The organism is Agrobacterium sp. 22-226-1, assembly GCF_053522345.1.
In genome coordinates this window covers 55655-108324 of sequence record NZ_JBNWCP010000014.1, presented here as the reverse complement: position 1 = coordinate 108324, position 52670 = coordinate 55655, and the positions used below count along the sequence as shown (strand labels likewise).

The window sequence follows — 52670 nt, the reverse complement described above, 5'->3', positions numbered from 1 at the left end:
GAGGGAATGGCCCTTGCTGGCCTGAAGATCGGCTGGGAAGGTCGTAAGATCACGCCCGGAGACGTGTTCGACGAAGCCGGTTTCACCGATCATGAGCACGAGGCCCGGCACCTGCGAAGCGGCGATCAGGTCGTTATCGCCAGACGCGGCGGAAAAGGAGGAGGCACCGCGCGCGGGACGCGAAAAGGCAATCAGCAATGCTGCGGCGGCCAGAAACAGCGCCAGCACCAGGGCAGCGCCGATGGGCAGCGCAATGGCGGGGCTGAAAACGAGGCTGAAGAGGGCTGGTACCACCAGAAGTCCGACGGCGCTGAAGGCGATCAGCCGGCGCAGGCGCGCAACGGTTCCGGCGCGCCTTTCGGCGTCCTCTTCCATGCGCGCAAGCCATCTGCCTGCGGCATGGTCGACCAATGCGACCGCTTTTTCTCTCATATTACGCAATACCAACACCGAATCCCTGAGGCGGTTCTAACGGCTCCGACAATAGAAGGCGGCGGCTTAAGGAATGGATAAAAAGAATGGCCTCAAAGGCCCGTCAAATGCCTCGCAGTCCCATTACGGGGCATTTCTTCGAAGCTTTGCCAATCATGGTTAATGACGGGTAAGCGACGGATTTCGCTTCATTTTTGCCATCGCGTTAACTTTTGTGGCAAAGCTTTCCGCCGCTTTGCCCCGGAACGCGCGGCCTCTGTCGCAATTATGCTTAACATGGACTGTTAAAATGCGAATGAATTGGTGGCAGGCGTCCCGATACGAGGAGAATAGATACAATTTGAATTAAATTGCGCCGCTTTTTGCAATCGGCTGTTCGCCGGTCGCGTGTAGCTTCTTTACAAGCCCGAAAAACGGGACAAAGGCCGATGACCCGAAACCGGGCGGGGCTTTAGAAAACAAAGATCATCTGGCAGGGTAGTCTGACAATGTGGTTTCTGATCAAGGGAACATTCTGGTTTTCGCTGGTGCTGGTGGCGCTGTCCTATTTCGGCAGCAGCAACGATCCGGCCAAGGAACCTTCGGCCTTCGATATTCCCAGCGCCGTTTCGGCCGCCGGTGAAGCCTATCGTTATGTCAGCGCCATCTGCATCGAAAAGCCCGATGTCTGCGTCAAGGGCGCCGAAACCTTCCATGCGCTCGGCGAGCGGGCAAAGGAAGGCGCAAAGGTGGCCTATGAACTGCTGGACAAGCAGCTTGCTTCCGGTGACAAGTCCGCCCCCGCCGCTGAACTCGCGGCCGAGACCGAAAAACTGGCCGAAGCCCCGGTCGTCAGCGTCGAATTTCCGAAGGATGCCGACATGCTGAAGACCGGCACCGTCATTCCCCTGCCGCAGAAGCGCCCGGCCCCCTGATACTGTTGCCCTGATCCTTGCCGGCCACCGCGCCGCCGCTCTTTTGCAGTCGAAGATATCCGGCTGCCGATTGCCTGCCAAACTTGCCCACGGAAACCTGTTTTCCGTGGGCTTTTTCATGGCCCATGGTTCAAAACCGGCCGCACTTCGCCTATATCCTAAGAAAGACCTGCAATAATGGATGATACGGCGCGCAAATGGCCTCTCTCGAAACGATCCTTGACGACTTCGCCTTCCTCGACGACTGGGAGGATCGTTATCGTTATGTCATCGAACTCGGCAAGGCGCTGCCCGATCTGCCGGAAGACAAGCGCACGGCCGAGAACAAGGTGCATGGTTGCGCAAGCCAGGTCTGGCTCGTCAGCCATAGCAATGGTGCGGAAGACCCTCTCCTGACCTTCGAAGGCGATTCGGATGCGCATATCGTGCGCGGCCTCGTCGCCATCGTGCTCGCCGTCTATTCCGGCAAGAGAGCCTCCGAAATCGCCGGTCTCGACGCCATTGAGGTGTTCGACAGGATCGGGCTGGTGGAACATCTGTCGTCGCAGCGCGCCAACGGCCTGCGCTCCATGATCAAGCGCATCCGCGAGGAAGCCCGGCTGCTGGCCGCCTGACCTTCACCTCTCCATCGACGGGCGATAATCTGCATCGCCCCAATGGTGATCCTTCCTGCCGGCGCGGGCCGCAGGCGGCGCATAATGGCGGGCAAGCGCCAACAGTGCGGCGCGCAGCAGCAGTTTTGCCGACCGCGCCGGCCATTGCCTTTCGCGCTCCACCGTCTCCAGCCCCTTTTCGAAGCAGCAGATATCGATGGCGACGCCCGACAGTTCAGGCCCCATCGCATCGGCCGCGCGGGAAAACCGCGTTCTTGCGGCCATTGCCGCCTCGGTGAGATCGAGCGCGCCTCCCGCCTCGCCTTTTGTGCGGTTCGCTATTCTCGGCTCCCATGTCGCCGTTACCTTCGGGTTGAGGTGACCGCGATGAAAATCGGCGGCGAGGCGCTCGCCCGCCTCCAGAGCATCCGCCGGGAAAAACGCCGCACCGTCCCGTTCCTTCAGCCTTGCAAGGCTGGTCAGGGGAGAGGTGTTGAGATTGCGCCGCGCCTGCTGCTTCGCATCGCCGACATCCACAATAACCGTCTGTATATGCCGGTGCTGTTCCTGAAAAACCTCGTCCCGGTCTTTTGCCATTGCGCGTTTCAGGCAGGCGGCGAGCGGCGGTGCGGCGGAAAGGGTGTTTTCCCGCCGCTCGACCAGCCCGGAGGAAATGGCAAACTGCACCGTCGCTGCCGGAAACCGCAGCGCCGTGTGGCCAGCCCGCGCCCGGCGCAGGACGATATCGCCGCCCTCCTGCGACATCTCGGCCGCGCCCGCGGCTATGCAACGCAACAGATGCAGGAGATGAGGGCTCGGGGAGGCAACCGGGGCGCTTTTTTCCTCACTCATCCCGGGCGCCTTTCATCGCGTTGAAGATACTGCCGGTGAGCCGCTCGAGCGCGGCGACGAACTCATCGAATGCCGGTTCGTCACGCCGGTCCTCTACCACCTGGCAGGCATGGCCCACCGTCGTCCTGTCCCGGCCGAAACATGGCCCGATATCCGACATGGGAATGCCCAGCTGCACATGGCACACATACATGGCGATCTGGCGGATGTGGCATTCCGTGCGCCGGCTGTCGCGGCGCACCAGCGTTCGGTCGCCCGTCAATTGCACCATCTCGCCGGTGAGCTGCCGTACCAGACGGCAAAGACGGGAAATCTCATCCCGCCCGGCCGCAGACGGCCAATGACGAAAGGGACGATCACCGACCCGCACGCAAGGCCGCGCGGCGGCAGGCAGAAACACAGTATCCGACGGCATATGCAACTCCTCTACGAATAGGAATTAATTCATACACCTGAGAGCAAGCATGGGGAAGCGCAAATTTGGCATGGAGGATTATGCGATTGATACGGCTTTATTTTTGCAGAGTTGATATGCGCAATAAAGGATTTTTTTCCTCAATCGAAATTTTGCGCGACATAAAAGTCGGTCGAGGGAACGGCTTCCGGGTCTGGTGCGATGCAGTTCTCGATCGCGAGAGACCCCTCTCACGGCGCAGACGCGCCATAGCTGGATGCCGGATATGGGCTGGCAGAACGGAGGTGAGGTCTTCGAACCCCAGAAACGAAATCGGCCGGTCAAAGGACCGGCCGTATTGCCTTGCGACTTCCGGCTATCTGTCAGGACAGCAGCCGGACCGTCTTTAAAATCAACGGCTGGCCTTGCGGCGCTGACCGAGACCCATTTCCTTGGCGAGCCGCGAGCGGGCTTCGGCATAGGCGGGCGCAACCATCGGATAGTCGACCGGCAGGTCCCATTTTTCGCGATATTCTTCCGGCGTCATGCTGTGATGCGTCGTGAGATGCCGCTTGAGCGACTTGAACGAGCCGCCACATTCCAAACAGACGATGTGGTCATCCTGAACCGACTTGCGGACGGAGACGGCAGGCTTCTGCTTTTCGACATTGACCGCCACCGATGCCGGTGCCGATGTTCCGCTGAGTGCCGTGTGAACATCCGAAATAAGGCCGGGAAGCTCAGTTACCGGAACGACGTGGTTGCTAACATAGGCAGCCACAATATCCGCAGTCAGTTCGACCAGCAGATCCTGGGCGTTACCGTATGCAGTTTCCGTCATTTAAGTATCTCCTGTTTATTGATCCCCTGACGCGGGCGAACGCCGCATCGAGCGATGTGAAGTTACCCGGTGCCCCACCTTCGCCTTGTTGAAACCAACATGAAACCTACCCCTAGATTTCGAGCGAAAACCGGAAACGAATTGGTCCGAGATTCAACTTATGGCCCGCGACATGGGCAGCAATGGTCCGATGGGCCATAGATTAGACATTAATAAAATGCCTATGCCGACTATGAAGAGGCTAGATGCAAATCGCGATTAGCAACTTTACACTTAATTTGGATAACAGCAAAACAGCAAAAGTCAAATTCCTATTGTGAATTTTTCAGTTCAAAACAGTCTAATCGGAATACAAAAAATTACGGGTAATAAAATACTATGCCAAGCAGTAATTGAAAATGAATACCCCCAATTATTAGGGGGATTTTCAACTTCAAATTTTCTTGATGTCATCAACTACCGATTTAACGGCAAGCGGATAACCTGCCTTGTGAGCGGCCATGGCAAGAAGATGTGCCGAGACCGGCGCGGTAAGGACAAAGAAGAAGAAACCGGCGAGCGCCCGCGCCAGCGTCGATATTTCCATGGAATGGATGCCGACAGCCAGAAGCAGCAGGCCGGACCCCACCGTTCCGGCCTTGGAAGCCGCATGCATGCGGGTATAGACATCCGGCAGCCGATTGAGCCCGATTGCCGCGATCAGCGAGAAAATGGCGCCTGAGACCAACAGCGCCGCAACCAGAATAGCCACGATCCAAGCCATCATCGCCTGCCCTTTCCTTTTCTGTTGGCGACACCTTTTTCCATATTTTTTTCAATGGCTTCAGATGCCCTTTCGCCATCGAGAACCGCCGCCGGCCTGCGCCGGCCGTCCGGGCCGCGCGACAGCACGAAGCGGGCGAAGGCCACCGTTGCCAGAAACCCGACCAGACCGAGCGCGATGGCAATATCGACGTAAAGATTGAAGCCGGTGCGGATGGCGATGACTGCGATAAAGCCGATGGCGATGCCCACCAGCATGTCGAGCGCAACGATACGGTCCGGCAAGGTGGGGCCGACGACGACACGATATACTGTCAGCAAAAAGGCGGCCGACAGAACAACCGATGCAAGTATAGTTGCAAATGAAACTATTTGTTCCGGCGTCATATCTGAAACGCCTCCATGATCTTTCTTTCAAAGCCGTTGCGGATGTCGTTTTTCGTGGCTTCGATATCGCTGCAATCGATCGCGTGCACGTAAAGCGTTTTCCTGTCCGCGGAAACATCGACCGAGAGCGTGCCGGGCGTGAGCGTGATGAGATTGGCGAGCAGCGTGATCTCGAAATCGGTCGTCACCGTCAGCGGATAGGCGAAAATGCCGGGCTGCACGTCGAGCTTCGGCCGGGTCACCAGCACGGCAACCTTCCATGCCGAGAGCGCCAGTTCCTTGAAGAACAGCAGCACCAGCGACAGCACGCGCACAAGCCTGAGCCAGTGGTTACGCCCGCCCGGAAGCTGGTGGCGGATGATGCCGAGCGCCAGCGTCGAAACGACAAGGGCGAAAATGATGTTCGCGAGCGTGACACTGCCCGTCACGGCGAGCCATACGGCAACGAAAAGCAATTGTACGAGATAGAGGCTCATGGTTTGCCCCCTTCGGTAAAGACCGACTGGATATAGGCCTGCGGATTACCGAGGCCTGCGGCCGCCTGCTGACTGAGATTGAGCAGGCTTTCCGGAAACAGGCCGAAGAATACCACCAGCAACGTCAGCCCCACCAGCGGCGCGAAAGACGGCGCTGCCGAGGGCGACGCCTGCGGCACGGAAGGCTGACCGGTGGATGCCGCAACGGGACGCCAGAAACACAAAAGGAAGATCCGCCCGAAAGCGATGGTGGCGATGAAGCCGGCGGCGAGAATGGCGCCGGCCAGCCACCATGCGCCGATATCGATCGCCGACTTGACCAGCACCGCCTTCGGCCAGAAGCCGGAAAAGGGCGGCAGGCCTGAACCGGCGAAAAACAGCGCCAGCGCCAGCGCCGAAAACCACGGAGCCTGCTGGTAAAGGCCTCTGAGTGAGGTGAGGCTGAAACCGCCGCCGAGGCGTGCTGCATGGCCGGCGGCGAGATAAAGCGCCGTCATCAGCACCATGGAATGCAGCGCGTAGAAAATGGCGCCTGTGACACCGGATGGGGTGCCGATGGCGATGCCGGCCATCATGTAGCCGATGCCTGATATGACGATGTAACCGAGCATGCGGCGGATATCGTTCTGGGCGAGCGCGCCCATGGCCCCGAGCACCATCGTCAACGCCGCCGAGATGGCGATGACGATGCTGAGTTCTTCCCGCTCGACCGGAAACAGCATGACCATGACGCGCAGCAGCGAATAGATGCCGACCTTGGTGAGCAAGCCGCCGAACAGGGCGGAAACGACAATGCGCGGCGTGTGATAGGAAGCGGGCAGCCAGAAGTTCACCGGGAAGGCGGCGGCCTTCATGGCGAAGGCGAGCACGAACAGACTCGCAAGCGTCATCAGCGGCGCCGAGCCGCGCAGCCCGGTCGCCTTCTGCGCGATATCGGCCATGTTGAGCGTGCCGAAGATGGCGTAGAGATAACCCACAGTTATCAGGAACAGCGTCGTGCCGATGAGGTTCAGAATGGCGTATTTCAGCGCGCCGTCGATCTGCTCGCGCGTCGAGCCGAGCACGATCAGGCCGAAGGACGAGATCAGCAACACCTCGAACCAGACATAGAGGTTGAAGATGTCGCCGGTCAGGAAAGCGCCGGTGACACCGGCCATCAAGAGCATCAGGAAGGGATAAAAACCGTATCGCCTGCCACTGGCGTCGATATCCGCGCCGGCATGGATGGCGCCCGCCAGTGCGACGATGGCGGCGGCGAGCGACAGCAGCGCGCCCGTCAGATCGGCGGTAAAGGCAATGCCGAAGGGCGGCAGCCAGCGGCCCATGACCATGGTGAAGGGGCCATGAGTGGCGACCTTCCACAAAAGCGCGGCATCGAGCAGCACCAGCAGGAACAGCGCCGCGATGGCGACGGTCGCGTGGTGGCGGATGGCGTGGCGCATCATCATCAGCACCGCGCCTGCGCCAATGCAGAGCGCGATGGGGAGAATGATCAGCCAGGCGGTGAGCGGCACGGGCGTCGTGACGAGCGCTGCGGAAAGGTCGGTGACTGCGGATGTGGTGGAGGATGCCATGTGTCTCAGCCTCGCCGCTCAGTAACCGAGCGGCGGCAAGGGCTCGCCTGCGGGTTCTGCGGTGCGCATTTCGTCCGTGTCGTCGGTCTGCAGTTCCTGAAACGCACGCCAGGTCAGCACCAGAAGGAAACAGAAGAAGGAAAAGGAAATGACGATTGCCGTGAGGATGAGCGCCTGCGGCAGCGGATTGGCCGCACCCGCGGGCAGCGTATCCATGCCGGGCGGAATGATCGGCGGCACTTCGCGCGTCAGCCTTCCTGCCGTGAACAGCAGAAGGTTCACCGCATTGCCGAGAATGGCGATGCCGAGCAGCATGCGGATGCTGTGGCGCGACAGCATGAGATAGATCGCCACCGAAAAGAAGATGCCGACGAGAATGGAGAAGACCGCTTCCATCAGTCGCTTTCCCTTTCTTCCAGCGCCAGCGCAATGGAGGTGATGGCGCCGACCACGACGAGATAGACACCGATATCGAAGGACATGACGGTGGAGAGCGGTATTTCGACGCCGAACAGGTTCGGATAGACCCACAGCCCGGTCATGAAGGGCACGCCGGCGGCGATGGAAACGAGGCCGGAGAGCATGGACAGCAGCAGCCCCGCCCCGGCAATCGACAGCGGATGAAACATGATGGCGCGCCTGACTGCGGTGACGCCATAAGCGATGCCATAGATCGCCAGCGCCGAGACCGCGATCAGGCCGCCGATGAAGCCACCGCCCGGCTCATTATGGCCGCGCAGCAGCACGAAGATGGAAAACAGCACCATAAGGCTGGTGACGACAGGGGCGACGGTGCGCAGAATGAGCGTGTTCATGCGCGCGCTCCTTTCTTCTTCGCGGTTTTGGCCGATCCTTTGACGGCAGCAGCCGGGCGGATGCGGATCAGCGCGAGAATGGCGAGACCCGTTATCATTACCACCGCGATTTCACCGAGCGTATCCGTGCCGCGGAAGTCGACGATGATGACGTTGACCACATTGGCGCCGTGGGCGATGACCTTGGAATAGGTGTTGTAGAAATCCGTCAGGCGGTTGTCGAAGCTCGCCTGCGTCGCGCGCATCAGGAACAGGGCAAAGCCGGTTCCGCAGGCGATGGCGATGGTGCTGTCCAGCAGCTTCTGGCCAAGGCCGCGATGGTCTGACGGCGACAGGCGAAGCCGCGTCATCACCAGCGTCAGGATGACCACCGACAGCGTCTCGACCATGAATTGCGTGAAGGACAGATCGGGCGCGCCGAAGAGCAGGAAGATGACCGCCACGGCAAAGCCCTGAATGCCGAGCGCGATGATGGCGGTGAGCCGGCTCGACGCCGTCAGCACTGCGATGAGCCCCGCCACGGCAATGGCAATGAAGGTCAACTCATGAACCGGCATATCGCGCGGCCAGGACGGCATGGACGGCAATTCGCCATAAAGGAACAGCGGCACCAGCAGCACGGCTGCGATGACGGCGAAGGTGGCGGTGACGTAAAATTCCAGCCTGCCCGGCTGAATGAGCCGGGTGATGTGGAACGAGACTTTCACCAGCATGTCGATGAAGACGTCAAAGCCCCTGTCCGGCCCCGCCCCCAGCACCTTGAAGGTGCGGTCGATCAGTCCACGGACGACGGAAAGCTGCGTATAAAGGACGATGCCGAGCGCGATGGTGAGCAGCGACAGGCCGAGCGGCACGCCGATATGGGGAATGAGCGAGATTTCCACCGGACGCGCCTCACCGGCAATGGCGCTTGCCATCGGGGTGGAGATGTAGAAATGCGCGATGCCGGAAAAGAGCGCAATCGTCAGCCCCTTCAGCGCCAGAAGCGCCGGGCCGAGCCAGAGCAGCAGCGGGCCTTCATGCGCGTGTTTCGGGGTCTTCACCGGCTTGCCGAGGAAGGGTTTCAGCGCCACCGCAAAGGCGACGGCGAACATCAGCCCGTTGCCGAGGATAGCGATGCCGGTGAACAGCACGGCGCGCGGATTGCCATGCGCCAGCGCGTAATAAATCTCTTCCTTGGCGAGAAAACCGAAGAAAGGCGGCAGGCCGGCCATGGAAATCGCAGCCGCCAGCGCCGCCGCAAAAGTGATCGGCATGGCTTTTCGCAGGCCGCCGAGCTTCGTCACATCGCGGGTGCCGGTCTCATGGTCGATAATGCCGGCGACCATGAACAGCGCGCCCTTGAACAGCGAATGTGCCACCAGATAAAGCACCGCCGCCTCGATGGCATGGTCGGAGCCGAAACCCGTTAGCATGACCAGCAGGCCGAGCGACGACACCGTCGTATAGGCGAGCATCAGCTTGAGATCGGTCTGGCGCACGGCCAGCAGCGCGCCGGTGAGCATGGTCAGCCCACCGAAGAAGGGCAGCAGGATTTGCCAGGCGGCGGTATCGCCGAGAACCGGGTTGAGCCGCATCAGCAGATAGACGCCGGCCTTCACCATGGTTGCCGAATGCAGATAGGCGGAGACCGGCGTTGGCGCTTCCATGGCGTTGGGCAGCCAGAAATGGAAGGGAAACTGCGCCGATTTGGTGAAGGCGCCGCCGAGAACCAGAAGCAGCGCGGCCAGATAAAACGGGCTGTCGCGCAAGACATCGCCGCCGCGCACCAGCATCGACAGTTGCGTCACGCCGCTGATATCCCAGATGAAAATCAGCCCGGCGAGCAGCAGCAGACCGCCGCCGCCCGTCACCACCAGCGCCTGCAGCGCGGCGCGGCGCGAGGCGGCGCGCTCATGGTCGAAGCCGATCAGCAGGAAGGAGGTGATGGAGGTGAGTTCCCAGAAGACGAACAGCATCAGCAGGCTGTCGGAAACCACGACGCCCAGCATCGCCCCCATGAAGAGCAGCAGGAACGACAGGAACCGGTCCTGCTGCGGATGGCCTTTCATATAACCGCCCGCATAAAGCACGATCAGCAGGCCGATGCCGGTGATCAGCAGCGCAAAGGTCAGCGACAGGCCGTCGATGAACCAGGAGAAGCTGAGATTGAAACTCGGCACCCAGGCATAACCGCCGGTCACCACCCCGCCTGCCGCGATCTCGGGCAGCATCAGCGCAAAATGCGCAAAAGCGAGAGCAGGCGCAATCGCCAGGACCCACGCCGCATTGTGACCGAACCTTTTCACCAGGACGGGTGCGGCTAGCGCTGCCAGGAACGGCAGAAACAGCGACAGGAATGTCAACGGCGTGACATCTGATGTCATTCACATCTCCCGGGATGTCCCCCATCCCTGCGCGCCAATAATAGCGTTCTTCTTCAAATCGTTTTTTCAGTTAGAGCGCATTTCCGGACGGAAAACCGGGCTCCACTTTTCCTGGAAATGCTCTAAGGCATAGACAAAGCCATCTCAACCCAAATCGGTACTCCCGGCCCATAACGAACGCGTTATGACGCCCATCCCCTTTCAATCCGCCTCCGCGATGACTATTTGAGGCGGGAACAGAAAGGATCATTCCATGAGCGATCTGACATCCCCAAAAATCAAAAAGAGCGATGCCGAATGGCGTGAGCAGCTGACGCCGGAGCAATATCGCATCCTGCGCGAACACGGCACCGAGCGCGCCTTCACCGGGCCCTATTGGGATACATTCCAGAAAGGCCTCTATCGCTGTGCGGCCTGCGACGAGCCGCTGTTCCTCTCGGATACGAAATTCGATGCCGGCTGCGGATGGCCGAGCTATTTCGAACCGGTAAAGCCGGGCGCCGTGACGGAACATCGCGACGCCAGCTACGGCATGGTGCGCACGGAAATCCGCTGCGCCAATTGCGGCGGCCATCTCGGCCACGTCTTCCCGGACGGCCCGAAGCCCACCGGCCTGCGTTATTGCATCAACGGCCATTCGATGGTGTTCGAGCCGGTTTGATAAAAGATGAGATGAAAGGCCGGCTGCCCCTGCCGGCCTTCATCGCAGAAATGGCTGTCTCGACAGCCGGACCGGAGAGTGAGATCATCGCCGTCTCACTCCTTCCGGATCATCGCCATGACGCTCGAAACCATCCTCATTTTCATTCCCGCCTGCTTTGCCCTGAACATGGCCTTCGGGCCGAACAATCTTCTGTCGATGACGGTGGGCGCTCGCTACGGCATGGCGACGGCGGTTATGGCGGCAAGCGGCAGGCTGGTCGCTTTCGCGGGTATGATCGCGATTGCAGCCCTCGGGCTCGGCGCACTTTTGATGGCGTCCGAGATGATGTTCTCACTGATCAAATGGATCGGTGTTGTTTATCTGCTGTGGATCGGCTTCAAGCTCATCCGCTCGAAGGCTGAGGTTGCCGCCCCCGATGTATCCTCGGCCAACGGCAATATCCTCAAAACCTATCTGCGGCAGGAGTTTTTCGTCGCCTCCGGCAATCCCAAGGCTATTTTGATCTTCACGGCCTTTTTCCCGCAATTTATCCAGCAGGACGCCTATTGGCAGAGTTTCGCCACGCTCGGCGCGATTTTCCTGCTGCTCGAGGTGGTGGCGATTGCGGTTTATGCCTTTGTCGGCTCACGCCTGTCCGGTCTCATGCGCAATGCGCGCGCCTTGAAGCGCGTCAACCGGATCAGCGGCTCGATGATGATGGCCTTCGGCGTCATGCTTGCCTTCGCCCGGCGCCCGGCCTGAAGGAAATCCGGCCAGCCTGCTAGCCTAATTTCAGCTCCATGCACGTCAAATCCAGCCAGCGGCCGAACTTGGTTCCGACTTCCGAAAACCGGCCGACGACCCTGAAGCCGAGGCTTTCGTGCAGGCGGATGGAGGCAGTGTTTTCCGCCTCGATGGCGGCGATCAGCACATGCACGTCGTTGCCGGAGGCATGATCGATCAACGCCTGCATCAGCTTTTTGCCGATGCCGTGGCCGCGCGCATCCTTATGCACATAGACCGAATGTTCGCGGGTGTGGCGATAACCGTCGAAAGCGCGCCAGTCGCCATAGGAAGCATAACCTGCGACCTTGCCGTCGAGGATTGCGACGATGACCGGAAAGCCGCGTGACTTGCGGGCGGCGAACCATTCCCTGCGGTTTTCCAGATCGACCAGCACGTCGTTCCAGATCGCCGTCGTGTTCAGCACGGCATCATTGTAAATCTCCATGATGCCGGAGAGATCGTCCACGGTCGCGTCGCGCAGTTGCACGCTCATTGTCGTTCACCCTTTTTCCTGCTTGCAGCGGCGGTATTTTCGTCCGCCATCTGCACGAGGATTAGGCGATGATGCGAATGGCTGTCCAGTACCCATGCGCCATCGGGGCGCATTCTTCAGGATGCCAGCGGCACGAGGCTGAAGGAGGTGACCACGGCGAAATAATGAACGGCGGCGGCGGCGACCACGAAAGCGTGCCAGATGGCATTCTGGAAGCGCAGCTTTTCCCAGACATGGAAGATGACGCCGAGCGAATAGATGACGCCGCCGGCGACGATCAGCCAGAGCGTGACGGGTGCGAGATGCGACGACAGCGGCCCGACCACCATGACGCCGCTCCAGCCCATGGCGAGATAAAGGCCGATTGCGACCCGGTCGTAACGGCCGGGAAACAGGCATTTGAGCAGGATGCCGCACAGCGCCGCGAGCCAGATCAGCCCCAGCATGACGGCGATCAGCGGATCGTGGATGCCGCGCATCAGAAAGGGCGTATAGGTGGCGGCGATGAGGATGAAGATCGCCGAATGGTCCAGCCGGCGCAGGAACCATTTCACCCTGGAGTGCGGCCAGATATTATAGGTGAAGGACACGGAGAGACAGGCGACGAGGCCGAGACCGTAAATCCATGCGGCGGCGATCGCGCTGAGCGTCCCCCAGGCGGTCGCGTAGAAAATCAGCGCCGTGGCGCCGATAAGCGCAAACACGATGCCAACACCATGGACGATGCCATCGGCGACAATCTCGTGAAAATCATACTGGCGCCCGAACCGCCATAAATCGCTCATAGTCCAATCCCGTCTGCGTGCTGTCCTCAAAGCATGGAGACAATATTAGACAGGAACAAGACAGCGCCCGGTTAACGGCAATCAAATTGCGTTCGAGGCTGTTGCGAAAGGAGAGGTGCAGGTTGCCCTGCGGCCAGAACAATTGCCTGTGGAGCGATCGGTAGACGCTTGTTTCTTCTCCCCGCCGGGGAGAAGTCCGCGGCAGCGGGATGAGGGGGCAAGGGTGGATGTGTTCGGAGAGCTTGCCCCCTCATCCGGCCCTTCGGGCCACCTTCTCCCCGGCGGGGAGAAGAAACCCAGTCACGCTTTCCCCTGCCCTCACAACGCCGCAGCGCATTCCTGGCAAAACGGCGTATAGGGCACCGCCTTCAGCCGATCCTCCGAAATCCGCTTGCCGCATTTGACACAGATGCCGAAGGTGCCGCTGGCGATACGGTCGAGGGCTGCGTCGATGGCGCGCAGCTCGTCCTGACCCACCTGCCCCAGCTCGTCCAGCACCTCGTCATTGCTGCGTTCGGTGGCGCGATCCTCGTCATCGGGATTGCGAGGCTCTTCGAAATCGGCTTCGATTTTGTGCAGGCGGCGATAAAGCTCGCGCTGGCGGTCACGCAGGATTTTCTCGTAACTTTCGACATTCATGTTTTTTCCTCCAGCCCATCTTCTTGTATCGCCGCATTCCCAGACGGAAAACCGGATTCCACTTTTCCTGGGAATGCTTGGGGGCGGAAAATCCGCCCGCAACCCTAAAACGTCAGGCTTTTATCGGTCCACCAGCACCGAGCATTTGGCATGGCGCACCACGCGGTCGGCGGTGGCGCCGATGAAATAATTGCTGAAATCCGGCGTGTGCGATGCGATGATGATGAGGTCGGCCTTGTGTTCCTCGGCGGCGGCGATGATTTCACGCGCGGGGGCGCCGCTTCTGATTTCCTGGCTGCCCTTGAAACCGGCTCTCGTCTTGATGTCCGAAAGCTTGGTCTTGGCGTCCTTGATGGCGTTTTCGATCAGGTCGACAGGCAGGTCGATCGCCATATAGCCCGGCAGTTCCTCGACAACATTGATGAGAACGATCTCGCCGTCCGGGTCCAGAAGCGCCTTGGCCTTTTCGAGAATCTTTTCCCCCTTGTCGGTGGCGCTGAGGTCTACCGGTACGATGATCTTCTTGTACATGGCTGTCTCCTTTGGCTTGATCCGCCGTTTAGCGTGTCGGGCTAGGCTTATATTTCCCCTTCGGCACGGCCTTCACCTTGATCGAAGTCAAAGCCGGAGCCGGGCCGGAACGGGGCATTGTCAACGAATAGTGGACGGTCAATCGCCAGACGACGATCTTTGCTGAACGACGAAACCAGCCCATATTCGCCTTCGACAAACGCCGCGAAGCGGCGTCGGCCGATGGTTTCGGCGACCGATCCGCCCCAGGGCGCTTCGGATTCAATATGGAGATCATGATGAGTGAAATCAAACAATTCGCCCTGACGCGGCCGGCCTATGTCGGCCAGGCGCATCTCGTCGTTCACGATCTGCCGCGCGTTTCGGATTTCTACCAGAAGATCATCGGTCTTTCCGTTCTTGAAAAGAACCCGAGCGGTGAAGTGCTGGGTGTCGGCGGCCAGCCGCTGCTCACACTTTCCACCTCCGGCACGGCGGAACGCGCGCCGCGCAACGCCGCAGGCCTGTTCCACACCGCCTTCCTGATGCCGAGCCGAAACGATCTAGCCCATTGGCTGGCGCATGCCGCCCATAACAATGTCCAGTTTCAGGGCGCGTCCGACCATCTGGTCAGCGAGGCGATCTATCTTGCCGACCCGGAAGGCAACGGCATCGAAGTCTATCGCGACCGTTCGCCGGATGAATGGACCTACCAGCAGGACGGCACGGTGGAGATGGCCACTCTCGGCCTCAACCTGCAGGCGCTTTACGACAGCGCGCCGAAGACGGCCTTTACCGGGGCGGCGGAAGGAACAGCCATCGGCCATATCCATCTGCAGGTGGGCAATATTCCGCAGGCGGATGAATTTTATCAGGATGTGCTGGGGCTGAAGATCATGGCGCGTTATCCCGGCGGGAGCTTCTTCGGTTCCGGGGCCTATCACCACCACGTCGCCGCCAATATCTGGAACAGCCGGGGTGCCGCGGCCCGCAAGGACAATATGACCGGCCTTTCCGGCTATTCGCTGACCTTCAACGAGCCGGCCGCGCTTGAGACAGCGATTGCCGCACTCGACCGACTGGAAATCGCCACCGAAAGGCAAAGTGACGGCATTGTCCTTAAAGATCCGTGGGGCATCGGGCTAAAGCTTTCCGCCTAAACGCAAAAAAGGGGCGGCGGAAATTTTCGCCGCCCCGGAACCGCCACATTTTTCGAACGTTTGTCACCTTATTGGGGGACCGTTCGATGAATGAAAATGCCAGGCCGGACAAGACCGGCAGCTTGGTCAACACCGCGGCAACCGCTGCGGCAACAAGAGCGGACCCGCTGGAAGTGCCAGCTTCCGGCTCACGGCGTGACGATGCGCGCAGCCAGCAGCCGCTTGGACGCGAAGCGCTGGATGTGGTCGTCGCCTGGTCGGTGATCGGCATCTTCCTTATCATGCTCATGGCGGTCATCCACGAATTGTCGCTCATCCTCATTCCGGTGGTGATGGCCATCGTGGTGGGCATGATCCTCGGCATCGCCGCCGAAAAGCTCGGTTCCTACGGCATTCCCGGCTTTGGCGTCGCGCTCATTCTGTCGAGCCTCGTGGCGGCGGTGATGTTCTTCGTGGTCAATTCGCTGACCGAGCCGCTCTCGCTTCTCGCTTCGGAAGGGCCGGCGCTGGTGGAGCGCAGCATCGACCGTTTCCTGCCCTATCTGCAAAGCCTCAGATGGCTGAATATTTCGGCGGCGAGCTTCAGTCTGGGCTCGATGTCGATGGAATCTTTGATTTCGCGCAGCGGCGAAATCATCTCGCTGCTCGGCGCCAACATCACGCCCGCCGTCATTCAGGGCCTGATCTTCCTCGCCGCGCTGCTGATGTTTCTCTATAGCCGGCTGCGGCTGCGCAAGGCGATCATCATGGCCTTTCCGGCCCGCCACCAGCGGCTGCGCACCATCCGCATCATCGGTTCGGTGGAAGAGGTGCTCGGCACCTATTTCGCCACGGCGGCGCTGATTTATGCCGGGCTTGGGGTGACGATGGTGGTCATCGCCTATTTCGGCGGGCTGGCCATGCCGCTTCTGTGGGGGCTGTTCGCCTTCCTCTCCAGCTTCGTGCCGTTTCTCGGCATCACCGCCATGACGATTTCGCTGACGGTGGCGGGCATCATTACCCATGACAACATCATTCTGGCGCTTCTGCCGGCGGCGATCTTCTTCACCATTCACCTGTTGATGGAGAACCTCGCCTTTCCGGCGGTGGTGGGCCGCAACATGGAGATAAACCCCTTCCTCGTCTTCGTGATGATCATCTTCTGGACGTGGATGTGGGGGGCGGCCGGGGCCATGCTGGCGCTGCCGCTGTCGCTGATCGCCATGACGGTGACACGGGAACTCTTCCCCTCACGCCGGGTGGTGCCGAAACTGCCGGATTGACCGGCGGCTTTCCCGCTGGAAATGCGAACCACTCCGGGTTTGAGCTGTCAGGAGGTTGTCGATTGACGGTCGGCGCGTGGGGTTTACCCCCCTCTGCCCTGCCGGGCATCTCCCCCTCAAGGGGGGAGATCGATCTGCGGCGAGGTTTCGCCCATCTCAACGTTGAGAATGAAATGGCGGTAGCGCCTCCTGCCGATCTCCCCCCTTGAGGGGGAGATGCCCGGCAGGGCAGAGGGGGGTAAACCCCACGCGCCGACCGTCAATCGAAAACCTCCTGAAAACCAGCAGCCAGGCCGTTCAGGAAGCGAGCGGCATGCCCTGGCGGTTCGCCATGCGGCGCTCGTGCTCGATCAGCCATTTCTTGCGCCACAGCCCGCCGCCATAACCGGTCAGGCTGCCATCCGCGCCCAGTACACGGTGGCACGGCACGACGATGGCGATCTGGTTGGCGCCATTGGCGCGGGCGACCGCACGCACGGCGGATGACCTGTCCATCGCGGTTGCGAGCGAGGAATAGCTGACGATCTCGCCCGCCGGGATTTCCCGCAGGCTGCGCCAGACATCGCGCTCGAAGGGTGTGCCATGGCCGGCAAGCCGGGTTTCAAAGGCGGCCGAATGCCCGGCGAAATAGGCCTTGAGTTCCGCTTCGATCTGGCCGGTCACGGCCGTCCGGCCGAGCACCATATCCGCGCCGGTGCGCGTCTTCAGCCGTTTCAGCTCGGCCGGAAGCGCCGGCCGGTCGGCGAATTCGAGGAGATGCAGGGCGTGATCGTCGGCCACGGCGAGCATCGGGCCGATCGGCGTATCGATCCAATCGCCCTTCAAAAACCCCTTGCCTTTCATGGCGGCGGGGGAAGAGCCGAAGAACTGATTGATGGCAGAGCGGAAACCGCTGCCGGATTCGTAACCGGCATCGATCTGCGCGCCGATAACCGCTTCGCCGGAAGCGATGCTTTCCGCAGCGCCGCCCACCCGCCGCAATCTGGCGATTTCCAGAAAGCTCATGCCGAAACGACGCTTGAAGGTGCGGCGCACGGTGGACGGATCATGGCCGAGCGCCACCACATCTTCCTCGCGCCAGCGCCGCGCCGGTTCGTTTTCCAGCGCCGTCAGCAGCGACGTCACGGTCTCATCGGCGGAGCCATAGGCGAGCATCGGCTTGCAGCGCTTGCAGGGACGGAAACCAGCTTCCAGACATTCGGCGATGGTCTCGCGGAACCGGCAGTTTTCGATCTTCGGCTTGCGCGCCGTGCAGGTAAAGCGGCAGAAAATCTTGGTCGACGTCACACACACATAGGCCACGCCCTCATAGGCGGGGTCCTTGTTCACAAGGGCGGAATAGAGCGTTTCGGTGTCGGGGCGTTTGAACAGCATCATGGGGAGAATGCTAGCGCAAATTTAAGCGGCACGCCGCCGAAAAACGGGCATGGATGTGGCTCATTTCCCTCATTCCTGTGCTCGTCACAGGAATCCAGTCGGCGCGCGTCGGCGCGGCGGGAAGAGTCCTTTCAGCCCAAGGACTTGGGCTGACTGGATTCCTGTGACAAGCACAGGAATGAGGGAAGAGCTTCCCCTTCAATTCCCCGGCGGCGTGAAGAACGGGTCGTCCAGCCTTGTGAAAATCACGCCGCGCGCCTTCAGCGCCAGAAGGCCCTTCACCACGCCCTCGCCCGCTTCATGGGTGGGCTGGTTGATATGGGAGATGATGACATCGCCATCCCTGGCGGAAGCGATGTGTTTCGCCGTCGCGGCCGCACCCAGCAGCGAGCCGCCATCGCCATTGACGGAATAACCGGCGACCCGCATGCCGAGCCGGTTGATGGTGGTCATGGAGGACTTGGTATATTTGGCCGTCGCACCCCGGAACCATTGCGGCTGGAGGCCGGTGGCGGCGACGATGGCCTGACGGCCGCCCTCCACTTCCTGCTCGACCGCCGCTTCAGAGCCGGCGGCGGCGATGCCGTAGATGGAAACCGGCTTATCCACTGCCGGCACATGGTTTTCGCCATGGTTTTCGATTTCGAAGAGGTCAGGGTGCGCCGTGAGCGTGGCCAGCGCCTCGCTATTGTGTTTCAGCCAGCGGGCGGTGACGAAGATCGTCGCCGGAATGCGCTCTTTCACCAGCGTATCCAGAATGCGGTGGTCGGTCTTGCCCATGCAGGCATCGAGCGTCATCGCCACCCGCACCTTGCCGTCATGCTGCGGCGACATTTTCAGCGTCGGTTCGACAAGGCCGGTCCCCGCACAGGCGGCGGACGCGGCGGAAGCGAACAGGGCAGCAAGGAGGAAGCGACGTATCATTTTCATTTTCCGCAGTGAATGCAGTATCATTCGGTGGCAATCCGCCCGCAAAGCGCCCGAATTAAGGCGCGGTTTCCAGTGCCGACAGGGCCTCCAGCGCCTCTTCCACCCGCTGGCGTTCGGCGCTGGTGAGCGGCAGGATCGGCCGGGGCGGTTCGCTGACCGTCAGCGACAGGATGTTGGCAGCTGCATAAACCACGCGGATGCTGCCGAATTCCTTGAACAGCGCCCAGAGCGGCTGGAAGGCCGCATCGATCCTCTTCGCGTCTTCCGCATTGCCGGCCTGAGCCGCCCGCATCAGCTGCAGGGCCGGAACCGGCAGCAGGCCGGCGACGACGCTATACCATGTGTCGCCGCCGGCAAGCGTGGCGTCAGTGCAGCCCCAGTCACCGCTGTAACCGATGGCGAAATCTTGCCCCAGCTTGGGCCTCAGCCGCGCAAGTTCGCCGGCATAATCGGAATCGGCCGGCAGCGGCATCTTGATGGCGCGGATATTGGGGATATAGGCAAGCCGCACCAGAAGCTCGTCGCTGAAGGCAAAGCGGGTCGTCGTCGGGTTGTTGTAGATGGCGAGCGGCAGAGCCGTCGCACCCGCCACGGCGGCGAAATGGTGATAGGCCTCTTCCTGCGTCAGCGGCGTATAGGAGACGGGTGCCAGCAGCAGCGCATCGGCGCCGGCCGCTTCCGCATCCCTGGCGAGCGCCACGGCGTCATCGGTGCGCAATGCGCCGACGCCGGCCATGAGTGTGCGCTTGCCCTTGAGGATGGCGGCGGCGGCCTCGATGGCGCGGCGCCTCTCCTCACGCGTGAGATACATGTAGATGCCGGAGCTGCCGAGAATGCCGACGGAATCCACCTCGGCCGCATCCAGCCGCTCGATGAGGGCGGAAAAGGCCTGCGTGTCAACCTGCCCGGCCTCGTCGGCCGGCGTGATCGGAAAAGCCGAAAGTCCCTTGAATCGTGTCGCCATGCCCATCTCCCTCGCTTTGATCGGCAAGCAGGGTTACAGAGCCGGTGGCGGAGCGGCAAGAAAAGCGGAGGCTAAACGCCTGCCGGCAACCGAAAAATTCCATGCTCAGTCATAAAGATACAACTTCTTCCACTGCTCTTCGGGAATTTTATCGCCCACACGATAGTCGAAGGACTGGATGCTGAGGCTGTCGCTCTTCAGCTGGCACTTGTATTTCAGCTTGTACCATTCGCCCGAACTTCTGAAGACCGCGCCCGGCGCCTTGATGGAGTTCTTCCCCACTTCCGGATCGCCGAAAGTATAGGCGATGACCTTGTCCGGCCGCATGCCCTTCTGCTCGGTCGCTATCCTTTCCATCGCCTCGATATCGCAGCGCTGTTCCAGCCGCTCCTCGGGGGCAAGCGCGTTCAACTGCCGCATGACGCTGGCGTCGATCGCGAAAGCGGGGGTGAAGGTCTGCAAGCCAAGGAAAAAGGCAGAAAGGGCAGCGGGAAGAAGCTTTCGCATGGGATCCTGTCAGTTTTTTCGTTTGTTCTTGTGGTGGGCGGCAGGCCGGGCGGCCTGCATCCATCATCGCTGATTTGCCGGATATTGCCAAAATGTGATCGAAAGCTGACGAAATTGTGCCCAAGCCGCATTCCGCCTGTGGAGATTTGAAACTTGATCGGCCGCAAGGCCCGCTCTACATCTTGGTGCCGCCCAAGAATTCTTCATACGAAAGCGAGTTTCCCTTGCCGATTTTCAAGAACCTGCCTGCCGCCCCGACCGCCGAAAAAAGGCCCGTTCAGGATACGCATCACGGCATTACCCGCACCGACGATTACGCATGGTTCCGGGCCGATAACTGGCAGGCCATGTTCAAGGACCCTACCCTGCTCGACCCGTCGATCCGCGCCCATCTGGAAGCGGAAAACGCCTATATGGAAGCGGCCATGGGTGACACCAGGGCGCTTCAGGAAAAGCTGTTCGAGGAAATGAAGGGCCGCATCAAGCAGGATGATTCCTCCGTACCGGTCAATGACGGTCCTTATGCCTATGGCACGCTGTTCGTGACCGGCGGCGAGCAGCCGCATTATTTCCGCACCCCGCGCGGCGGCGGTGAAAAACATGTGCTGCTGAACGGCGACAAGGAGGCCGAGGGCAAGGATTATTTCCGTCTCGCCGGTCTCGACCAGTCCTCAGATCACAGTCACGGCATCTGGGGTTATGACGACAAGGGCTCGGAATATTTCACCCTGCGCATCCGCAACCTCGAAACCGGCGAAGACCTTGCCGACATCGTGGAAAACACCGGCGGCGGCGGGGCCTGGGCGCCCGATGGCAAGAGCTTCTTCTATACGCTGCAGGACGAGAACCACCGCCCCTCGAAGGTCTTCCACCACATTATCGGCCAGCCGCAATCGGCCGACCGGCTGGTCTATGAGGAAAAGGATCCCGGTTTCTTCATGGGCGTCGGTGCGTCGGTTCTCGACGATTTCATCTTCATCGACATTCACGACCATGAGACCAGCGAATATCGCCTTCTCTCCACCAGCGACCTGACCGCCGAACCTGCCGTGGTGGCGGAGCGCGAGGAAGGCATCGAATATTCGATGTGCGAAGGCGGCGATGTCTTCTTTATCCTCACCAATGACGGCGATGCCAAGGATTTCCGCATTGTGGAAGCGCCGGTCACGGCGCCCGGCAAAGAGAACTGGAAAGAGATCGTCCCGCATGAGCCGGGCCGTCTCATTCTTTCCGTCGATGCCTATGCCCGTCACCTGATCTGGCTTGAGCGCCGCGACGGCCTGCCGCGCATCGTCATCCGCGATCGTCGCACGGGCGAGGAACATTCCATCGCCTTTGCCGAGGAAGCCTATTCGCTTGGCCTGCATGGCGCGGCGGAATATGACACCGACGTCATCCGCTTTTCCTATTCCTCGATGACGACGCCGAGCCAGCTGTTCGATTACGACATGGTGACGCGCGAGCGGACGCTTCTGAAGACGCAGGAAGTACCTTCCGGCCACAATCCGGACGATTACATCACCCGTCGCATCATGGCCCCTGCCCATGATGGCGAGCTGGTGCCGGTCTCGCTGCTCTACCGCAAGGATGTGGCGCTTGACGGTTCCGCCCCCTGCCTGCTCTATGGCTATGGCGCTTACGGCATCTCCATTCCCGCCTCCTTCTCCACCACCACGCTGTCGCTCGCCGACCGCGGTTTCATCTATGCCATCGCCCATATTCGCGGCGGCAAGGACAAGGGTTTCGAATGGTACGAAACCGGCAAGATGGAAGCCAAGCAGAACACCTTCAAGGACTTCATCGCCGCTGCCGATCATCTGGTTCAGGAAGGTTTCACCTCCTATGGGGGCATTATCGCCGAAGGCGGCTCGGCCGGCGGCATGCTGATGGGTGCCGTTGCCAATATGGCGCCGGAAAAATTCGCCGGCATCATCGCCGCCGTTCCCTTCGTGGACGTGCTGACCACGATGCTTGACGACACCCTGCCGCTCACCCCGCCGGAATGGCCCGAATGGGGCAATCCGCTGGAATCGGCAGAGGAATATGGCTGGATCGCTGCCTATAGCCCCTATGACAATGTCGGTGCGAAGCCTTACCCGCCGATTCTCGCGCTTTCCGGCCTCACCGATCCGCGCGTGACCTATTGGGAGCCAACCAAATGGGTGGCGAAGCTGCGTGAGAAGACCACGGGAGAAGCCCCCATCCTGCTGAAAACCAACATGGCGGCCGGCCATGGCGGCAAGTCGGGCCGTTTCCAGCGGCTGGAGGAAATTGCCTTCGAATATGCCTTCGCGCTGAAGGTGGCCGGCAAGGACGCCGCATGACCCGCTGATGGCGGAACGGGCGGCGGAGAGCCGTCGCCCGTTCCGAAAACAGTATAAAAATACCCTTCGAAAACCCGTTTCTGAATATTTTTTCCACAAAATCACGCCGGTATTTTTTCTTTAAATACCACTTTACTGCATAACGGATTTTTATTTCAAACTACTGAAATTCAAAATACACCTCAGTAAATTATAAATATATTTTCAGTATTACGCCGGACGGAAAAATGTTCCGGGAATCGAACGCATGGCTGCGATGCGCCATTTCGCGTTGCAATATCACTTTTTGGCCGTATTATGCCGGTCGTTGACATATTCATGCGCCTTTTCGCCGCATCTCCTGCGGCAATGCCGCAGCGTGTTCTGCGGATATTCTTCCTGCCGTCATTTTTCGGCTTTTCCACGCGCCATGTCAGTTCGCCCTTGGCAATCCGGGCTTTGCAGTGCTCCCGCTTTGCCAACTGAAAACACTGCATCAGACTTGGGGGTCTTACACATGAAGAAACTCCTCGCCTCGACCATTCTCGTAACGGGCTTTATCATCGCTGCCGGTGCAGCAAATTCCGCCAATGCCGCCGATAGCTGCGGCAGCATCACCATCGCCGAAATGAACTGGGCATCCGCCGGTGTCGCGGCTTACGTCGATAAGTTCATCATGGAAAACGGCTATGACTGCACGGTCAATGTCGTCAGCGGCGATACCATGCCGACCTTCGCCTCCATGAACGAAAAGGGCCAGCCGGACATGGCGCCCGAATTGTGGGTTAACGCCGTGCGCGAGCCGCTCGATGCTGCCGTCAAGGAAGGCCGCATGATCGAGGCGTCTAAAATCCTTACCGATGGCGGCGTCGAAGGCTGGTGGATTCCGAAATTCATCGCCGACGCCCACCCTGATATCAAGACCGTCGAGGATGCGCTGAAACATCCCGAACTTTTCCCCGCCCCGGAAGACGCCAGCAAGGGCGCCGTGCATAATTGCCCGTCCGGCTGGAACTGCCAGGTGACCACCGCCAATCTCTACAAGGCGCGCGAGGGCGACAAGAAAGGCTTCACGCTGGTCGATACCGGCTCGGCCGCCGGCCTCGATGGCTCCATCGCCAATGCGTTTGAAAAGAAGCAAGGCTGGCTCGGTTATTACTGGTCGCCCACCGCCATTCTTGGCAAATACGAGATGGTGAAGCTGGATGACGGCGTCGAGCTCGACCGCGCCCATTACGACGAATGCACGGCCAAGGTCGATTGCGCCGATGCCAAGGTTAACGCCTATCCGGTGGCCGATGTCTTTACCGTCATCACCAAGGACTTCGAAAGCAAGGCCGGCGTAACGCTGGACTACATCAAGGCCCGCAACTGGGACAACAAGACGGTCGCCGAGATCCTTGCCTGGATGGACGAGAACCAAGGCACCAACGAGGACGGCGCGGAGTATTTCCTCGAGAACCATGAGGAAATCTGGACGAAGTGGGTTCCGGCCGAGGTGGCGGAGAAGATCAAGGCTTCGATGTGATTGGGTGATGGGGGAGTCGGCGCAAGCCGCTTACCCCCCTCTGCCCTGCCGGGCATCTCCCCCACAAGGAGGGAGATCGGCTGGGCGCACCCTTCTCACAAATCCGCAACGTGTTTGATGGGCGAGACCTTTCCGCAGGTCGATCTCCCCCCTTGTGGGGGAGATGTCCGGCAGGACAGAGGGGGGTGCCCGCGCACTCCAACCTCCCCCATCCCCAAAACCCAAAGGGAAAACAACAATAATGGCCCTCTGCAATTACCTGCCGGACATGCTCTGCAAGTTCCCGGCCATCGACAATTCCACGATGCGTGTGGCACGCAAGACCATCGATGATGGTTTTCGCGACATCGTGCGAAACTACGGCGATGCGATCGATGTGATCGTGCACCCGCTGCAGCTCTTCCTCAATTCCTCGGAGCGGCTGTTCATCCAGACACCGTGGATCATCACGCTCCTCATCATTCTCGCCATCGTGCATCTGGCCGGTCGCAGCTTCAGGATTACCGGCGGCACGGCGCTCGCCCTGCTGATGATCGGCGCCGTCGGTCTCTGGCGCGACGCCATGACGACGCTCTCCATCGTCGCCATCGCCACCCTGATCGCCATCGTCATCGGCCTGCCGCTCGGCATCCTGATGGGACGTTCCGAACGCCTGCAACGCCTCATCAATCCCGTGCTCGACGTGATGCAGACCCTGCCAAGCTTCGTTTATCTCATCCCCGTGGTGGTGATTTTCGGCATCGGCAAGGTTCCGGGCCTGATCGCAGTGGTGATCTACGCCATTCCGCCCGTCATTCGCCTCACGAGCCTTGGCATTCGCCTCGTTGATCGCGAAGTGCTGGAAGCGGCAGACGCCTTCGGCTCCTCCAACGGCCAGAAGCTCTTCAACGTGCAGCTGCCGCTGGCGTTGCCCACCATCATGACCGGCATCAACCAGACCATCATGATGGCGCTCGCCATGGTCGTCGTCGCCTCCATGGTCGGTGTCGGCGGGCTCGGCAAGAACGTGCTGCAGGCCATCAATAACCAGTTCTTCACGGTGGGCTTCCTGAACGGTTTCGCTCTGGTCGCCATCGCCATCATGTTCGACCGGGCGAGCCAGGCTTTCGGCAAGCGCCTGCAGAAATACCGCGAGGTCTCCCATGGCTAAAAGCATCGAAATCCGCAACCTTTACAAGATTTTCGGCAAGCATCCCGAGAAATATCTCGAAGCGGTGCGGTCCGGCATGGACAAGGTGGAGCTGAACGACAAACACAACCATGTGCTTGGCCTCAACAACATCAACATCACCATGCCGGGCGGCAAGATCACCGTGGTCATGGGGCTTTCCGGCTCCGGCAAGTCGACACTGATCCGCCATATCAACCGGCTGATCGACCCGACCGCCGGCGAGGTGCTTTACGATGGCGAGGACATCTGCGGCATGAGCGCTTCGGCGCTTAGGCAGTTCCGCCGCCACAAGACGGCGATGGTGTTCCAGAAATTCGGCCTTCTGCCGCACCGCACCGTGCTGGAAAACAGCGTCTACGGCCTCGATATCCAGGGCGTGCCGCGCAGTAAGAGCGAAGAAAAGGGCCGTTACTGGCTGGAACGCGTCGGCCTTGCGGGCTACGAGGATTATTATCCGAACCAGCTTTCCGGCGGCATGCAGCAGCGTGTCGGCCTTGCCCGCGCACTTGCCAATGACGCCGATATTCTCCTGATGGACGAGGCCTATTCGGCGCTCGATCCGCTGATCCGCGTCGACATGCAGACCATGCTGCTCGATCTGCAGCAGGAGCTGAAGAAGACCGTGGTGTTCATCACCCACGATCTGGACGAGGCGCTCAGGCTCGGCGACCACATCGCCATTCTCAAAGACGGCGAAGTGGTGCAGCAGGGCGACGGCCAGAGCATCATCCTCTCCCCGGCCGATGGTTACGTCACCGACTTCGTGCGCGACGTCAATCGCGGCCGCGTTCTGCAGGCGACTACGGTGATGGAGCCGCTGGAAAGCCGCCCCGAGGGCATGCCCGTGCCGGAAAACGCGACGCTGGAAACCATTGCCCGCGACATGTCAGAAGCCAACGAGACGACCGCGCATGTGGTGGACGAGGACGGCAAACCGGTCGGCAGCATCGGCCTCGATACGCTGGTGGCTGCGATGGTGACGCCCGCGCCGCAGGAGGTTGAGGCGGAGGCGGAGGAGGAAGCGGAGGAGGTGCGGGAGCCTGTTGCTCCGGCGGAGAAGGAAACGGCGTGATCTGCCTGTTTACGCTCTGAAACTCTCCCGTCACCCCTGGGCCTGTCCCGAGGATCTAAACACGTCAATACAATCGAAACGTTGCAGATCCTCGGGACAGGCCCGAGGATGACGTCGGCATATCTGGCGAGATCGACCTTTTATCTGACCACGAACACCTTGCTGGCGTCCGGAGGGTGGGCTCATTCACCAATCCACGCTCCCCGCCCCTTTATGCAAAAACGAAGCACTACTTCGCCGGCTGTCAACCCTCGGCAGTCGCTGCAGCGCAGCAAGCGCAAGTTTCGGACAAGTCACCGCCGTTAACCATTCGTTAACTTTTGAACGCGGAATCACCGACATGCAGATCGAAAGCAATATTGGCGGATATAACTATCAGGGTCGCATCCGCGACATCGAAAAAGCTGGCAGCGCTCAAAGCGCGCCGGAGGAGCAGGCGGTAAAACGCGGCCCCGGCAATCCCACCGTTTCCAGCACCATTCTTTCCCAGTCGCTGGCCAATGTTCTGTGGGCCGTCGGCAATGGCAGCGCGCCCGTTTATCAGGATGCGGCTGCGGCTTCCCCCGAGGACAAGGCGGAAGCCGAGGTGGAATGGGTGCGCAGCGCCTATTCGGAATATACCGAATAGGCGATTCCAATCAGGCCCTTGCCGGGCTGACTTCCACCGTCACATGCGAGAGTTCATGTATGGCGGCAAGTTTCTGCTTGTAGAAAGCCGGCGCTTTCGGCGCCTGCGAATGGATCGCCACGATGGCGGCGTGATGCCCCGGCCCCACCTGCCAGACATGCAGGTCGGTGATGCGATCCTCTTCCGTCTCCACGCTTTCACGGATTTCCTGCGGCAGATCCTCCGCCGGCGGCAGCGCATCGAGGAGCGTGGTCGCCGTGGAGCGGATCAGGCCCCATGACCAGCGGGCGATGACCAGACCGCCAACGATACCCATCAACGGATCGAGGAACGACCAGCCGTTCCACTTGCCGAGCAGCAGCGCGACGATGGCGAGAACCGAAGTCAGCGCATCCGCCAGCACATGCAGATAGGCCGCGCGCAGATTATTGTCCCGCCCGCCCTTTGCGCCGTGGTCCGCATGGTGACCGGCATGGGAGCCGTGATCGTGATGGGCGTGGCTGCCATGGCCATGATGGGCATGCGAGCCGTGGCCGTGGCCATGATCGTGGTGGTGGTCATCCTTCAAAAGCACGGCGCTGAGAAGATTGACGGCAAGGCCGATGATGGCGACGAGGATCGCCTGGTTGAAATCGATTTCGACGGGATTGATGAGGCGCATCGCGCTTTCGACGGCAATCAGCAACGCCACCACCGCCAGTACGATGGCGCTGGCAAAACCCGCCAGATCGCCGAACTTGCCGGTGCCGAAGGTGAAGCGCGGATTGCGCGCCTCGCGGCGGGCATAAAGATAGGCGAGCGCTGAAATCAGCATCGCGCCGGCATGGGTGGACATGTGCCAGCCATCCGCTGTCAGCGCCATGGAGCCATACCAGTGGCCGGCAACGATTTCCGCCACCATCATGGCCGCGGTCAGCGCAATGACCATCCAGACACGCCTTTCATTGCGCTCATGGTTCTGGCCAAGGAAAACATGGTCGTGACCGGCTGCTGCACGGTGTTCGGATGTCGTCGTCATGTCGCTAATCCTGTTCGATTTTACCGGATGTAGGTCTTCAGCACCTGGGCCAACTCTTCCGCCGCCCGCGCCCGCTCGTCTTCGTTTTCGGCATGCACCACATGCTCGTGCAGATGCTCCTGCATCACCTCCCCGGTCAGGCCGGAAAGCGCGCCGCGCACCGAAGCGAGCAATTGCAGCACCTCGCCGCAGGGCTTGGCATCGTCAAGTGCGCGCTCCACCGCCTCCATCTGCCCTTTCAGGCGGCGGATGCGGGCGAGAAGCTTCTCCTTATTGCGGATCGTATGGGACATGGTCACCTCATATACTATAGGGGGGTATACTATATGAGCGAGTTTTTCCATTCAAGCCCCGTGCGACGCAATCCTCGCGAATGTTTCGGCCGTTAAAAATACCCCATGAAACCTAGGGGACTCAGTCATGACGACTATTGCAGCAACCATCAGCAGCTATCATCCCACTCCGATCCGGAGCCTTGAACCGGCAAAGGGCAAGGAAACCCACTCCACCACCGAAGCCCTGCTGGAGCTGACGCGCGCCGCACATCGCACCATTTCAAACGTCGAAAGCATCGCCACGGCCGTCGCGCCGGCCGCCGCCAGCGTTTCCACCGGCCTTGCCGCAGCGCTCTGGAACCTCGACAGCGGCGCTTCCACGACGACCGCACCCGCTCTGGACATGGGCGACATGGCCGCATCGGCACGGCCGGAAACCGCATCCAGCATCGAGAACGATGTCCTCAAGGCGCTCGCCCAGGCGCTCGGTGTGGATGAAGCCGCCTGAGACCCATTGAACGGCAGGCTGAAAAGCCATATCTCTAGAGACTAGAGCATCGCACCCGGAACGGTGGAGCCATCCGTTCTGCCGTCGCTGCGCCCGAGATATGGAGAAAAAGATGCTGTCCATCGGTGAACTGTCCAAACGCACCGGCGTCAAGGTGCCGACTATCCGTTATTACGAGCAGATGGGCCTCATCCGCGAAGCCGACCGTTCGGACGGCAACCAGCGACGTTACGAAAAGACCGACCTCGAAAGGCTGGCCTTCATCCGCCATGCGCGCGATCTCGGGCTGAACATCGACGCCATCCGCGAACTGATCGCGCTTAGCCAGCACCGGCAGATGCCCTGCGAAGGCGCGGACCGCATCGCCGCCGAACACCTCGCCCATGTGCGCGAGAAGATCGCCAGCCTGAAGAAGCTGGAGCACGAGCTGGAGCGCATCGTCTCCCATTGCCACGGCCATTCGATCGAGGATTGCTACGTCATCCGCGCGCTTTCCAATCACGGCATGTGCGAGGGTGAACATTGATCGGAAAACCGGGCTTGACAGATTGCGGATTCGGGCGCATTGCATGTCCCATGATCAACGAACGCGCACCCATCTCCTGCTCGTACTTTTGGGCCTACCTCTAAGGGCGGCTCGACAGATCATATTGTCAACAAGCCGCCGTCAGGCGGCTTTGTTGTTTCTCAAGCGTCCTGACGGCACCGATAAGACCAAAGGACCGAAACAATGACCGAAGATAGCTCCCTTACACTGGAAAGACCGCCCGTCGTCATCATTCGCGGCGCACGCAAGACGGATTTGCCCGAACTCAACGAGATGATCACCCTGCTTGCCTCCTACCACGGCGATGCGGCGGCGATCACGCCGGCGAAACTGGAACGCGACCTGTTCGGCCCGCTGCCCTGGGTGCATGGCCTCGTGGCCGAAGCCGATGGCGCGCTGATCGGTTACGCCCTGCTTCTGCCGCTCTACAGGGCGCAGGAAGGCCGGCGCGGGCTTGAACTGCATCATCTCTTCGTACGTGACGGGCATCGCGGCCATGGCACCGGCCAGCATCTGGTTTCCCGCGCCCGCGATATCGCCAAGCGTCTCGGCTGCGACTATCTTTCCGTCAGCGCCACGACCGGCAATGTCGCGGCGCATCGTTTCTACGAAAACATGGATTTCGCGCCCCGGCCGGTTACCGGCATGCGCTACATGCAGTCCATCGCCTGATTAAAACCACGGAGACGGCCATGACACGGATCGCCATTGCGCTGGCGCAGGATTTTGCGGACTGGGAACCGGCGCTGCTTGCTGCCGCAGCCCGCAGTTATCTCGGCGTCGAGATCGTCTACGCTACCCCCGATGGCAGGCCGGTGACGTCCATGGGCGGGCTGACCGTGACGCCTGACATATCCTATGATGCGCTTGATCCGGCCGGCATTGATGCGCTGATCATTCCCGGCGGCTTGAGCTGGGAAAAGGGAACGGCTGTCGATCTTGGCGGGCTGGTGCACCGGTTTCGCGACAGGAACCGGCTGGTAGCCGGCATCTGCGCGGCGGCGAGTGCGCTCGGCGGCACGGGCGTTCTGAACGACGTCGCCCATACCGGCAATTCATTGGCATCGCACAAGGCCTATGCCGTCTATAGCGGCGAGTCGCTCTACCGCGACCAGCCGAAAGCGGTCAGCGATGGCGGCATCGTCACCGCCGCCGGCAGCGCGCCGGTCAGTTTCGCTGTGGAAATCCTGAAACACCTCGGCCTCTTTGGTCCGGAAGCCGAGGCGGAACTTCAGGTTTTTGCGGCGGAGCATCGCTGAGGCGGACGCTGATATTGTGGGCCACGTAAGCCCGCCCGCCCTCATTCCTGTGCTTGTCACAGGAATCTAGCCAGCCCAAGTCCTTGGGCTGAAAGGACTCCATTCGTCGCGCAGACGCGCGTCGGCTGGATTCCTGTGACAAGCACAGGAATGAGGTGGTGCACAATACAAGCGTCTAGGCACCCTCACTCATCACCCCCGATCCAGCACCCGGCACACCCGTGCTGCGTGATCGCCGCCCTCCCCGGCAATCGCCCGGCGAATATCGCGGCTGCTCAGATGCAGGCTGCGGCCGGCGGGTAAATTCGAGCGTTTTATCTTGCTGAGCGCCGCAGCGATAAAAGCGGCCTCGTGTTCATGAAAACAGGCGAGAGCCGCCTCGCGATCCGGGGCCGCCCCAAGGACAGCCTTGAAGGCAAGGCGGTGCACGGCGCAGAAAGCGCCGTGACCGGGAACGGCAAAACGCAGCGCATCGAGTTCCTCACTCCATTCCGCTGCGTCCTGCATAGTCTCAAGCCGACTGGAAGCGCTTCAGGAAAAACGCGCTCAATGTCCCGAGCAAAGCCCAGAAAACGAAGCTGGTCACGGTGGCGGCGACGATGAACTGACGCTCCAGCGGCAGCGGCGCCAGCGCATGTTCGCCTTCCGGCGGCAAGGGTGCGCCGACCACATGCGGTGCGACGATCAGCACCAGCGCCAATACGATGGCCCAGGGTTCGCGGCGAAACGCGATCAGCGCAATGCCGCCCGCGGTTGCGGCAACCGTCGCAAGCCACCAGATCTGCCGCGCCTCAAGTGCGGCGGCCGGGCTGCCCGGCAGTTCCGGCGGCAGGCCGATCATCGGGGCCAGCATGACGGCGGCAAAACCGGCAACGCCCCAAAGAAGGCCTTCGCGCCAGCCGCCATTCGTGCCACGCAGCGAAATGAGGCCGGTCAGCACCAGCGCATAACCGATGGCGGTCAGCACATTGGCGGCGACGGTATAGGCGGTGCGCTCGAAGCCATCGGCCGGAGCCCAAGCCTCGTCATTGTGCTCATGGGCGGGAACGGCAGCACCGGGCGCCGTCGCATCATGGCTGTGGGGTGCTTCGCCGGCGCTTTCATAGGTTTCCGCCTGAAGGATGAGCGGCGTCGTGCCGAAAGCCTGCATGGCCGAAACGGCGAAACCGCCAAGAATGCCGACGAGAACGGCGGTAAAGACGATATTGCGAAAAGACGACATGCCGTTCCCCTCAATGGCAGGGGAAGGCATTGGCATGACGCGTGTCATGCGCGGCGTTGTGAACGGCTTCCACATGGGAAAAGCCGACAAAACCGACAACGAACAGGCCAAGCACGATCGCCGTCAGCGATTGCGCGAAGCTGGTTGTTTTTGCGGAAACGGCGGCGTTGGCCGTATTCTGGTTGATGGACATGGTGACCCCTCTCCGGCGCGACCCCGCGCCTTTGGACGCGGCCGGACAGCAAAAGGCCGTCGAGCCGCTATAATACACTTCACCACGGGGATACGAGACTGACACAGGGAGGCGTCGATCCCACCACCCTGAAATTCCGCTCTTCCGGACACCCCGCCGGCATGGATATTTCCGCGATGGCAGGTCTCCTGGCTTACGGGTCAAAACCTGAAACACCTTCCCGGCGTCACCCTCTCTGGAAACCTTCGGTTCCCGGCGAGATGGCCTGCCAGTGGCATTTCGTTTCAGGCTCTCCGCTCACAGTTGCGGGGGCAGCCACGAATGAGGATTTCTCCCTATCGTGTTCCCTTTTCACCTTCCGGAACGCCCGGAAGGAACCATCACAGGATCGTTATCCGATGGGCGAGGTCGGGAGTCAATGGGCGGCACGCCCCCAGGGCACCCTATCGCGACGGTATGGCCTTCAGATAGGCGGCAATCGCATCGCGGTCTTCAGGCGTCAGATGCGCCATGTTCTGCTGCACCTTGACCATGGAGCCGCCGACGCTGTCGAATTCCGGGGTGAAGCCGTTTTCCAGATAGCTGGCAATATCCGCCTCGGCCCAGCTGCCGATGCTTTGCGAGCCGGGGGTAATGTCGGGAATGCGGCCCTCGCCTTCCGGGTTGGGCCCGCCGGCCAGCCACTTGTCTTTCACGAAACCGCCAAGCGCATTGCGGGGCGTGTGGCATTCGCCGCAATGGCCCGGCCCTTCCACCAGATATTGGCCGCGCAGCAATTCGGCATTGGCATTGGCAAGCTCCACGCGGGGCCGCGCCGAGGGGTCGAAATAAAGGAATTTCCAGCCACCCAGCGCCATGCGCAGATTGAAGGGGAACGGCAACTCGTGATCCGGCGCATCGTTCTGGCTCGCCGGCAGGGCTTTCAGATAACCGAAGAGATCGTTGATGTCCTTCTGCGTCATGCGGGCATAGGAGGCATAGGGAAAGGACGGGTAGAGATGTTCGCCGTTCCTGCCCACACCGCGCGTCATCGCATCGCCGAATTCAGCCAGCGTCCAGCCGCCGATGCCATGCTGCGGATCGGAGGAAATATTGGGGACATGGAAGGTGCCGAAGGGGCTTTTCAGCGCCTGCCCGCCCGAAAGCGTCAACAGCGCCTCGCCTTTCGCATCGGGTGCGGCATGGCAGCTGGCGCAGCCGCCCGCCCAGAACAGCGTTTCGCCATTGGCCAGATCCGGTTCGCCCAGGCTGACCCAGTGGCTGGGCGCCTGCCGCTGAGGCGCCGTAACCCAGGCGAATATGCCGTAGCCCGCAATGGCCGCGACGACGGCCCCGCCCGCGAGTTTCGTCCAGATGGAGGACATGCCCCTCTCCCCAATTCTCACCTGACCCGGTCAGATGTCTTTCGTGCCTGAGAAAACGCCGCCGGGAAGCGGCGTTTCCAAAGTGCTGCGATTATTTCTTCAGACGGTAGGTCTGGTGGCAGGTGCCGCAATCGGCGCCGAGCGTCTTCATGGCGGTGGCGACGCCCGCCTGATCGGTGGGGAGATTGGCGAGAACCATGTCCGCATCCGTGCCGAGCTTGGCGGCCTTGGCCTTGAAGTCGTCGAAATTTTCCCAGATGGCGGGAGCAGCGGCGCTGCCGGTCTCGGTGCCGGCGGGGAACTGGTCCGGGAAAGCCTTGGCGTTGGTGCCGATGGTGGTTACGGCAGTCTTGACGGTATCGGCGTCGAAGGGCTTTTCGCCCTTGGAGATGGCGGCGAGCGAACCCATCGCCCCACCGATCTGCTTCATCATGCCTTCACGTTTTTCGACTTCGCCGGCAGCGTAGACCGCTCCGGCGCAAAGACAGCCGAACAGCATGGCCGCGGTGATGGTTTTCAGTTTCATGCAACTCTCCTTGATTCCGGCCGGGACACCGGGCGCTATATGGAACGGCGCGAGGATGCCCTTTCCGGATGGCGAAAAGAAGTCACATTGCGGTGAATTCCATCGTGAAAACAGAAGCCTAAGACAGGGCCTCCCACAATGTGAGAAGCGCCGCGGCAATCAGCATGAAACCGGCGGCGCGGCCGATGAAGATCGTGGCGGCGGGCGAGGAAACCAGCCATGCCCGACTTTTATCCGCCGTCAGCGCCAGCGCGCCGTAAACCGTGAACTGCGTGACCGCCACCATCGCGCCCATCACCAGCCCCTGCATCCAGATCGGACCATAGGCCGGTTTGAGGAATTGCGGATAGATCGCCATCATGAACAGATAGGCCTTCGGATTGGAAAGGCAGGTCAGCACCGCCCGCCAGAAGGCTTTTCTGACCGAAGCGCTCGCCTGCGCCTCGTCGCCGTTCACGACAATCGCGCTGCGCATCAGGCCGATGCCGATCCAGATCATATAGGCGGCGCCGAAAACCAGAAGCGGCAGGAACAGCGACGGCATCCAGGCGGCCAACATGCCGACGCCCAGGGCGCCGTAAAGCGAATGCACGATGCCGCCGGCGCTCATGCCGCTTGCGGCGGAAAGGCCGGTTCTCTTTCCCCCCGTCAGTGCGCTTGCCAGCACGAACAGCATATCCATGCCCGGCAGGATGATGATGCCGAACAGGACCAGAAAGAAAAGCCAGAGATTTTCGGCGTAACTCATGTCAGTATCTCCCAAAACATTTCACGACACATTCGGGAAATCCCATGTTTCTCAATGTGTTTCTTCGTTTATAGGAAAAGCCAACTGACAGCGTTGTGTCAGTTGCGTGGGGAAATCCACCAGGAAAACGGCAATGCGCAAGGCGTCGAGACTGTTCGAGATCATCCAGATCCTGCGGGTGGCGCGCAGGCCTGTTACCGCGCAGACGATTGCCGAGGCGCTGGAGGTGACGGTGCGCTCGGTCTATCGCGACATAGCAGCGCTTCAGACCATGCGCGTGCCCATCGAAGGGGAACGCGGCGTCGGTTATATCCTGCGCCCCGGCTTCAACCTGCCGCCGCTGATGTTTTCCATCGAAGAGACGGAGGCGATCGTGCTGGCGCTCGCCATGGTCGCCCGCACCGGCGATAGCGAGTTGCGGCAGGCGGCCAGGCAGGTCAGCGACAAGATCGCCGCCTCCCTGCCCGAACCCCTGTCGAAAACCCTCTCCGCCAATGCCCTGCATGCCTGGGGCAGCATCGCGCCCTCCCCCGCCGGCGTCGATCTTGCGACGGTCCGGCGGGCGGTGCGCGACGAGGAGAAGCTGGAGATCACCTATCGCAATGAAGCCGGCGCGCAAACGCAGCGGCGGGTTCGGCCGATTGCGGTGATCTATTATTCGGAGACGGTGAATATCGTCGCCTGGTGCGAATTGCGGCAGGCGATTCGCAATTTCCGCTCGGACCGGGTGCTGAGCTGCGAAACGACCGGCAGTTTCTTCAAGCTGGAAGGCGAGAAGCTGCGGCAATTGTGGATGAGCGGCTGGCAGAGCAACCAGCCGCCAATCCCCTACTCACAGCCGTAAAAGGCGATCCTCCTCGCGCCCGAAACCGCGAATAACGATCCGGTCGGCAAAGACATCGGCAATCGCGAAGGTGTTCTGGTCGGGCGTATCGACCATGCCCTTGAAGTTCACGAAGTGGGTATTGCCCAGCACACCGTAATTGCCCTCGTGATTATGGCCATTGAACCACGCGACGACCGAGGGGTGGGAGCCGAGAAGCTCAAGGATACGCGGCGCGTCCCACATATTGTGAGCGTTTTCGGGATAGACAGGATAGTGGCAGAGAACGATCGCTTTTTCGCCTGCCGCATCCGCCTTTTGCAGAACGGCCCGCAGCCATTCGAACTGCTCGTCGCTGAGCGAGGCGTTCCAGTCCTGCGCATTGATTGCACCCACATCCGCCAGGCGCTTCAGCCGGTCTGCGGCAAGCGCCCGACGCGGATCGCCGGGCGGCGGCGCGAAAAGGCTGACCTCGTTGCCGTCAAGCACGACGAAGCGGATGCCGCCGATGGAAAAATCATGCCAGGGGGCGGACATGCCGAGGCGGGCGTGGATAGCCGGCAAATGCTCGGCGGCGACGGCGAAATCGTGATTGCCCGGCAACAGGACCGAGCGGTAGCGAAGCCCGTCGTAAACGGCAAGGATCGCATCGAAATTGTCGAAGCCGCGGTCGATGATATCGCCGAGCGTCACCACGAAGGCCAGCTCCTCGCGGTTGAAGGCGTCGATCGCGTCTGCGAGCTTTTTCGGGCTCTCGGCGTAATAACGGCCCATTTCCGGACGGGGAGCGGCATCGGCATATTGGGGATCGGCGACGATGCCGAAGGAGAAGAGAGGCGTGGTTTTTTCAGTCATGATGCGCCGCGATAAACCCGGCGGATGACAGGCTTGTGACAATAAAATCCGACAGGCCGCATCGCCATATCACAAATGCAAAACACCCGGCTTGAAGCCGGGCGTCTCAACTGTGTGGATATTTCCTCTGTCGTCATGCTCGGGCCTGTCCCGAGCATCTGCCACGTCGCGTTTTGAGAGACGGAGCAGATCCTCGGCACAAGGCCGAGGATGACGTCGCGCGGGAGGAGGCTGCTTCGATCAGCAACCACGCGTTCCGCAAGCCTTACTTGGCGGCGGCTTCGTAACGCTCCAGGACGTAGTCCCAGTTGATGAGGTTGTCGACGAAGGCTTCGAGGTACTTCGGACGCAGGTTGCGGTAGTCGATGTAGTAGGAATGTTCCCAGACGTCGACGCCGAGGATGGGATCGGCGCCATGAACCAGCGGGTTTTCGCCGTTCGGGGTCTTGGAGATTTCAAGCTTGCCGTTCTTGACGGAGAGCCATGCCCAGCCGGAGCCGAACTGCGTGGTGCCGGCAGCGATGAAATCGGCCTTGAACTTGTCGTAACCGCCGAGATCGGAGGCGAATGCCTGCTCGAGCTTGCCCGGCAGCTTGTTGCCGCCGCCGCCCTTCTTCATCCACTTCCAGAAATGGACGTGGTTGTAATGCTGGGCCGCATTGTTGAAGAGACCGGCATTGGTGCCAAAGGACTTCTTCACGACTTCTTCGAGCGACAGGTCGGAAAGACCTGCTTCGGCCGCCAGCTTGTTGCCGTTGTCGACATATGCCTTGTGGTGCTTGTCGTGATGGAACTCGAGCGTCTCGCGCGACATGTAGGGTGCAAGCGCGTCGTAGTCGTAGGGGAGTTCGGGAAGTTCGAAGGCCATGGTTTTTACTCCTTTTTGCAGCGGGTTACCGCTCCTAGAAACCGTGTGAGCGGACCATAGGAGCGAACCTCTGTTTGGGCAACCTGCGAAATATCAAAATGTTCCGACAAAAGAGAAAATTCCTCTCCGTGCGGCCGCCACCACATTTGTTTCACACCTTTGGCGTACCGTTTTCCACCCTATCGGTTCGCTTTTGCCGAGATTGCAGGAAGGAAATTCCATGACCCGTCCGATCCCCCGCCCCATCCTCCTCCTTGCGGCGTTTTCGTCGCTCACCTTCCCCGCCGCCGCATCGTCGGATGACGCCTGGAAGGAGTTCGTGGCGGATGTGCAGACGGCCTGCCTTGCCGGCGCCAAAGACATGATCGAGGACGCGAAGGCGGTGGTCGATCCGGTCGGCAGCGAGAATTACGGCCTCGCCATTCTCACCGGCAAGGTCAAACTCACCGGGAAGAGTGGGGGCGCGGATGCGACCGTCAGTCATATCTGTGTGTACGACAAGAAGACCAAGGCCGTGGAGCTGGGCAGCGAGCTTTCCGGCGATACGCTGAAGGTGGAAATCCCCGGCTCCACCAAGCCCTGATCGTTCAAAAGCGCGGCGTGGTGTCGCCCTCGCCCAGCGCACGCTGCATCAACACCGTATCCAGCCATTGGCCATGTTTCCAGCCGATGGATTTGAAGGTGCCGACATGTTCGAAACCGGCGGCGCGGTGCACGCCGATCGAGGCGGCGTTGGCCGAATCGCCGATGACGGCGATCATCTGCCGGAAGCCGCGTGCCGTCGCCGCCTCGATCAACGTATCGAGCAGCTTGCGGCCGATGCCCATGCCCTTCATGGCCGGATCGATATAAACGGAATTCTCCACCGCCGCGCCATAGGCCGGGCGCGGGCGATAGGCGCCGGCATAGGCATATCCGGCTATCTTTCCATCGCATTCGGCGACGAGGTAGGGGTAATTGCCCTCCACCAGAAGGCGGCGGCGCTCCAGCATCGTCTCCACGCTTGGCGGATCGATCTCGAAGCTCGCGCGGCCATGTAGCACGGCGTCCCGGTAGATTTCGGCAATGGCTGGAATATCCGCCTCTTCGCAGGGGCGGATGGTAAGGCTGGAAACGGTGGAAAGGGTCATTCTCTTGTCCTGCGGATCATTCACGCCGTCATTGTGCATTGCGGCGCAGCCAAAATAAAGATTATCTGTCTTATACAAACGATAAGGTTTTCTTTGATGATGGACCTCGACCTGCGGCAGCTGCGCAGCTTCATGGATGTGGCCGATCTCGGCAGTTTTTCCGCCGCCGCCGACAAGGCGGGGCTGACGCAGCCAGCCATCAGCCTGCATATAAGGCTGCTTGAAAAACAGCTCGGCGTGCGGTTGATCGAAAGGATCGGCAGGCGCGCGCAGCCGACGGCGGCGGGGCGCGATTTTCTCATCCATGCAAGGCGGATTGCGGAAGAAGTGGCGCATGCCATCGATACCGTAGCGCCGCATCGCAGCGGGGTGACGGGACGCCTTCGCATCGGCACCGGCGCCACCGCCTGCATCTATCTGCTGCCGCCGGTGCTGGGCAAAATCCGGCAGGCCATGCCCGGCATCGAGATCGTCGTGCAGACCGGCAATACCCACGATATCCTCCGGCTTCTGGAGGCCAATACCATCGATGCGGCGGTGGTGGCCCTGCCCGCCAGCGGCCGCAGCCTCGATATCAGCGATATCCATCTCGACGAGCTGGTCGCGGTTTTCCCGCAAGGCTCCATCTCTGACGCAACGGCGCTCAACGCCGAGACGCTTTCGGCGCGGCCGCTGCTGCTTTACGAGGGCGGCAATACGCGCCGGCTGGTGGATCAATGGTTTTCGGCAAGCGGCCGCACCGTGCAGCCCGCCATGGAACTGGGCAGTGTCGAGGCGATCAAGAAGCTCGCAGGTGCGGGCCTTGGCCTTGCCATCGTGCCGCGCATGGCGATGGAGCATGAAGGCGCGGCATCCGGGCTCGAATGGCGCTCGCTCGAACCGCCGCTGGAGCGCCGGATCGCGCTGGCGATGCGGCGCGACAAACATATGACCGCGCCACTGCGGGCGCTGGCCGCTGCGCTGCCGGATGTGCGGAAACGGTGAGGCCCGCGCCAGCTTCAGGTGCGGGCCTCGACCCCGGATCTAGTCCGGGGTGACGAAGTGCGGATGCTAGTTCCTCACCATATCCAACCCTGGATTTATCTTCGAAACTCCGTCTTAAACATCCGCGCCGAGACGCGCCCAGTCCATGTAGAGATCGAGCGCCTTGCGGGCGACGGGGCCTGCCTGCAATTCGCGATCATCGAGCTTCACGACGGGCGAAACCTTGGAATAATTGCCGGAGCAGAAGATTTCATCGGCCTCGCGGAAATCCTCGACCGAAAGCGTCGCTTCGCGCACGTCGAAACCGGCCTGGCGCAGAAGGCCGATCACGCGCGAACGGGTGATGCCGGCAAGGAAAGTGCGGTTCGGAACCGGGGTAAGGACAACGCCGTCCTTGACCATGAAGATGTTGGCCGAAGCGGATTCGGCGACATTGCCGTTCATGTCGCGCATCAGGGCATTGTCGAAACCGCGCGAGCGCGCTTCGAGGATCGCGCGGCCGCTATTGGGATAGAGGCTGCCGGCCTTGGCGTCGGTCATGGCGGTTTCCGGCGAAGGGCGGCGCAGCGGCGAAACGGTGAGCGTCAGCGGCTTGCCGGCATCCATCGGCGCTTCGAAAAGGCAAAGCGCAAACCGGGTGGAGCCGGCATCGGGCGCCACGACGCTGCCGGGCATGCCGTGTTCGGCCCAGTACATCGGCTTGATGTAGATCGCCATCTTGCCGTCGAATTTCTTGACGCCTTCGAGTGCCAGGGACTCGATCTCCTCGGCCGTCATCGTCGGCTTCATGCCCATATTGACGGCGGAGCGATTGACGCGCTGGCAGTGCAGATCGAGATCAGGCGCCACGCCATCGAACCAGCGTGCGCCGTCAAACACCGTGGAGGCCAGCCACATGGCATGCGAGGTCGGGCCGATGAGCGGCGGATTGCCGGGCAGCCATTGACCGTCAACATAGGTCCAGGTGGTTGATCGGGGTGCGGTATCGACGCTCATGGTGGTCTCCTGTCTCAAGCGTTTTCGTTCGGTAAAAACGCTCCGTCTTTTTTGTTCTGATGCATTGCCGGATGAAGAGCGCTGCGCGCTCTCAACGGGGCATGTTCTGGAAATCGGCCGGAGTGAATGCCTCTCCCCTGACGAGGTCAAGTTTTAATTGCAGCGATTTCTGATTTTGATGGAAAATAACAAAGCGCCGGCCCCGCAAGCACGTTTTATGAGGCGAAACAAAAGGTTGATGAATAGATTCATCACAATAATTCATGCATCCGACGATAGCGGCGCGATTTGCCCCATGCGATGCTGGCGATCTGACGGCATTTCGCAGGAGGAAAATCATGGCATGGTCCGCCCACCAATATCTGAAATTCGAAGACGAGCGGACGCGTCCCGCACGTGATCTTCTGGCGCAGGTGCCGCTGGAGCGGGTGCTGAATGGCTATGACCTCGGCTGCGGCCCCGGCAATTCCACCGAGCTTCTGACCGACCGTTACGGCGTCAATGTCATTACCGGCATCGACAGCGATGACGACATGCTGGAAAAGGCGGCGGACCGGCTGCCGACCACGCGCTTCGGCAAGGCCGATCTTTCCCAGTGGAAGCCGGCGCAGAAGGCAGACCTGCTTTACGCCAATGCCGTGTTCCAATGGGTGCCGGATCATCTCACCGTTCTTTCGCAACTGATGGACCAGCTGGAAAGCGGCGGCGTTCTGGCCGTGCAGATGCCCGACAATCTGCAGGAGCCAACGCATCGCGCCATGGAGGAGACCGGAGCGAACGGTTCCTGGAAGGATACGTTTTCAGATGGCAGGCTGCGCCGCAAACCCCTGCCCGCGCCTTCGGACTATTTCGATGCGCTGACGCCGAAATCCGCGCGAGTGGATGTGTGGCACACCATCTATAATCATCCGATGAAGGATGCGGAAAGCATCGTCGAATGGGTCAAGGGCACAGGGCTGCGCCCCTATCTCACCGCCGCCGGCGAGGAAAACCGCGAAGCCTTCCTCACCGCCTATACGCGGCGCATCAAGGCGGCCTATCCGCCGATGGCGGACGGCCGCCTGCTTCTGCGCTTTCCCCGCCTTTTTGTGGTGGCGGTGAAGAAGTAACTTCAGCCCGCGAAAGCATAGACCCGGAGACGATGATTGTCGGGGTCGGCGGCGGTAAAGGTGTAGCCGAATTCCATGCCCGCCGGCTGCTGCAGCATGTCGATGCCCTTCGCCTTCCAATCCGCAAAAATCTCGTCCACCCGCGCATCGTTTTCAACGCGGAAGGCAAGCTCGCCGCCGCCGCCCGTGACGGATGCCTTCGGCTCCACGGTGTGCCGCGACCAGAGGCCGAGCTTCATGCCGTTCTGAAGCACGAAGAGCGAGAATGTCGGCGAGGCTTCGACCGGCTCCGCACCCAGCAGGGCCCTGTAAAATTCGGTGCTGGCCGGCGGGTTGTCGACGTAAAGGATGGTGAAATCGGGGTGGGTCATGGCTGTTCTCCTGTGTTGCGGATGAACGGTTTCTAGACCCCGCTGCTGTCAGTTTTTGTCAGCATGATGCCGCCGCCGTTGTTTTTCCCTTTCGCGCCATTCTTTCAGCAGCGCCTGGCGGCGGCGCGGATAACGGCTGTCGAGAGGGCGGAAATCTTCGATGCGGTCGGCCCGGAAACTGCGGTAGTCCTGCCGTGTCTCGCACCAGCCCAGCACCACCCGCACCAGATCGAAAAAGGCGAGCGCGAAGGGCCAGATCACCCGTTCCGTCACGTCTCCCTTTTCATCGCGATAGGTGATGACGACCCTGCTTTCCTTACGGATCGTATCGCGAATGGCCGCCAGATCGACATGGATGGCGGCAAGGCCCTGCCCCGGCCCGACAAGCAGGGTGGAATGATCGAGCTCCTCACGCAGGGCATCGGGAAGCACGGCGCCGATCTTGACGAGCGCGGCGCGGGCGGCCTCCGCCAATCCCGCATCGGCGCGGCCCGCCACCCAGCGCGAGCCGAGCACCAGCGCCTCGATTTCCTGCTGCGAAAACATCAGCGGCGGCAACAGGAAACCGGGGCGCAGCACATAACCCACGCCCGCTTCCCCTTCGATATCCGCGCCCTGCGCCTGAAGCGTCGCTATGTCGCGGTAGAGCGTGCGCAGGCTGACGCCGGTTTGCGCGGCAAGCGTCGCGCCGCTGACCGGCATGCGGTGGGAGCGCAGTATCTGCAACAGATCGAGAAGCCGTTGTGAGCGTGACACGCGATATTCCCTTCCGCCTCATAGCCAGACCGTGGCGTTGACGATCCCGGCGATAGACGCGTAGCGCCGCCAGCCGCCGGGTGCAACCATGCAAAAAAGGGTGGACAAGGCCGCGTCGCCAGCATGTAGATAGGGTCAGGCTCTTTCACGCCCCTCCCATCCGCCACAGGCATTTCGAGTTTCCGCCATGATCGTTCGTCCAAAACCGAACCTGCTGCAGCTTTTCCTCATCGTGCGCGGCTCCATCATCGTCCGCATCTTTCCGCAGGTGCTTGCGGTTTTCCTGCTGTCGACGCTGGTTGTCTGGGCGCACAAGGACAGGCCGGATCTGGTGCAGGCGTTAAACGGAGCGCCCTTTTCGCTGCTTGGCATCGCGCTTTCGGTGTTTCTCGGTTTTCGCGCCAATGCCTGTTACGACCGCTGGTGGGAAGCCCGCAAGCAATGGGGTGCGCTGATTACCGTCGCCCGCGCGCTTTCACGCCAGAGCGTCATGCTCGATAGTCGGCAGGATGTCGCCGATCCCGTCACCCGCCGGCGGATCACCGATCTCGCCATCGCCTTCTGCCACGCGCTGGTCTCGCATCTGCGCCCCGGCGATGCGACCGCCACTGCGGCCAGCCTCGTTCCGGATGATCTCAGGGATATTTACGACCGCAGCCGCAACCGGCCGGACATGCTGCTGCACGAAATATCCGGCGCCATCGTCTCCGCCCATGGCAAGGGGCAGATCAGCGATATCCAGCTACAGATGCTGGATGCCACCGTGCAGCAGATGGGGGCGGCGCAGGCTTCGTGCGAGCGCATCCGCCAGACGCCGGTTCCCTTCGGTTATTCGCTGCTGCTTCACCGCACCGCGCATCTGTTCTGCCTGTTGCTGCCGTTCGGTTTCACGGATTTGCTCGGCTGGGCCACGCCGTTTACCAGCACGCTCATCGCCTATACGTTCTTCGGTCTCGATGCGCTGTCCGACGAGCTGGAGGACCCCTTCGGCACCGGCCTCAATGCGCTGCCGATCAATTCGCTCGCCACCACCATCGAGATCAATCTGCGCGAGGCGATGGGCGAGACCGATCTGCCGGCCGATCCGCGCCCGGTGGATTACGTGCTGATGTGATATCGTCCCGCCGGGTTGAAACCGATCGCGCGGACACCAGTTAATGAAAGACGGCTTCCTACGCCCGGCATCCCGCGCCGGCCATGTTTTCAGCAAACAGGAGAGACATCCCATGTATGACGTCAGCGCGAATGGCGCGAATATTCCCGCCCTCGGTTTCGGCACCTTCCGCATTCCGGAAGACGATGTCAGGCGCATTCTGCCGGAAGCGCTGAAACTCGGCTTCCGCCATGTCGATACTGCGCAGATCTACAAGAACGAAGGCGCGGTCGGCGAGGTCATCGCGCAATCGGGCATTTCCCGGCATGATATCTTTCTCACCACCAAGGTCTGGGTGGACCGCTTCCGCCACGACGATTTTCTCGCTTCCGTCGATGAAAGCCTTGCGAAACTGAAGACCGACTATGTCGATCTGCTGCTGCTGCACTGGCCGAAGAGCGACGTGCCGCTTGCCGAGCGCATGGGCGCGCTGAACGCGGTGCGCAAGGCCGGAAAGGCGCGCAATATCGGCATTTCCAACTTCAATGTGGCGCTGACTGACGAGGCGGTGAAACTGTCCGATACGCCGCTTGCCACCAACCAGATCGAATATCACCCCTATCTAGACCAGACGAAGGTGATTTCGGCGGCGCGCAAGCACGGGATGTCAGTGACGGCTTATTATCTGATGGCGGATGGCAAAGTGCCGAACGATCCCGTGCTGAAGGATATCGGCGCGAAACACGGAAAGACCGCCGCGCAGGTGACCCTGCGCTGGGCGGTGCAGCAGCCGGATATCGTGGCGCTTTCCAAGACGGCGACCGAAAGCCGTCTCAAGGAGAATTTCGATGTTTTCGATTTTGCGCTGACGGAAGAGGAAATGCGGGCGATCCACGCGCTGGCCAAACCGAATGGCCGCATCGTCAATCCCGGCCACCTCGCGCCCGATTGGGACGACTGAGGCGACGGAGCCGTCTCACCGCTCGGTCAGGGCCAGCTTCGCGCCCAGCGCCACGAAAGCGGCGGCGAAGCTGCGCCGCAGCCAGGCGAGGACCGCCGGGCGCGACACCACCTGACGCCGGACCGAGGCGGCGAAACAGCCATAAAGCGCAAACACCAGAAACGTCATGGCCATGAAGATCAGCCCGAGATCGATCATGCGCCATGTCGGCAAAGCCTCATCCGCCGCGATGAACTGCGGCAGGAAGGCGAAAAAGAAGATCGACAGTTTCGGGTTCAGCAGATTGATGAGGATCGCCTCGCCGATGATACAGGCGGCCTTGCGGGGCTCCCTGGTATCGTCGATCTTCAGCGCACCGTCCTCCCGCAGCGTGTTCCACGCCATGTAGAGGAGATAGGCGACCCCCAGATACTTGACCGCACCGAAGGCGAGCGCGCTGGTGTGCAGGATGGCGGCAAGGCCGGTGATGGCGGCGAGCAGATGCGGCACGATGCCAAGCGTGCAGCCGAAGGCCGCGATGACGCTCGCCCTCGCCCCCTGCGAAAGACCGGCGGCCAGCGTGTAGACCACGCCGGTTCCGGGAGAGGCGGCGACGATAAAGGATGTGATGAGGAATTCGGGTGTCATGGTGCAGATATGTCCTGTGGGGTGGAGGACAGGAGCATGAGGGTGCGTGGGGTGGGTGTCTTGGATGAAATTGCAGCACAGACGCTCGTCGGCGCGCGCCGAAGTGGCGGGTTACGGTATCGGCCAGCCCACTCCGTCCTCATTCCTGTGCTTGTCACAGGAATCCAGTCGACGCGCGTCTGCGCGGCAGGAGGACTCTTTTCAGCCCAAGGACTTGGGCTGGCTGGATTCCTGTGACAAGCACAGGAATGAGGGCGGAGAAAGCATCTACGAAAGCGCCGCCCGGTAAACCGCCGGCGTAACCCCGAATTGCCGCACGAAGAACCGGTTCAGATGGCTCTGGTCGGCAAAACCGGCGGCAAAGGCCGCCTCGGCGGGCGGCGTGCCTCTGGCCAGCGCATGGCGTGCCGCATGCACGCGCCGCTGGAGAAGATAGCTATGCGGCGTGAGCCCGGTGGCCCTGGCAAAAGCGCGCAGGAAGCGGAACTGGCTCATGCCGGCCTCTGCGGCGAGATCGGCAAGGCGGAACGGCCGGAAGGGCTCGTCGTCGATGCGGCTTTTCGCCCGCCTTATATTCTCGGGTGCGGCGATTTCGCCCGGCTTCGCCGCCGTCTCCATCGCGCCCGCCAGAAGCGTCAGCAGGGTCTCGTCGCCACGAAGGGTTTCGCCCGGCCGTTCCCTTGCCGTCATGGCTGCAAAGACAGCGTTGAACCGCTTCGCCAGCGGCCTGATATCGACGGGATAGGCAAATTCGAACGCGCGGCGATCATTCTCGCCGATATCGGCAATGGCGTCGCGGACGATATCGATGTCGAGATAGAGCATCCGCCAGGCGCGGCCACCCTCCCCGAGCGGAATACCGTCATGCACCTCGCCCGGATTGACGGTGATGAGATGGCCGGCGCCGGCTTCCACCATGCCGCGGCCGGAGAGCGATTTCTGCGCCCCGCGTTCGATGAGACCGATGCCGAACTGGTCGTGCATGTGGCGCGGAAAGGAACGGTCGCTATCCGCCGCCACGGCGACGACGCCGGGCAGAATGGTTTTCGGCATCAGGAACAGGCCTTGGGCCATGAAAGCGCGCGCTCCGCAGATTAGAGCGCGACGCTATCACAGGATGCCCAGTCGAGACAGATGCGGCGTTTACGGATGCATATGGTTGATCATGGCGAAGACCTGATCGAAATTACCGTTCTGCGCGGCGAAACGCAGCGGCTTGCAGCGTTCCACCACCACTTCCTTCTCGTCCGGGCGATTTTCAAGAATATCCATCACCTCGGAAATGAAGGCGTCGAGCGGCATGGCCCTTTCGTCGCTCGCCTGCCCCTCGCCCATCAACGTCGTCTGCACATAGGGCGGCACGATTTCGATGACCTCCACCGCCGTTTCCTTCAGCTGCTCGCGCAGCGCGACCGAATAGGCATGGATGGCCGATTTGGTGGCGCTGTAGGTGGGGGTCAGCACCATGGGCACGAAGGCGAGGCCGGAGGAAACCGTCAGCACAGTGGCTGCGGGTTGCTTGAGGAAATGCGGCAAAAGCGCCGCCGTCAGGCGAATGGGTGCGAGAAGATTGGTGGCGATGGTTTCTTCGGCCGTGTCGAGATAATCCGGTGCTGCGGCGATGTCTTCCGGCCGCATGATGCCGGCATTGTTGATGACGGCGTTGAGGGTCGGATGGGCCTTCACCAGAGCTTCGGCAAACGCGCGGATGCCTGCGGCGTCCGTCGCGTCCATCACCATCGAGGCCATGCCGGGATTGGCGGCCGTCACCTCGTCGAGCACGGCCTTGCGGCGGCCGGAAATGATGACCCGGTTGCCGGCCTTGTGAAACGCTTCCGCCAGCGCCCGGCCGATGCCGGAACCGCCGCCGGTGATGAGAATGGTGTTATCAGCGATTTTCATTGGAACATCCTTTGCTTGTTGGCTGAAAGGAAGTTAGCTATGATACTCTCCAATCGAAAGTAGGCACCCAAAAGATTTATACTTACCCAATGGAGAGTGTAAGATGAAACGGCACGCCGCCGACCCGGCCATCGAAAGCCGGCGCAAGGTTCCGCCACCCACGGATACCAATCCGGCAATAGAGGCGCTGGTTCAGGACATCATTGCCAAAGTGGCCGACAAATGGACGATGCTTATTCTGGAAGTGCTGGAAGAGCATGGCACGCTGCGCTTCACGCAGATCGGCAGGCTGGTCGGCAATATCAGCCAGAAGATGCTGACGAAAACGCTGCGGCAGATGGAAAGCGACGGGCTGGTGCGCCGCACCGTGTATCCCGTCATCCCGCCGCATGTGGATTACGGCCTGACGAACCTCGGCCGCACGCTGGGCAGCGCCTTTTGCGGCGTGTGGATATGGGCGGAAACGCACCATGCCGAAATAGAAGAGGCGCGGCGCCTGTTCAATGAACAGCCGCCGCGCCCCGCTATAGAGTAGTTTCGCCTCAGGCGAACTGGCTGAGGCCCGGAACCGAGGCGATCACCTGATCGACAACCTCATCACCCGCATGCTGGCGGGCAACGGAGATGGTTTCCTTGGCGAGCGTGGAAATCTCGCTCATGCCGAGGCCCTGGCTCATCAGCTGCTGGCCCAGCCCCATAATGCCGCCGCCGCCGAGCGCGCTCATCAGGCCGCCGAGCAGACCGCCGCCGCCGGCGCCTTCGCCATTATACTGCGCCACCAGTTCGCTGGCGCCGGGAATGGCTTCGATCATGCGGGCGATCGGGCCGTCTTCCGCCTCACGCTGAAGAAAACCGAGAATCATGCCAATGGCCTTTTCGGCCAGTTCGGGGCTGATTCCCGCCTTCTCGGCGATCTGGCTCACGACTTCGTTCATTCTTGCCTCCTGTTGAAAACGACGCCAACATCGAATAACTGACGTTAACGTCAACGTAAAACAATATCATGCCGCATTCAAGCGGCCAGGGTCAGGTGCGGCAACTTTCATCAAGCGGTTTTTCTTCATCGCCATCAAGCAGTTGTTGCGCCTTGAAACTGTCCTTATAAGATCATCACAACCAAACTATGAAAAGGCCGCTATCGTCAGAAGTGGCCACAACATGGTAGTGACGCTTTAAATTCGGACATGACTTTTGCAAAATCCACCGCGATTTTAAGGGTCATGCACCAGCCGCAGGAGAAAATGGTCGATGTTGCAGGACGGACAGCTCTATATCGGGACCAGCCGCAATCCGGACGACAGCCTGAACAAGGGCGAATATCTGGAACTGAAATTCGGCAACCGCCACGGCCTCATCACCGGCGCGACGGGAACGGGCAAGACCGTGACGTTGCAGGTTCTGGCCGAAGGTTTTTCCAAGGCCGGTGTGCCGGTTTTCTGCGCCGACATCAAGGGCGACCTTTCCGGCATCGCCGCGCAGGGCGAAGCCAAGGACTGGGTGCAGAAGCGCGCCGAACAGATTGGCTTCACCGATTTTGCCTATGGCAAATCGCCGGTGATCTTCTGGGATCTCTACGGTGAAAAAGGCCATCGCGTCCGCGCCACCATCGCCGAAATGGGGCCGCTGCTGCTTGCCCGGCTGATGGATGCCTCGGAAGCGCAGGAAGGCGTGCTCAACATCGCCTTCAAGATCGCCGATCAGGGCGGGCTGCCGCTGCTCGATCTGAAAGACCTGCAATCGCTCCTGAACTATATGGGCGAAAACGCAACCGAGCTTTCCAACCAGTTCGGCCTGATTTCCAAGGCCTCGGTCGGTTCGCTGCAGCGCGGGCTGCTGGTTCTGGAACAGCAGGGCGCGGCGAATTTCTTCGGCGAACCGGCATTGAAGATCGCCGACATCATGCGTGTGGGCACGGATGGGGTTGGCACGATTTCGGTTCTCGCCGCCGACCGGCTGATGATGAACCCGCGCCTTTACGCCACCTTCCTGCTCTGGATGCTTTCGGAACTGTTCGAGGAGCTGCCGGAAGTGGGTGACCCGGAAAAGCCGCGTCTGGTGTTCTTCTTCGACGAGGCGCATCTGCTCTTCAACGACGCGCCGCGGGTGCTGGTGGAACGCGTGGAACAGGTCGTGCGGCTCATCCGCTCCAAGGGCGTGGGCGTCTATTTCGTGACACAGAACCCGCTCGACGTGCCGGAAACCGTTCTCGCCCAGCTCGGCAACCGCGTGCAGCACGCGCTTCGCGCCTATACGCCGCGCGAGCAGAAGGCGGTGCGCACCGCGGCCGACACCTTCCGGCAGAACCCGGCCTTCAACACCGCCGACACCATCACCACGCTCGGCACCGGTGAAGCGCTGATTTCCACCCTGCACGACAAGGGCGCACCTTCCATCGTCGAGCGCACGCTGGTACGTCCGCCTTCCGGCCGTGTCGGGCCGCTCACCGATGCGGAACGCCAGTCCCTGATCGATGTGAGCCCCGTCGCCGGGCAATATGACAAGGATATCGACCGGGAATCGGCCTTCGAAATCCTCGCCGCCCGCGCCCAGAAGGCTGCAGATGCAGAAGCCGCCAGACGTGCGGAAGAAGAAAACGCCGCCAGCCAGTCCGAGAGCGCTTCCGGCCGCTGGCGCCTGCCCGGCTTTGGCGACGAAGAACCCGCACCGGCCTCCACCGGCTCGCGCAATGGCGGCGCACGCAAGACCGGATACCAGCGCGAAACGGTGATCGAGGCGGCGATGAAAAGCGCTGCGCGCTCGGTTGCCACCTCGGTCGGCCGCGCCATCGTGCGCGGGATTCTCGGTAGTTTGAAGCGATAGAAACGGATACGCCGCCCACCCTCGATGGGGCGGGCGGCGCTTGATTGGCGGGACGTTACTTCTGGCGATAGAAGATCATGCCGCCGTGATAAAGCACATCGTCGACGAATTCGCCGTCGGCGGTGAAGCCGGTATCGTCCCAATAGTCGATATGGTTTCCCTTCACCTCATACCGTCCCTGATAGGCGCTTTTGCGGTTGCCCCGCGCCTCGTCATACCGGCCATTGGGCAGAAGTTCCTGGCGAATGTGGCCATCGCCGGTGACCCACATGCCGATATAGGGGTGGTTCCGGGTTTGAGACGTTTCGGTCATATTCACGTCCATGGCGTTGCTCGTTTTGCGGGAACCCGTATCGGCGGAAGCTGTTGCGAGCAGAAGCGCAACGGATGTCGAAACAATGTTCATTGTTTTTGCCCTCCCGATGCGGCGTTGGCGCGGCGTTCCTCGAACAGCTCGGCAAGCGTGCGGGATGCGGCGATGGCTTTGGGAAAACCTGCGGGAACGGTGATCAGATAGACCATTTCCTTCAGCTCTTCGTCGGTTGCGCCCACATTGAGCGCATAACCGGCATGGACCTTCATCAGATCACGCTCGCCAAGGGCCGCCATGACCGCGACGGCGGCCAGCTGGCGGGTCCGGTTATCCAGACCCGGCCGGGACCAGACCTCCCCCAGGGCGTAACCCTCGGTCGCATCAGCAAGGAAAGGAAACTCCTGCCGCAAGCGTTCCAGATTGGACTGGGGCTGGCCATTGTTGAGGCTGCGGACGACTTCATCGCCACGCTTCAGCCTGTCATCCAGTCGTTGCGGATTGGCGATGGCGGCACTTGCCGCAAGCATGGCAATCGCAAGCACGGTCGGAAAAATCGCTTTCATGTCGCTCTCCTCATGCAGCGGTCGGACGGACGACGATCTCATTGACGTCCACATCGTCGGGCTGCTCGATGGCGTAACGCACCGCGCGGCCGATGGCGTCGGGCTTCAGGGCGATGGCCCGATAGGTCTGCATCAATTCTGCGGCGGCGGGATCGGTGATGGTGTGGGCAAGTTCGCTTTCCACCACGCCGGGGTGAATGCAGGTGACACGCAGGTCACGGTTTTCCTGCCGCAGCCCGTCCGAAATCGCCCGCACCGCAAATTTCGTCGCGCAATAGACGGCAGCCGTGGGCGAAACGGCGAGCGCACCGATGGAGGCGATGTTGATGATATGGCCGGAAGCGCGGGCGGTCATCTCAGGCAGAACGGCGGCGACGCCATAAAGCACGCCCTTGATGTTGACGTCGATCATGCGGTCCCATTCATCGACCTTCAGGGACGACATCAGCGACAGCGGCATGATGCCGGCATTGTTGACGATGACGTCGACCTGCCCGAACGCCTTGCGCCCCGCCTCCGCAAAGGCCTCGACGCTCTTTCTGTCCGTCACGTTCAGCGGCTGGATGACGACCTCTGCGCCCTTCCCGCGCAATTCTTCGGCAAGCGCCTGCAAGCGGTCCATACGGCGCGCGCCCAGCACCAGCTTCGCCCCGGTGGCGGCCAGTTCCCTTGCGATACCCTCACCGATCCCGCTCGATGCACCCGTGATGAGAACGACTTTGTTCAATGTCATGGCTTTCTCCTTGGTGTTACGGCCGGCTTTTTCTGGAAGCGGCCGTTGCAGACAAGATAAAGCTTGGGCATTGTCGTGATAACCGCCTCAATCATAACCTCAATGGGTAGAATTTCTAACCAATGAACATCGATCTCAACGCGCTTTCGACATTCTGCATGGTTGCCGAGCAACGCAACTTCCGGGCCGTTGCAGACAGGCTCGGCGTAACCCGCTCCGCCGTCAGCCAGACCATCCGCAAGCTTGAAGAGACAATGGGAATAGCGCTGGTACAGCGCACGACGCGCAGCGTCAGCCTGACGGAAGCGGGACAGCAGCTTTATGCGGATGTGTCGCCATCCATCGGCAATCTCGTTGAGGCTGCCAATGCCGCATCGTCCCTGAGCGGCGCCGTGCGCGGGCAGTTGCGGCTTGCGGTTTCCTCGATAGCCGAGCGCTTTTTATCCGGGCCATTGCTTGCGCGCTTTGCGGAAATACATCCCCAAGTGCAGCTCGATATCGTCGTGACGGACGAGGAATTCGATATCGTCGCCGAGCACTACGATGCCGGCGTGCGTCTTGGAGAGCTGATCGCGCAGGACATGATTGCGGTTCCGGTGTCCGCTCCGCAGCGGCAGCTCGCCGTCTGCTCGCCGCACTATCGGGACCGCTTCGGCCTGCCGGCGCAGCCCCGCGAATTGATGGGGCACAGGTGTATCGGCTGGCGACCTCGGCCGGGTGTGGCGCCATACAGGTGGGAATTTGCGGAAAACGGCCGCGAATTCGCGGTGGCGGTGGAACCGGCCTTCACCACCAACGACATGCAGCTGATGATCAAGCTGGCCTGCGCCGGTGCGGGCATCACATTCGGCATGGAAGAAACGTTCCGCCCCTATCTGGAGAGCGGGCAGCTCGTTTCGATGCTGGAAGACCACTCCCCGACCTTCGCGGGATTTTATCTCT

Annotated in this window: 65 protein-coding genes and 1 riboswitch (2 of these 66 running past the window's edge); of the genes, 24 read left to right on the top strand and 41 right to left on the bottom strand. The window is 61.0% G+C overall.

The features are described 5' to 3' along the window. On the bottom strand, positions 1–432 hold the beginning of the coding sequence (locus ACQZ5K_RS21290; protein WP_448741332.1) for a sensor histidine kinase. The gene continues 1101 nt to the left of window position 1, outside the view; only the first 432 of its 1533 coding nucleotides appear in the window; it begins with the start codon at positions 430–432; the stop codon falls past the left edge of the window. A 488-nt stretch (positions 433–920) separates the two neighbouring features. Here ACQZ5K_RS21290 and ACQZ5K_RS21285 point away from each other — a divergent pair, with 488 nt between their 5' ends. Both ACQZ5K_RS21285 and ACQZ5K_RS21280 read left to right on the top strand, forming a co-directional pair. Next, positions 921–1346 (top strand): DUF5330 domain-containing protein, encoded by a 426-nt coding sequence (locus ACQZ5K_RS21285; protein ID WP_448737480.1) that lies wholly within the window; start codon positions 921–923, stop codon positions 1344–1346. Between the two features lie 197 nt (positions 1347–1543). Further along, on the top strand, positions 1544–1960 hold the full coding sequence (locus tag ACQZ5K_RS21280; protein WP_003522298.1) for a SufE family protein: 417 nt from the start codon (positions 1544–1546) through the stop codon (positions 1958–1960). Positions 1961–1963: 3 nt separating this feature from the next. Here ACQZ5K_RS21280 and ACQZ5K_RS21275 read toward each other — a convergent pair whose 3' ends face one another. The 10 genes from ACQZ5K_RS21275 to ACQZ5K_RS21230 all read right to left on the bottom strand — a co-directional run bounded on the left by ACQZ5K_RS21275 (position 1964) and on the right by ACQZ5K_RS21230 (position 10406). Next, entirely contained in the window at positions 1964–2791 is an 828-nt protein-coding gene (locus ACQZ5K_RS21275) for a DUF6456 domain-containing protein (protein ID WP_448741331.1), read from the bottom strand. Beyond that, positions 2784–3206, bottom strand: a complete 423-nt coding sequence (locus ACQZ5K_RS21270; protein WP_059753868.1) for a helix-turn-helix domain-containing protein — start codon at positions 3204–3206, stop codon at positions 2784–2786. Before ACQZ5K_RS21270 ends, ACQZ5K_RS21275 begins: the two co-directional genes overlap by 8 nt. A 391-nt stretch (positions 3207–3597) precedes the next feature. Beyond that, positions 3598–4026 carry a MucR family transcriptional regulator Ros gene (gene ros, locus ACQZ5K_RS21265; protein ID WP_003509257.1) on the bottom strand — a complete coding sequence of 143 codons (429 nt, stop codon included), beginning with the start codon at positions 4024–4026 and terminating at the stop codon, positions 3598–3600. A gap of 433 nt (positions 4027–4459) precedes the next feature. Next, entirely contained in the window at positions 4460–4792 is a 333-nt protein-coding gene (mnhG, locus tag ACQZ5K_RS21260) for a monovalent cation/H(+) antiporter subunit G (protein ID WP_003522295.1), read from the bottom strand. Next, positions 4789–5175: a cation:proton antiporter gene (locus tag ACQZ5K_RS21255; protein ID WP_003522294.1), complete on the bottom strand. Its 387-nt coding sequence runs from the start codon at positions 5173–5175 to the stop codon at positions 4789–4791. Before ACQZ5K_RS21255 ends, mnhG begins: the two co-directional genes overlap by 4 nt. Next, the gene (locus tag ACQZ5K_RS21250) at positions 5172–5651 is read right to left on the bottom strand and encodes a Na+/H+ antiporter subunit E (RefSeq protein ID WP_003522293.1); all 480 of its coding nucleotides are present in this window, start codon (positions 5649–5651) and stop codon (positions 5172–5174) included. Before ACQZ5K_RS21250 ends, ACQZ5K_RS21255 begins: the two co-directional genes overlap by 4 nt. Next, positions 5648–7225, bottom strand: a complete 1578-nt coding sequence (locus ACQZ5K_RS21245; RefSeq protein ID WP_448741330.1) for a Na+/H+ antiporter subunit D — start codon at positions 7223–7225, stop codon at positions 5648–5650. The genes ACQZ5K_RS21250 and ACQZ5K_RS21245 overlap by 4 nt, the downstream gene beginning before the upstream one ends. Before the next feature lie 18 nt (positions 7226–7243). Then, entirely contained in the window at positions 7244–7621 is a 378-nt protein-coding gene (locus tag ACQZ5K_RS21240; RefSeq protein WP_003509263.1) for a Na+/H+ antiporter subunit C, read from the bottom strand. After that, entirely contained in the window at positions 7621–8040 is a 420-nt protein-coding gene (locus tag ACQZ5K_RS21235; protein ID WP_127758187.1) for a Na+/H+ antiporter subunit B, read from the bottom strand. Before ACQZ5K_RS21235 ends, ACQZ5K_RS21240 begins: the two co-directional genes overlap by 1 nt. Further along, the gene (locus ACQZ5K_RS21230) at positions 8037–10406 is read right to left on the bottom strand and encodes a putative monovalent cation/H+ antiporter subunit A (RefSeq protein WP_448741329.1); all 2370 of its coding nucleotides are present in this window, start codon (positions 10404–10406) and stop codon (positions 8037–8039) included. Before ACQZ5K_RS21230 ends, ACQZ5K_RS21235 begins: the two co-directional genes overlap by 4 nt. 253 nt (positions 10407–10659) lie before the next feature. Between ACQZ5K_RS21230 and msrB the strand changes: the two genes are divergently transcribed. Then, positions 10660–11067 carry a peptide-methionine (R)-S-oxide reductase MsrB gene (gene msrB, locus ACQZ5K_RS21225; RefSeq protein ID WP_003522288.1) on the top strand — a complete coding sequence of 136 codons (408 nt, stop codon included), beginning with the start codon at positions 10660–10662 and terminating at the stop codon, positions 11065–11067. Positions 11068–11184: 117 nt separating this feature from the next. Next, positions 11185–11811 carry a LysE family translocator gene (locus tag ACQZ5K_RS21220; RefSeq protein ID WP_080852483.1) on the top strand — a complete coding sequence of 209 codons (627 nt, stop codon included), beginning with the start codon at positions 11185–11187 and terminating at the stop codon, positions 11809–11811. A 19-nt stretch (positions 11812–11830) separates the two neighbouring features. Here the strand turns inward: ACQZ5K_RS21220 and ACQZ5K_RS21215 are convergent, their stop codons facing one another. From ACQZ5K_RS21215 to ACQZ5K_RS21195, 5 genes are all read right to left on the bottom strand, one after another. Then, positions 11831–12328, bottom strand: coding sequence for an N-acetyltransferase family protein (locus tag ACQZ5K_RS21215; protein ID WP_448741328.1), 498 nt, complete (start codon positions 12326–12328; stop codon positions 11831–11833). Positions 12329–12444: 116 nt separating this feature from the next. After that, on the bottom strand, positions 12445–13113 hold the full coding sequence (trhA, locus tag ACQZ5K_RS21210) for a PAQR family membrane homeostasis protein TrhA (protein ID WP_003522286.1): 669 nt from the start codon (positions 13111–13113) through the stop codon (positions 12445–12447). Between the two features lie 318 nt (positions 13114–13431). Next, positions 13432–13752: a TraR/DksA family transcriptional regulator gene (locus ACQZ5K_RS21205; protein ID WP_448741327.1), complete on the bottom strand. Its 321-nt coding sequence runs from the start codon at positions 13750–13752 to the stop codon at positions 13432–13434. Positions 13753–13872: 120 nt separating this feature from the next. Continuing rightward, a complete protein-coding gene (locus ACQZ5K_RS21200; RefSeq protein WP_003522284.1) occupies positions 13873–14283 on the bottom strand; it encodes a universal stress protein in 411 nt (136 codons plus the stop codon). A 47-nt stretch (positions 14284–14330) separates the two neighbouring features. After that, positions 14331–14579: a hypothetical protein gene (locus ACQZ5K_RS21195; protein ID WP_059753907.1), complete on the bottom strand. Its 249-nt coding sequence runs from the start codon at positions 14577–14579 to the stop codon at positions 14331–14333. Here ACQZ5K_RS21195 and ACQZ5K_RS21190 point away from each other — a divergent pair. Continuing rightward, complete coding sequence (locus ACQZ5K_RS21190) at positions 14562–15422, top strand: VOC family protein (protein ID WP_448741326.1); 861 nt, start codon at positions 14562–14564, stop codon at positions 15420–15422. The genes ACQZ5K_RS21195 and ACQZ5K_RS21190 overlap by 18 nt on opposite strands. Before the next feature lie 86 nt (positions 15423–15508). Beyond that, positions 15509–16684 carry an AI-2E family transporter gene (locus ACQZ5K_RS21185; RefSeq protein ID WP_448741325.1) on the top strand — a complete coding sequence of 392 codons (1176 nt, stop codon included), beginning with the start codon at positions 15509–15511 and terminating at the stop codon, positions 16682–16684. 297 nt (positions 16685–16981) lie between these two features. Here the strand turns inward: ACQZ5K_RS21185 and ACQZ5K_RS21180 are convergent, their stop codons facing one another. The 4 genes from ACQZ5K_RS21180 to ACQZ5K_RS21165 form a co-directional block, all read right to left on the bottom strand. Beyond that, the gene (locus ACQZ5K_RS21180; protein WP_448741324.1) at positions 16982–18061 is read right to left on the bottom strand and encodes a bifunctional transcriptional activator/DNA repair enzyme AdaA; all 1080 of its coding nucleotides are present in this window, start codon (positions 18059–18061) and stop codon (positions 16982–16984) included. A 198-nt stretch (positions 18062–18259) separates the two neighbouring features. Further along, positions 18260–18985: a polysaccharide deacetylase family protein gene (locus tag ACQZ5K_RS21175; protein WP_448741323.1), complete on the bottom strand. Its 726-nt coding sequence runs from the start codon at positions 18983–18985 to the stop codon at positions 18260–18262. Between the two features lie 61 nt (positions 18986–19046). Then, positions 19047–19955, bottom strand: a complete 909-nt coding sequence (locus tag ACQZ5K_RS21170) for a dihydrodipicolinate synthase family protein (protein ID WP_448741322.1) — start codon at positions 19953–19955, stop codon at positions 19047–19049. 105 nt (positions 19956–20060) lie between these two features. After that, on the bottom strand, positions 20061–20462 hold the full coding sequence (locus ACQZ5K_RS21165; protein ID WP_003522276.1) for a DUF930 domain-containing protein: 402 nt from the start codon (positions 20460–20462) through the stop codon (positions 20061–20063). A 224-nt stretch (positions 20463–20686) separates the two neighbouring features. On the opposite strand from ACQZ5K_RS21165, the gene ACQZ5K_RS21160 reads away from it, so the two are divergent. The 5 genes from ACQZ5K_RS21160 to ACQZ5K_RS21140 all read left to right on the top strand — a co-directional run bounded on the left by ACQZ5K_RS21160 (position 20687) and on the right by ACQZ5K_RS21140 (position 27164). Continuing rightward, the gene (locus ACQZ5K_RS21160; RefSeq protein WP_448741321.1) at positions 20687–22786 is read left to right on the top strand and encodes a S9 family peptidase; all 2100 of its coding nucleotides are present in this window, start codon (positions 20687–20689) and stop codon (positions 22784–22786) included. A 496-nt stretch (positions 22787–23282) separates the two neighbouring features. Next, positions 23283–24293, top strand: coding sequence for an ABC transporter substrate-binding protein (locus ACQZ5K_RS21155; RefSeq protein ID WP_448741320.1), 1011 nt, complete (start codon positions 23283–23285; stop codon positions 24291–24293). Between the two features lie 241 nt (positions 24294–24534). Next, the gene (locus ACQZ5K_RS21150; protein ID WP_003522273.1) at positions 24535–25443 is read left to right on the top strand and encodes an ABC transporter permease; all 909 of its coding nucleotides are present in this window, start codon (positions 24535–24537) and stop codon (positions 25441–25443) included. After that, entirely contained in the window at positions 25436–26536 is a 1101-nt protein-coding gene (locus ACQZ5K_RS21145) for a quaternary amine ABC transporter ATP-binding protein (RefSeq protein ID WP_448741319.1), read from the top strand. Before ACQZ5K_RS21150 ends, ACQZ5K_RS21145 begins: the two co-directional genes overlap by 8 nt. A gap of 340 nt (positions 26537–26876) precedes the next feature. Beyond that, positions 26877–27164 carry a hypothetical protein gene (locus ACQZ5K_RS21140; protein WP_448741318.1) on the top strand — a complete coding sequence of 96 codons (288 nt, stop codon included), beginning with the start codon at positions 26877–26879 and terminating at the stop codon, positions 27162–27164. 10 nt (positions 27165–27174) lie between these two features. Here ACQZ5K_RS21140 and dmeF read toward each other — a convergent pair whose 3' ends face one another. Together dmeF and dmeR are read right to left on the bottom strand one after the other, a co-directional pair. Continuing rightward, positions 27175–28182: a CDF family Co(II)/Ni(II) efflux transporter DmeF gene (gene dmeF, locus ACQZ5K_RS21135; RefSeq protein WP_080852499.1), complete on the bottom strand. Its 1008-nt coding sequence runs from the start codon at positions 28180–28182 to the stop codon at positions 27175–27177. 20 nt (positions 28183–28202) lie between these two features. Beyond that, positions 28203–28475, bottom strand: coding sequence for a Ni(II)/Co(II)-sensing transcriptional repressor DmeR (gene dmeR, locus ACQZ5K_RS21130; protein WP_003509296.1), 273 nt, complete (start codon positions 28473–28475; stop codon positions 28203–28205). Between the two features lie 127 nt (positions 28476–28602). On the opposite strand from dmeR, the gene ACQZ5K_RS21125 reads away from it, so the two are divergent. From ACQZ5K_RS21125 to ACQZ5K_RS21110, 4 genes are all read left to right on the top strand, one after another. Further along, positions 28603–28965: a hypothetical protein gene (locus ACQZ5K_RS21125; RefSeq protein WP_448741317.1), complete on the top strand. Its 363-nt coding sequence runs from the start codon at positions 28603–28605 to the stop codon at positions 28963–28965. A gap of 112 nt (positions 28966–29077) precedes the next feature. Continuing rightward, positions 29078–29491, top strand: coding sequence for a MerR family transcriptional regulator (locus tag ACQZ5K_RS21120; protein WP_003522268.1), 414 nt, complete (start codon positions 29078–29080; stop codon positions 29489–29491). A 204-nt stretch (positions 29492–29695) separates the two neighbouring features. Next, positions 29696–30184 (top strand): GNAT family N-acetyltransferase, encoded by a 489-nt coding sequence (locus ACQZ5K_RS21115; RefSeq protein ID WP_003509304.1) that lies wholly within the window; start codon positions 29696–29698, stop codon positions 30182–30184. A 20-nt stretch (positions 30185–30204) separates the two neighbouring features. Next, positions 30205–30771 carry a type 1 glutamine amidotransferase family protein gene (locus ACQZ5K_RS21110; RefSeq protein WP_448741316.1) on the top strand — a complete coding sequence of 189 codons (567 nt, stop codon included), beginning with the start codon at positions 30205–30207 and terminating at the stop codon, positions 30769–30771. A 192-nt stretch (positions 30772–30963) separates the two neighbouring features. On the opposite strand, the gene ACQZ5K_RS21105 is transcribed toward ACQZ5K_RS21110, so the two are convergent. The 6 genes from ACQZ5K_RS21105 to ACQZ5K_RS21080 all read right to left on the bottom strand — a co-directional run bounded on the left by ACQZ5K_RS21105 (position 30964) and on the right by ACQZ5K_RS21080 (position 34824). Next, on the bottom strand, positions 30964–31278 hold the full coding sequence (locus tag ACQZ5K_RS21105; RefSeq protein WP_448741315.1) for a hypothetical protein: 315 nt from the start codon (positions 31276–31278) through the stop codon (positions 30964–30966). 4 nt (positions 31279–31282) lie between these two features. Beyond that, positions 31283–31993, bottom strand: a complete 711-nt coding sequence (locus tag ACQZ5K_RS21100; protein ID WP_020810769.1) for a CbtA family protein — start codon at positions 31991–31993, stop codon at positions 31283–31285. 10 nt (positions 31994–32003) lie between these two features. Beyond that, positions 32004–32186, bottom strand: a complete 183-nt coding sequence (locus ACQZ5K_RS21095) for a CbtB domain-containing protein (RefSeq protein ID WP_003522264.1) — start codon at positions 32184–32186, stop codon at positions 32004–32006. A gap of 161 nt (positions 32187–32347) precedes the next feature. Continuing rightward, positions 32348–32583, bottom strand: a riboswitch (cobalamin riboswitch). A 46-nt stretch (positions 32584–32629) separates the two neighbouring features. Then, complete coding sequence (locus tag ACQZ5K_RS21090) at positions 32630–33550, bottom strand: c-type cytochrome (RefSeq protein WP_020810770.1); 921 nt, start codon at positions 33548–33550, stop codon at positions 32630–32632. 91 nt (positions 33551–33641) lie between these two features. Beyond that, a complete protein-coding gene (locus ACQZ5K_RS21085; RefSeq protein WP_003522262.1) occupies positions 33642–34076 on the bottom strand; it encodes a c-type cytochrome in 435 nt (144 codons plus the stop codon). 118 nt (positions 34077–34194) lie between these two features. Then, the gene (locus ACQZ5K_RS21080) at positions 34195–34824 is read right to left on the bottom strand and encodes a LysE family translocator (protein ID WP_003522261.1); all 630 of its coding nucleotides are present in this window, start codon (positions 34822–34824) and stop codon (positions 34195–34197) included. Between the two features lie 133 nt (positions 34825–34957). Here ACQZ5K_RS21080 and ACQZ5K_RS21075 point away from each other — a divergent pair, with 133 nt between their 5' ends. Further along, on the top strand, positions 34958–35668 hold the full coding sequence (locus tag ACQZ5K_RS21075; protein WP_448741314.1) for a helix-turn-helix transcriptional regulator: 711 nt from the start codon (positions 34958–34960) through the stop codon (positions 35666–35668). Here ACQZ5K_RS21075 and ACQZ5K_RS21070 read toward each other — a convergent pair. Together ACQZ5K_RS21070 and ACQZ5K_RS21065 are read right to left on the bottom strand one after the other, a co-directional pair. Next, a complete protein-coding gene (locus ACQZ5K_RS21070) occupies positions 35657–36502 on the bottom strand; it encodes a metallophosphoesterase (RefSeq protein WP_448741313.1) in 846 nt (281 codons plus the stop codon). The two genes, ACQZ5K_RS21075 and ACQZ5K_RS21070, sit on opposite strands and share 12 nt — an antisense overlap. A 265-nt stretch (positions 36503–36767) precedes the next feature. Beyond that, positions 36768–37370 (bottom strand): superoxide dismutase, encoded by a 603-nt coding sequence (locus tag ACQZ5K_RS21065; RefSeq protein WP_003522258.1) that lies wholly within the window; start codon positions 37368–37370, stop codon positions 36768–36770. A gap of 220 nt (positions 37371–37590) precedes the next feature. On the opposite strand from ACQZ5K_RS21065, the gene ACQZ5K_RS21060 reads away from it, so the two are divergent. Continuing rightward, positions 37591–37953: a hypothetical protein gene (locus ACQZ5K_RS21060; protein ID WP_448741312.1), complete on the top strand. Its 363-nt coding sequence runs from the start codon at positions 37591–37593 to the stop codon at positions 37951–37953. Positions 37954–37957: 4 nt separating this feature from the next. Here the strand turns inward: ACQZ5K_RS21060 and ACQZ5K_RS21055 are convergent, their stop codons facing one another. Next, complete coding sequence (locus ACQZ5K_RS21055) at positions 37958–38500, bottom strand: N-acetyltransferase family protein (protein ID WP_448741311.1); 543 nt, start codon at positions 38498–38500, stop codon at positions 37958–37960. A 96-nt stretch (positions 38501–38596) separates the two neighbouring features. Here ACQZ5K_RS21055 and ACQZ5K_RS21050 point away from each other — a divergent pair, with 96 nt between their 5' ends. Then, a complete protein-coding gene (locus ACQZ5K_RS21050; RefSeq protein WP_448741310.1) occupies positions 38597–39484 on the top strand; it encodes a LysR family transcriptional regulator in 888 nt (295 codons plus the stop codon). Between the two features lie 114 nt (positions 39485–39598). Here the strand turns inward: ACQZ5K_RS21050 and ACQZ5K_RS21045 are convergent, their stop codons facing one another. Continuing rightward, entirely contained in the window at positions 39599–40480 is an 882-nt protein-coding gene (locus ACQZ5K_RS21045) for a branched-chain amino acid aminotransferase (RefSeq protein WP_059753963.1), read from the bottom strand. A gap of 338 nt (positions 40481–40818) precedes the next feature. Here ACQZ5K_RS21045 and tam point away from each other — a divergent pair, with 338 nt between their 5' ends. Then, positions 40819–41589, top strand: a complete 771-nt coding sequence (gene tam, locus ACQZ5K_RS21040) for a trans-aconitate 2-methyltransferase (protein ID WP_448741309.1) — start codon at positions 40819–40821, stop codon at positions 41587–41589. A 2-nt stretch (positions 41590–41591) separates the two neighbouring features. Here tam and ACQZ5K_RS21035 read toward each other — a convergent pair whose 3' ends face one another. Together ACQZ5K_RS21035 and ACQZ5K_RS21030 are read right to left on the bottom strand one after the other, a co-directional pair. Then, the gene (locus ACQZ5K_RS21035; protein ID WP_080852511.1) at positions 41592–41960 is read right to left on the bottom strand and encodes a VOC family protein; all 369 of its coding nucleotides are present in this window, start codon (positions 41958–41960) and stop codon (positions 41592–41594) included. 48 nt (positions 41961–42008) lie between these two features. Next, positions 42009–42716, bottom strand: coding sequence for a helix-turn-helix transcriptional regulator (locus ACQZ5K_RS21030; RefSeq protein WP_448741308.1), 708 nt, complete (start codon positions 42714–42716; stop codon positions 42009–42011). 187 nt (positions 42717–42903) lie between these two features. Between ACQZ5K_RS21030 and ACQZ5K_RS21025 the strand changes: the two genes are divergently transcribed. Together ACQZ5K_RS21025 and ACQZ5K_RS21020 are read left to right on the top strand one after the other, a co-directional pair. Further along, positions 42904–43830 carry a bestrophin family protein gene (locus ACQZ5K_RS21025; RefSeq protein ID WP_448741307.1) on the top strand — a complete coding sequence of 309 codons (927 nt, stop codon included), beginning with the start codon at positions 42904–42906 and terminating at the stop codon, positions 43828–43830. A 112-nt stretch (positions 43831–43942) separates the two neighbouring features. Continuing rightward, positions 43943–44770 (top strand): aldo/keto reductase, encoded by an 828-nt coding sequence (locus ACQZ5K_RS21020; RefSeq protein ID WP_448741306.1) that lies wholly within the window; start codon positions 43943–43945, stop codon positions 44768–44770. Between the two features lie 15 nt (positions 44771–44785). On the opposite strand, the gene ACQZ5K_RS21015 is transcribed toward ACQZ5K_RS21020, so the two are convergent. The 3 genes from ACQZ5K_RS21015 to ACQZ5K_RS21005 all read right to left on the bottom strand — a co-directional run bounded on the left by ACQZ5K_RS21015 (position 44786) and on the right by ACQZ5K_RS21005 (position 47299). Then, positions 44786–45397 (bottom strand): LysE family translocator, encoded by a 612-nt coding sequence (locus tag ACQZ5K_RS21015; protein ID WP_448741305.1) that lies wholly within the window; start codon positions 45395–45397, stop codon positions 44786–44788. 267 nt (positions 45398–45664) lie between these two features. Then, positions 45665–46471, bottom strand: a complete 807-nt coding sequence (locus ACQZ5K_RS21010) for an AraC family transcriptional regulator (protein ID WP_448741304.1) — start codon at positions 46469–46471, stop codon at positions 45665–45667. A gap of 69 nt (positions 46472–46540) precedes the next feature. Further along, positions 46541–47299 (bottom strand): SDR family oxidoreductase, encoded by a 759-nt coding sequence (locus ACQZ5K_RS21005; protein WP_077982742.1) that lies wholly within the window; start codon positions 47297–47299, stop codon positions 46541–46543. 103 nt (positions 47300–47402) lie between these two features. Between ACQZ5K_RS21005 and ACQZ5K_RS21000 the strand changes: the two genes are divergently transcribed. Further along, entirely contained in the window at positions 47403–47834 is a 432-nt protein-coding gene (locus ACQZ5K_RS21000) for a winged helix-turn-helix transcriptional regulator (protein WP_448741303.1), read from the top strand. Between the two features lie 7 nt (positions 47835–47841). Here the strand turns inward: ACQZ5K_RS21000 and ACQZ5K_RS20995 are convergent, their stop codons facing one another. After that, positions 47842–48234: a DUF937 domain-containing protein gene (locus ACQZ5K_RS20995; protein ID WP_003522244.1), complete on the bottom strand. Its 393-nt coding sequence runs from the start codon at positions 48232–48234 to the stop codon at positions 47842–47844. A 313-nt stretch (positions 48235–48547) separates the two neighbouring features. Between ACQZ5K_RS20995 and ACQZ5K_RS20990 the strand changes: the two genes are divergently transcribed. Then, positions 48548–50119: a helicase HerA-like C-terminal domain-containing protein gene (locus ACQZ5K_RS20990; protein ID WP_448741302.1), complete on the top strand. Its 1572-nt coding sequence runs from the start codon at positions 48548–48550 to the stop codon at positions 50117–50119. 55 nt (positions 50120–50174) lie between these two features. On the opposite strand, the gene ACQZ5K_RS20985 is transcribed toward ACQZ5K_RS20990, so the two are convergent. Genes ACQZ5K_RS20985 through ACQZ5K_RS20975 form a run of 3 tightly spaced genes read right to left on the bottom strand, consistent with a single transcriptional unit; the run spans position 50175 to position 51728 of the window. After that, positions 50175–50525 (bottom strand): Atu4866 domain-containing protein, encoded by a 351-nt coding sequence (locus tag ACQZ5K_RS20985; RefSeq protein ID WP_448741301.1) that lies wholly within the window; start codon positions 50523–50525, stop codon positions 50175–50177. Continuing rightward, complete coding sequence (locus ACQZ5K_RS20980; protein ID WP_059753988.1) at positions 50522–50995, bottom strand: carboxymuconolactone decarboxylase family protein; 474 nt, start codon at positions 50993–50995, stop codon at positions 50522–50524. Before ACQZ5K_RS20980 ends, ACQZ5K_RS20985 begins: the two co-directional genes overlap by 4 nt. 10 nt (positions 50996–51005) lie before the next feature. After that, on the bottom strand, positions 51006–51728 hold the full coding sequence (locus ACQZ5K_RS20975) for an SDR family oxidoreductase (RefSeq protein ID WP_448741300.1): 723 nt from the start codon (positions 51726–51728) through the stop codon (positions 51006–51008). Between the two features lie 122 nt (positions 51729–51850). Between ACQZ5K_RS20975 and ACQZ5K_RS20970 the strand changes: the two genes are divergently transcribed. Then, positions 51851–52670 carry the 5' portion of a LysR family transcriptional regulator gene (locus ACQZ5K_RS20970; protein WP_448741299.1) on the top strand. 77 nt of this gene lie beyond the right edge of the window, so the window shows 820 of its 897 coding nt (coding positions 1–820); it begins with the start codon at positions 51851–51853; the stop codon falls past the right edge of the window.

Bases quoted from the DNA above. Each gene is read 5' to 3' on its own strand.
- ACQZ5K_RS21285 (WP_448737480.1), top strand. From the start codon at position 921: ATGTGGTTTCTGATCAAGGGAACATTCTGGTTTTCGCTGGTGCTGGTG.
- ACQZ5K_RS21280 (WP_003522298.1), top strand. From the start codon at position 1,544: ATGGCCTCTCTCGAAACGATCCTTGACGACTTCGCCTTCCTCGACGAC.
- ACQZ5K_RS21275 (WP_448741331.1), bottom strand. From the start codon at position 2,791: ATGAGTGAGGAAAAAAGCGCCCCGGTTGCCTCCCCGAGCCCTCATCTC.
- ACQZ5K_RS21270 (WP_059753868.1), bottom strand. From the start codon at position 3,206: ATGCCGTCGGATACTGTGTTTCTGCCTGCCGCCGCGCGGCCTTGCGTG.
- ros (WP_003509257.1), bottom strand. From the start codon at position 4,026: ATGACGGAAACTGCATACGGTAACGCCCAGGATCTGCTGGTCGAACTG.
- mnhG (WP_003522295.1), bottom strand. From the start codon at position 4,792: ATGATGGCTTGGATCGTGGCTATTCTGGTTGCGGCGCTGTTGGTCTCA.
- ACQZ5K_RS21255 (WP_003522294.1), bottom strand. From the start codon at position 5,175: ATGACGCCGGAACAAATAGTTTCATTTGCAACTATACTTGCATCGGTT.
- ACQZ5K_RS21250 (WP_003522293.1), bottom strand. From the start codon at position 5,651: ATGAGCCTCTATCTCGTACAATTGCTTTTCGTTGCCGTATGGCTCGCC.
- ACQZ5K_RS21245 (WP_448741330.1), bottom strand. From the start codon at position 7,225: ATGGCATCCTCCACCACATCCGCAGTCACCGACCTTTCCGCAGCGCTC.
- ACQZ5K_RS21240 (WP_003509263.1), bottom strand. From the start codon at position 7,621: ATGGAAGCGGTCTTCTCCATTCTCGTCGGCATCTTCTTTTCGGTGGCG.
- ACQZ5K_RS21235 (WP_127758187.1), bottom strand. From the start codon at position 8,040: ATGAACACGCTCATTCTGCGCACCGTCGCCCCTGTCGTCACCAGCCTT.
- ACQZ5K_RS21230 (WP_448741329.1), bottom strand. From the start codon at position 10,406: ATGACATCAGATGTCACGCCGTTGACATTCCTGTCGCTGTTTCTGCCG.
- msrB (WP_003522288.1), top strand. From the start codon at position 10,660: ATGAGCGATCTGACATCCCCAAAAATCAAAAAGAGCGATGCCGAATGG.
- ACQZ5K_RS21220 (WP_080852483.1), top strand. From the start codon at position 11,185: ATGACGCTCGAAACCATCCTCATTTTCATTCCCGCCTGCTTTGCCCTG.
- ACQZ5K_RS21215 (WP_448741328.1), bottom strand. From the start codon at position 12,328: ATGAGCGTGCAACTGCGCGACGCGACCGTGGACGATCTCTCCGGCATC.
- trhA (WP_003522286.1), bottom strand. From the start codon at position 13,113: ATGAGCGATTTATGGCGGTTCGGGCGCCAGTATGATTTTCACGAGATT.
- ACQZ5K_RS21205 (WP_448741327.1), bottom strand. From the start codon at position 13,752: ATGAATGTCGAAAGTTACGAGAAAATCCTGCGTGACCGCCAGCGCGAG.
- ACQZ5K_RS21200 (WP_003522284.1), bottom strand. From the start codon at position 14,283: ATGTACAAGAAGATCATCGTACCGGTAGACCTCAGCGCCACCGACAAG.
- ACQZ5K_RS21190 (WP_448741326.1), top strand. From the start codon at position 14,562: ATGAGTGAAATCAAACAATTCGCCCTGACGCGGCCGGCCTATGTCGGC.
- ACQZ5K_RS21185 (WP_448741325.1), top strand. From the start codon at position 15,509: ATGAATGAAAATGCCAGGCCGGACAAGACCGGCAGCTTGGTCAACACC.
- ACQZ5K_RS21180 (WP_448741324.1), bottom strand. From the start codon at position 18,061: ATGATGCTGTTCAAACGCCCCGACACCGAAACGCTCTATTCCGCCCTT.
- ACQZ5K_RS21175 (WP_448741323.1), bottom strand. From the start codon at position 18,985: ATGATACGTCGCTTCCTCCTTGCTGCCCTGTTCGCTTCCGCCGCGTCC.
- ACQZ5K_RS21170 (WP_448741322.1), bottom strand. From the start codon at position 19,955: ATGGCGACACGATTCAAGGGACTTTCGGCTTTTCCGATCACGCCGGCC.
- ACQZ5K_RS21165 (WP_003522276.1), bottom strand. From the start codon at position 20,462: ATGCGAAAGCTTCTTCCCGCTGCCCTTTCTGCCTTTTTCCTTGGCTTG.
- ACQZ5K_RS21155 (WP_448741320.1), top strand. From the start codon at position 23,283: ATGAAGAAACTCCTCGCCTCGACCATTCTCGTAACGGGCTTTATCATC.
- ACQZ5K_RS21150 (WP_003522273.1), top strand. From the start codon at position 24,535: ATGGCCCTCTGCAATTACCTGCCGGACATGCTCTGCAAGTTCCCGGCC.
- ACQZ5K_RS21145 (WP_448741319.1), top strand. From the start codon at position 25,436: ATGGCTAAAAGCATCGAAATCCGCAACCTTTACAAGATTTTCGGCAAG.
- ACQZ5K_RS21140 (WP_448741318.1), top strand. From the start codon at position 26,877: ATGCAGATCGAAAGCAATATTGGCGGATATAACTATCAGGGTCGCATC.
- dmeF (WP_080852499.1), bottom strand. From the start codon at position 28,182: ATGACGACGACATCCGAACACCGTGCAGCAGCCGGTCACGACCATGTT.
- dmeR (WP_003509296.1), bottom strand. From the start codon at position 28,475: ATGTCCCATACGATCCGCAATAAGGAGAAGCTTCTCGCCCGCATCCGC.
- ACQZ5K_RS21125 (WP_448741317.1), top strand. From the start codon at position 28,603: ATGACGACTATTGCAGCAACCATCAGCAGCTATCATCCCACTCCGATC.
- ACQZ5K_RS21120 (WP_003522268.1), top strand. From the start codon at position 29,078: ATGCTGTCCATCGGTGAACTGTCCAAACGCACCGGCGTCAAGGTGCCG.
- ACQZ5K_RS21115 (WP_003509304.1), top strand. From the start codon at position 29,696: ATGACCGAAGATAGCTCCCTTACACTGGAAAGACCGCCCGTCGTCATC.
- ACQZ5K_RS21110 (WP_448741316.1), top strand. From the start codon at position 30,205: ATGACACGGATCGCCATTGCGCTGGCGCAGGATTTTGCGGACTGGGAA.
- ACQZ5K_RS21105 (WP_448741315.1), bottom strand. From the start codon at position 31,278: ATGCAGGACGCAGCGGAATGGAGTGAGGAACTCGATGCGCTGCGTTTT.
- ACQZ5K_RS21100 (WP_020810769.1), bottom strand. From the start codon at position 31,993: ATGTCGTCTTTTCGCAATATCGTCTTTACCGCCGTTCTCGTCGGCATT.
- ACQZ5K_RS21095 (WP_003522264.1), bottom strand. From the start codon at position 32,186: ATGTCCATCAACCAGAATACGGCCAACGCCGCCGTTTCCGCAAAAACA.
- ACQZ5K_RS21090 (WP_020810770.1), bottom strand. From the start codon at position 33,550: ATGTCCTCCATCTGGACGAAACTCGCGGGCGGGGCCGTCGTCGCGGCC.
- ACQZ5K_RS21085 (WP_003522262.1), bottom strand. From the start codon at position 34,076: ATGAAACTGAAAACCATCACCGCGGCCATGCTGTTCGGCTGTCTTTGC.
- ACQZ5K_RS21080 (WP_003522261.1), bottom strand. From the start codon at position 34,824: ATGAGTTACGCCGAAAATCTCTGGCTTTTCTTTCTGGTCCTGTTCGGC.
- ACQZ5K_RS21075 (WP_448741314.1), top strand. From the start codon at position 34,958: ATGCGCAAGGCGTCGAGACTGTTCGAGATCATCCAGATCCTGCGGGTG.
- ACQZ5K_RS21070 (WP_448741313.1), bottom strand. From the start codon at position 36,502: ATGACTGAAAAAACCACGCCTCTCTTCTCCTTCGGCATCGTCGCCGAT.
- ACQZ5K_RS21065 (WP_003522258.1), bottom strand. From the start codon at position 37,370: ATGGCCTTCGAACTTCCCGAACTCCCCTACGACTACGACGCGCTTGCA.
- ACQZ5K_RS21060 (WP_448741312.1), top strand. From the start codon at position 37,591: ATGACCCGTCCGATCCCCCGCCCCATCCTCCTCCTTGCGGCGTTTTCG.
- ACQZ5K_RS21055 (WP_448741311.1), bottom strand. From the start codon at position 38,500: ATGACCCTTTCCACCGTTTCCAGCCTTACCATCCGCCCCTGCGAAGAG.
- ACQZ5K_RS21050 (WP_448741310.1), top strand. From the start codon at position 38,597: ATGATGGACCTCGACCTGCGGCAGCTGCGCAGCTTCATGGATGTGGCC.
- ACQZ5K_RS21045 (WP_059753963.1), bottom strand. From the start codon at position 40,480: ATGAGCGTCGATACCGCACCCCGATCAACCACCTGGACCTATGTTGAC.
- tam (WP_448741309.1), top strand. From the start codon at position 40,819: ATGGCATGGTCCGCCCACCAATATCTGAAATTCGAAGACGAGCGGACG.
- ACQZ5K_RS21035 (WP_080852511.1), bottom strand. From the start codon at position 41,960: ATGACCCACCCCGATTTCACCATCCTTTACGTCGACAACCCGCCGGCC.
- ACQZ5K_RS21025 (WP_448741307.1), top strand. From the start codon at position 42,904: ATGATCGTTCGTCCAAAACCGAACCTGCTGCAGCTTTTCCTCATCGTG.
- ACQZ5K_RS21020 (WP_448741306.1), top strand. From the start codon at position 43,943: ATGTATGACGTCAGCGCGAATGGCGCGAATATTCCCGCCCTCGGTTTC.
- ACQZ5K_RS21015 (WP_448741305.1), bottom strand. From the start codon at position 45,397: ATGACACCCGAATTCCTCATCACATCCTTTATCGTCGCCGCCTCTCCC.
- ACQZ5K_RS21010 (WP_448741304.1), bottom strand. From the start codon at position 46,471: ATGGCCCAAGGCCTGTTCCTGATGCCGAAAACCATTCTGCCCGGCGTC.
- ACQZ5K_RS21005 (WP_077982742.1), bottom strand. From the start codon at position 47,299: ATGAAAATCGCTGATAACACCATTCTCATCACCGGCGGCGGTTCCGGC.
- ACQZ5K_RS21000 (WP_448741303.1), top strand. From the start codon at position 47,403: ATGAAACGGCACGCCGCCGACCCGGCCATCGAAAGCCGGCGCAAGGTT.
- ACQZ5K_RS20995 (WP_003522244.1), bottom strand. From the start codon at position 48,234: ATGAACGAAGTCGTGAGCCAGATCGCCGAGAAGGCGGGAATCAGCCCC.
- ACQZ5K_RS20990 (WP_448741302.1), top strand. From the start codon at position 48,548: ATGTTGCAGGACGGACAGCTCTATATCGGGACCAGCCGCAATCCGGAC.
- ACQZ5K_RS20985 (WP_448741301.1), bottom strand. From the start codon at position 50,525: ATGAACATTGTTTCGACATCCGTTGCGCTTCTGCTCGCAACAGCTTCC.
- ACQZ5K_RS20980 (WP_059753988.1), bottom strand. From the start codon at position 50,995: ATGAAAGCGATTTTTCCGACCGTGCTTGCGATTGCCATGCTTGCGGCA.
- ACQZ5K_RS20975 (WP_448741300.1), bottom strand. From the start codon at position 51,728: ATGACATTGAACAAAGTCGTTCTCATCACGGGTGCATCGAGCGGGATC.